Origin of the sequence: Amorphus sp. 3PC139-8, from assembly GCF_040750475.1 — a bacterium.
Classification (GTDB): Bacteria; Pseudomonadota; Alphaproteobacteria; order Rhizobiales; family Amorphaceae; genus Amorphus.
Genome location: NZ_JABJVY010000008.1, coordinates 57,256 through 114,926 on the forward strand (window position 1 = coordinate 57,256; position 57,671 = coordinate 114,926).

General features: G+C 64.8%; 50 protein-coding genes (2 of these 50 only partly in view). 21 read left to right on the top strand and 29 right to left on the bottom strand.

Annotated elements, in window-relative coordinates:
* A protein-coding gene (locus tag HNS03_RS09605; protein WP_367194854.1) for an EAL domain-containing protein crosses the window boundary here: on the top strand, positions 1-1,227 show its 3' portion. The gene continues 12 nt to the left of window position 1, outside the view; only the last 1,227 of its 1,239 coding nucleotides appear in the window; the start codon falls outside the window, past its left edge; the stop codon is at positions 1,225-1,227.
* A 1-nt stretch (position 1,228) separates the two neighbouring features.
* Entirely contained in the window at positions 1,229-1,999 is a 771-nt protein-coding gene (locus tag HNS03_RS09610) for a response regulator (protein WP_367194855.1), read from the top strand.
* A gap of 105 nt (positions 2,000-2,104) precedes the next feature.
* Here the strand turns inward: HNS03_RS09610 and HNS03_RS09615 are convergent, their stop codons facing one another.
* On the bottom strand, positions 2,105-2,851 hold the full coding sequence (locus HNS03_RS09615) for a GntR family transcriptional regulator (RefSeq protein WP_367194857.1): 747 nt from the start codon (positions 2,849-2,851) through the stop codon (positions 2,105-2,107).
* A gap of 428 nt (positions 2,852-3,279) precedes the next feature.
* Between HNS03_RS09615 and HNS03_RS09620 the strand changes: the two genes are divergently transcribed.
* Complete coding sequence (locus tag HNS03_RS09620; RefSeq protein WP_367194858.1) at positions 3,280-4,386, top strand: cobalamin-independent methionine synthase II family protein; 1,107 nt, start codon at positions 3,280-3,282, stop codon at positions 4,384-4,386.
* Positions 4,387-4,464: 78 nt separating this feature from the next.
* On the opposite strand, the gene HNS03_RS09625 is transcribed toward HNS03_RS09620, so the two are convergent.
* Complete coding sequence (locus HNS03_RS09625; protein WP_367194860.1) at positions 4,465-4,947, bottom strand: MgtC/SapB family protein; 483 nt, start codon at positions 4,945-4,947, stop codon at positions 4,465-4,467.
* Positions 4,948-5,214: 267 nt separating this feature from the next.
* Here HNS03_RS09625 and HNS03_RS09630 point away from each other — a divergent pair, with 267 nt between their 5' ends.
* On the top strand, positions 5,215-5,409 hold the full coding sequence (locus HNS03_RS09630) for a PLDc N-terminal domain-containing protein (RefSeq protein ID WP_367194862.1): 195 nt from the start codon (positions 5,215-5,217) through the stop codon (positions 5,407-5,409).
* A 127-nt stretch (positions 5,410-5,536) separates the two neighbouring features.
* The gene (locus tag HNS03_RS09635) at positions 5,537-6,562 is read left to right on the top strand and encodes a sodium:calcium antiporter (protein WP_367194863.1); all 1,026 of its coding nucleotides are present in this window, start codon (positions 5,537-5,539) and stop codon (positions 6,560-6,562) included.
* A 32-nt stretch (positions 6,563-6,594) separates the two neighbouring features.
* On the opposite strand, the gene HNS03_RS09640 is transcribed toward HNS03_RS09635, so the two are convergent.
* Positions 6,595-7,689, bottom strand: coding sequence for an AI-2E family transporter (locus HNS03_RS09640; RefSeq protein ID WP_367194865.1), 1,095 nt, complete (start codon positions 7,687-7,689; stop codon positions 6,595-6,597).
* Between the two features lie 188 nt (positions 7,690-7,877).
* Here HNS03_RS09640 and HNS03_RS09645 point away from each other — a divergent pair, with 188 nt between their 5' ends.
* Complete coding sequence (locus HNS03_RS09645) at positions 7,878-8,246, top strand: YrhK family protein (RefSeq protein WP_367194866.1); 369 nt, start codon at positions 7,878-7,880, stop codon at positions 8,244-8,246.
* An 18-nt stretch (positions 8,247-8,264) separates the two neighbouring features.
* Positions 8,265-8,858 (top strand): DedA family protein, encoded by a 594-nt coding sequence (locus HNS03_RS09650; protein ID WP_367194868.1) that lies wholly within the window; start codon positions 8,265-8,267, stop codon positions 8,856-8,858.
* Here HNS03_RS09650 and HNS03_RS09655 read toward each other — a convergent pair.
* From HNS03_RS09655 to HNS03_RS09695, 9 genes are all read right to left on the bottom strand, one after another.
* Positions 8,855-12,490, bottom strand: coding sequence for a hydantoinase B/oxoprolinase family protein (locus HNS03_RS09655; protein WP_367194870.1), 3,636 nt, complete (start codon positions 12,488-12,490; stop codon positions 8,855-8,857). The two genes, HNS03_RS09650 and HNS03_RS09655, sit on opposite strands and share 4 nt — an antisense overlap.
* A gap of 761 nt (positions 12,491-13,251) precedes the next feature.
* Positions 13,252-14,088 (bottom strand): 3-mercaptopyruvate sulfurtransferase, encoded by an 837-nt coding sequence (gene sseA, locus HNS03_RS09660; protein ID WP_367194871.1) that lies wholly within the window; start codon positions 14,086-14,088, stop codon positions 13,252-13,254.
* A 76-nt stretch (positions 14,089-14,164) separates the two neighbouring features.
* Positions 14,165-14,545, bottom strand: coding sequence for a cupin (locus HNS03_RS09665; RefSeq protein WP_367194873.1), 381 nt, complete (start codon positions 14,543-14,545; stop codon positions 14,165-14,167).
* A 53-nt stretch (positions 14,546-14,598) separates the two neighbouring features.
* Positions 14,599-14,922, bottom strand: a complete 324-nt coding sequence (locus HNS03_RS09670) for a carboxymuconolactone decarboxylase family protein (protein ID WP_367194875.1) — start codon at positions 14,920-14,922, stop codon at positions 14,599-14,601.
* A gap of 23 nt (positions 14,923-14,945) precedes the next feature.
* The gene (locus tag HNS03_RS09675; RefSeq protein WP_367194877.1) at positions 14,946-16,679 is read right to left on the bottom strand and encodes an ABC transporter permease; all 1,734 of its coding nucleotides are present in this window, start codon (positions 16,677-16,679) and stop codon (positions 14,946-14,948) included.
* Complete coding sequence (locus HNS03_RS09680) at positions 16,672-17,814, bottom strand: ABC transporter ATP-binding protein (protein ID WP_367194878.1); 1,143 nt, start codon at positions 17,812-17,814, stop codon at positions 16,672-16,674. Before HNS03_RS09680 ends, HNS03_RS09675 begins: the two co-directional genes overlap by 8 nt.
* Before the next feature lie 50 nt (positions 17,815-17,864).
* Positions 17,865-18,890, bottom strand: a complete 1,026-nt coding sequence (locus HNS03_RS09685) for an ABC transporter substrate-binding protein (protein WP_367194880.1) — start codon at positions 18,888-18,890, stop codon at positions 17,865-17,867.
* Between the two features lie 107 nt (positions 18,891-18,997).
* A complete protein-coding gene (locus HNS03_RS09690) occupies positions 18,998-20,329 on the bottom strand; it encodes an LLM class flavin-dependent oxidoreductase (protein ID WP_367194881.1) in 1,332 nt (443 codons plus the stop codon).
* Positions 20,330-20,382: 53 nt separating this feature from the next.
* A complete protein-coding gene (locus HNS03_RS09695; RefSeq protein WP_367194882.1) occupies positions 20,383-21,198 on the bottom strand; it encodes an alpha/beta fold hydrolase in 816 nt (271 codons plus the stop codon).
* Positions 21,199-21,726: 528 nt separating this feature from the next.
* On the opposite strand from HNS03_RS09695, the gene HNS03_RS09700 reads away from it, so the two are divergent.
* The 5 genes from HNS03_RS09700 (at position 21,727) to HNS03_RS09720 (ending at position 26,627) form a co-directional block, all read left to right on the top strand.
* Entirely contained in the window at positions 21,727-22,440 is a 714-nt protein-coding gene (locus HNS03_RS09700; RefSeq protein WP_367194883.1) for a DUF2848 domain-containing protein, read from the top strand.
* A 160-nt stretch (positions 22,441-22,600) separates the two neighbouring features.
* The gene (locus HNS03_RS09705) at positions 22,601-23,266 is read left to right on the top strand and encodes a GntR family transcriptional regulator (RefSeq protein ID WP_367194885.1); all 666 of its coding nucleotides are present in this window, start codon (positions 22,601-22,603) and stop codon (positions 23,264-23,266) included.
* Positions 23,267-24,646 carry an amidase gene (locus tag HNS03_RS09710; protein WP_367194887.1) on the top strand — a complete coding sequence of 460 codons (1,380 nt, stop codon included), beginning with the start codon at positions 23,267-23,269 and terminating at the stop codon, positions 24,644-24,646. It abuts the gene before it with no gap.
* 13 nt (positions 24,647-24,659) lie between these two features.
* On the top strand, positions 24,660-25,856 hold the full coding sequence (locus tag HNS03_RS09715; protein WP_367194888.1) for an FAD-dependent oxidoreductase: 1,197 nt from the start codon (positions 24,660-24,662) through the stop codon (positions 25,854-25,856).
* 237 nt (positions 25,857-26,093) lie between these two features.
* On the top strand, positions 26,094-26,627 hold the full coding sequence (locus HNS03_RS09720) for a flavin reductase family protein (protein WP_367194890.1): 534 nt from the start codon (positions 26,094-26,096) through the stop codon (positions 26,625-26,627).
* Positions 26,628-26,670: 43 nt separating this feature from the next.
* Here HNS03_RS09720 and HNS03_RS09725 read toward each other — a convergent pair whose 3' ends face one another.
* The 12 genes from HNS03_RS09725 to HNS03_RS09780 all read right to left on the bottom strand — a co-directional run bounded on the left by HNS03_RS09725 (position 26,671) and on the right by HNS03_RS09780 (position 40,783).
* Positions 26,671-27,678, bottom strand: coding sequence for an NAD(P)H-quinone oxidoreductase (locus HNS03_RS09725; RefSeq protein ID WP_367194892.1), 1,008 nt, complete (start codon positions 27,676-27,678; stop codon positions 26,671-26,673).
* A 73-nt stretch (positions 27,679-27,751) separates the two neighbouring features.
* Positions 27,752-30,079 carry a molybdopterin-dependent oxidoreductase gene (locus HNS03_RS09730; RefSeq protein WP_367195060.1) on the bottom strand — a complete coding sequence of 776 codons (2,328 nt, stop codon included), beginning with the start codon at positions 30,077-30,079 and terminating at the stop codon, positions 27,752-27,754.
* Positions 30,080-30,104: 25 nt separating this feature from the next.
* Positions 30,105-31,628, bottom strand: coding sequence for a tripartite tricarboxylate transporter permease (locus HNS03_RS09735; RefSeq protein WP_367194894.1), 1,524 nt, complete (start codon positions 31,626-31,628; stop codon positions 30,105-30,107).
* A gap of 4 nt (positions 31,629-31,632) precedes the next feature.
* On the bottom strand, positions 31,633-32,091 hold the full coding sequence (locus tag HNS03_RS09740; protein ID WP_367194895.1) for a tripartite tricarboxylate transporter TctB family protein: 459 nt from the start codon (positions 32,089-32,091) through the stop codon (positions 31,633-31,635).
* Between the two features lie 141 nt (positions 32,092-32,232).
* On the bottom strand, positions 32,233-33,021 hold the full coding sequence (locus HNS03_RS09745) for a maleate cis-trans isomerase (RefSeq protein WP_367194896.1): 789 nt from the start codon (positions 33,019-33,021) through the stop codon (positions 32,233-32,235).
* Between the two features lie 232 nt (positions 33,022-33,253).
* Positions 33,254-34,231, bottom strand: a complete 978-nt coding sequence (locus tag HNS03_RS09750; protein WP_367194898.1) for a Bug family tripartite tricarboxylate transporter substrate binding protein — start codon at positions 34,229-34,231, stop codon at positions 33,254-33,256.
* Positions 34,232-34,293: 62 nt separating this feature from the next.
* Complete coding sequence (locus tag HNS03_RS09755) at positions 34,294-35,331, bottom strand: M14 family metallopeptidase (protein ID WP_367194900.1); 1,038 nt, start codon at positions 35,329-35,331, stop codon at positions 34,294-34,296.
* A gap of 18 nt (positions 35,332-35,349) precedes the next feature.
* Complete coding sequence (gene metC / locus HNS03_RS09760; protein WP_367194901.1) at positions 35,350-36,507, bottom strand: cystathionine beta-lyase; 1,158 nt, start codon at positions 36,505-36,507, stop codon at positions 35,350-35,352.
* 6 nt (positions 36,508-36,513) lie between these two features.
* Positions 36,514-38,142, bottom strand: a complete 1,629-nt coding sequence (locus HNS03_RS09765; protein ID WP_367194903.1) for a rhodanese-like domain-containing protein — start codon at positions 38,140-38,142, stop codon at positions 36,514-36,516.
* A 24-nt stretch (positions 38,143-38,166) separates the two neighbouring features.
* Entirely contained in the window at positions 38,167-38,739 is a 573-nt protein-coding gene (locus tag HNS03_RS09770; protein ID WP_367194905.1) for a hypothetical protein, read from the bottom strand.
* 213 nt (positions 38,740-38,952) lie between these two features.
* Positions 38,953-39,798, bottom strand: coding sequence for a LysR substrate-binding domain-containing protein (locus HNS03_RS09775; protein WP_367194906.1), 846 nt, complete (start codon positions 39,796-39,798; stop codon positions 38,953-38,955).
* Positions 39,799-39,958: 160 nt separating this feature from the next.
* Positions 39,959-40,783 (bottom strand): helix-turn-helix domain-containing protein, encoded by an 825-nt coding sequence (locus HNS03_RS09780; RefSeq protein WP_367194908.1) that lies wholly within the window; start codon positions 40,781-40,783, stop codon positions 39,959-39,961.
* A 308-nt stretch (positions 40,784-41,091) separates the two neighbouring features.
* On the opposite strand from HNS03_RS09780, the gene HNS03_RS09785 reads away from it, so the two are divergent.
* The 6 genes from HNS03_RS09785 to HNS03_RS09810 all read left to right on the top strand — a co-directional run bounded on the left by HNS03_RS09785 (position 41,092) and on the right by HNS03_RS09810 (position 48,593).
* The gene (locus HNS03_RS09785) at positions 41,092-43,245 is read left to right on the top strand and encodes a TonB-dependent siderophore receptor (RefSeq protein WP_367194910.1); all 2,154 of its coding nucleotides are present in this window, start codon (positions 41,092-41,094) and stop codon (positions 43,243-43,245) included.
* Between the two features lie 10 nt (positions 43,246-43,255).
* A complete protein-coding gene (locus HNS03_RS09790; protein WP_367194911.1) occupies positions 43,256-44,407 on the top strand; it encodes an ABC transporter substrate-binding protein in 1,152 nt (383 codons plus the stop codon).
* On the top strand, positions 44,404-45,477 hold the full coding sequence (locus HNS03_RS09795) for a FecCD family ABC transporter permease (RefSeq protein ID WP_367194912.1): 1,074 nt from the start codon (positions 44,404-44,406) through the stop codon (positions 45,475-45,477). The genes HNS03_RS09790 and HNS03_RS09795 overlap by 4 nt, the downstream gene beginning before the upstream one ends.
* On the top strand, positions 45,474-46,277 hold the full coding sequence (locus tag HNS03_RS09800) for an ABC transporter ATP-binding protein (RefSeq protein ID WP_367194914.1): 804 nt from the start codon (positions 45,474-45,476) through the stop codon (positions 46,275-46,277). The genes HNS03_RS09795 and HNS03_RS09800 overlap by 4 nt, the downstream gene beginning before the upstream one ends.
* A gap of 208 nt (positions 46,278-46,485) precedes the next feature.
* Entirely contained in the window at positions 46,486-47,973 is a 1,488-nt protein-coding gene (locus HNS03_RS09805; RefSeq protein WP_367194916.1) for a CAP domain-containing protein, read from the top strand.
* Between the two features lie 290 nt (positions 47,974-48,263).
* Positions 48,264-48,593, top strand: coding sequence for a multidrug efflux SMR transporter (locus tag HNS03_RS09810; protein WP_367194917.1), 330 nt, complete (start codon positions 48,264-48,266; stop codon positions 48,591-48,593).
* A gap of 133 nt (positions 48,594-48,726) precedes the next feature.
* Here HNS03_RS09810 and HNS03_RS09815 read toward each other — a convergent pair whose 3' ends face one another.
* The 5 genes from HNS03_RS09815 to HNS03_RS09835 form a co-directional block, all read right to left on the bottom strand.
* Entirely contained in the window at positions 48,727-49,812 is a 1,086-nt protein-coding gene (locus tag HNS03_RS09815) for a DUF1513 domain-containing protein (RefSeq protein ID WP_367194919.1), read from the bottom strand.
* 109 nt (positions 49,813-49,921) lie between these two features.
* Complete coding sequence (locus tag HNS03_RS09820) at positions 49,922-51,043, bottom strand: imelysin family protein (protein WP_367194921.1); 1,122 nt, start codon at positions 51,041-51,043, stop codon at positions 49,922-49,924.
* Positions 51,043-52,632: a di-heme oxidoredictase family protein gene (locus tag HNS03_RS09825; RefSeq protein ID WP_367194923.1), complete on the bottom strand. Its 1,590-nt coding sequence runs from the start codon at positions 52,630-52,632 to the stop codon at positions 51,043-51,045. Before HNS03_RS09825 ends, HNS03_RS09820 begins: the two co-directional genes overlap by 1 nt.
* Before the next feature lie 262 nt (positions 52,633-52,894).
* Positions 52,895-54,160 carry an imelysin family protein gene (locus tag HNS03_RS09830; RefSeq protein WP_367194925.1) on the bottom strand — a complete coding sequence of 422 codons (1,266 nt, stop codon included), beginning with the start codon at positions 54,158-54,160 and terminating at the stop codon, positions 52,895-52,897.
* Between the two features lie 50 nt (positions 54,161-54,210).
* Positions 54,211-54,711, bottom strand: a complete 501-nt coding sequence (locus tag HNS03_RS09835) for a hypothetical protein (RefSeq protein ID WP_367194926.1) — start codon at positions 54,709-54,711, stop codon at positions 54,211-54,213.
* A gap of 548 nt (positions 54,712-55,259) precedes the next feature.
* Between HNS03_RS09835 and HNS03_RS09840 the strand changes: the two genes are divergently transcribed.
* The 3 genes from HNS03_RS09840 to HNS03_RS09850 form a co-directional block, all read left to right on the top strand.
* Positions 55,260-56,366 carry an ABC transporter substrate-binding protein gene (locus HNS03_RS09840; RefSeq protein WP_367195062.1) on the top strand — a complete coding sequence of 369 codons (1,107 nt, stop codon included), beginning with the start codon at positions 55,260-55,262 and terminating at the stop codon, positions 56,364-56,366.
* A 187-nt stretch (positions 56,367-56,553) separates the two neighbouring features.
* Positions 56,554-57,414: a branched-chain amino acid ABC transporter permease gene (locus tag HNS03_RS09845; RefSeq protein ID WP_367194927.1), complete on the top strand. Its 861-nt coding sequence runs from the start codon at positions 56,554-56,556 to the stop codon at positions 57,412-57,414.
* A 62-nt stretch (positions 57,415-57,476) separates the two neighbouring features.
* Positions 57,477-57,671, top strand: the 5' end (the start) of a protein-coding gene (locus HNS03_RS09850; protein WP_367195064.1) for a branched-chain amino acid ABC transporter permease. It continues 786 nt past the right edge of the window; the window shows 195 of its 981 coding nt (coding positions 1-195); the start codon lies at positions 57,477-57,479; the stop codon falls past the right edge of the window.

The window sequence follows — 57,671 nt, forward strand, 5'->3', positions numbered from 1 at the left end:
AACCCGAAACGCCGGGACATCCTCATCCTCGACGACGACGCAGATCTCGATGTCGAGCTCATCCAGATGCTGCGCGCAAACGGGCTCCTGGCCAACGCCGAGACCGATGCGACCCAGATCCGTCCTGATGACTTCGACAATGTGGACGTCCTGGTCCTCGACCTGAAACTCCCGAATGTCGACGGCACGGATATCCTGGCTCTGCTTCCGGATTGCTCCCGGCCACCGGCGTTGATCCTGACAACGGGCCAGGGAGAAGGCATGCTGCGCGCGGCCAGTATGGCGGCGGAGCGGGCCGGACTGACGGTCCTCGGCGCCCTGCCGAAACCGTTTGACCCCGATGCCCTGCTTGCCCTTCTAAACGCCGAAAATCGCGCGCCATTGGCTCGCCCCGAGAATGCGCTGTCCGACGACGATATTCGCGCCGCGCTCGTCACCGCCCTTGATCGCCGCAGCCTTCCCGTCGCCTTTCAACCGCTGGTCGACGCCGCCGCCCTTCGCTTCGAAGGGGCCGAGGCGCTGCTGGCCGGACATCTCGATCCCTTCGGTCCGATCGGTCCGGATCGGATCGTCGCAGTCGCCGCCGGCGATGTCGCGCTCCTGGTCCGGCTCACCCACGATGTCTTGCGTCAAGCCGCCAGCGCCTGTGCAGCCTGGACCGCCGCCGGGTTTTCCGGCGACGTCAGCGTCAACCTGCCTTTGGACGTCCTGCTGCAACCGGCCGAAGTCGACCGGTTTGCGGCCATCGTGGACGCCGCCGGCATCGCGCGCGGACGCGTGATCTTCGAATTGACGGAGGACGCGCTCTACGACACTTCCGCCGCCGCTTTGGGCGCCTTGATCAAGTTGCGGTTGGCCGGCTTCGCATTGGCGCTCGACGACGTCGGGCAGCGCCAGAGCGGCCTTCTTCAGCTCGCAAATCTACCCGTGACGGAAATGAAGATCGATCTGGAGCTGGTTCGCGCCGCGCGAACCTGGGAGAAGGCACGCAACATCTTCTCTTCGCTCGGCGACCTGGGACACCGGCTCGGCCTCACCATCGTTGCCGAAGGCGTCGAGACAAAGGAAGATCTTGCCCTCGCCCGGCGAAATAAGGTCCACTATGTTCAAGGATACCTGATTTCACGCAAGAAGCCTCTTCGGGAGTTGATTGCGATGTTGCCTGTGTTGGCGTCGAACTTGACCGACGGCTCGAAGAGCCAACGCGAGACGGGGCGAGAGGCGTAGAATGCCGGAGGACGAGGCTCCGATTCGCGTATTGTTGGTGGATGACGATCTGCCGGTGCTGGAAGAGCTCGGCGAAGGGCTGGAGGCGCTCGGCCACCCGGCACGTCAGGCCACGACCGCCAATCAGGCGCTGGAGCTGGTGGACCGCCACCCGGAGCTGCAGGTCGTCGTAACCGACATTCAAATGCCCCAGATCGACGGCATCGAGCTGTTGCAGAAATTCGCCTATCGCCGGAAACGACGCCCGCTGACGGCCATCGTGATCACCGGCAACGCCTCGCTCGACCGCGCCGTCGCCGCCTTGCGGCTCCACGCCGTCGACTTCCTGCAAAAGCCGGTCATGCCGGAAGAAGTCGCCCATGCGATCGATCGGGCGCTGACGCTGGCGCAAGAGCTACAGACCCAGCAAGCCATCGCCGCGCCGATCACCGCCACGCCGGACTATCTGCGCGCCCTGATTGCGGCCCGCTCCGACCGCGATTCGATCTTCGATCCGAATCTGTTTTCCGATCCCGCCTGGGACATGCTCCTGGACCTGGCGCTGGCGGAGGCGTGCGGACGTCCGATTTCCGTCACGAGCCTTTGCCTGGCCTCGCGGGCTCCCACGACGACGGCGCTGCGCCGCATCGACGATCTCCAGGATTCCGGTCTCATCGAGCGCATTCCCGACCAGGCGGACCGCCGGCGCATTACGGTGCGACTGACGGACAGCGGCCGCGAACGCATGGAAGAATATACCAAGCGGCAGATGAAACGGATGGCGGGCCAATAGAGCGTTTCCAGACCAAGTGGAAACCGGCTGGCTGTCCGGAAACGCGTCGAAATTATACGCTCGACCCGCTCCGCGAGCTTGAGAAAAGCGGAAGCGGAGGCAGCTTTACCCCTTCACCAGGGAGAGACCCGGCACCTTGGTCATCAGCTTGCGATTCTCGATGACATGATCGAGATTTTGCCGGGCCAGCCGGGCATGTTCGCGAGCCAGCGCTTCCGCACGCCCGCCTTCGCGCATTTCGATGGCGTTGAGGATCGCCCGGTGCTGCGCCTGGCCGATCACCAGCGAGGCGCGAAACTGCGGGATTTCCGCTTGCACTTCCAGAAAGGCGCTCGGCCCTGAGAAAGGCAGGCTCGTGACCCGCTCCAGCTCGCGGCGGACCATTTCGCTTCCCGCAAGCCCTTTCAGCGTCTCATGAAATTCCTGATTGCGAGCAATATAGGCGGGAAAATTCAGATCCTCGGCCGGCACGCCGACGATCTCGTCAAGCTCGTCCATCAGCGTATGCAGGGTGGCGAGACGGGCCGGCGCGACGCCGCGCTCCGCTGCCAGACGCGCCGCAGTCCCCTCCAGCACGCCCCTGAGCTCGATCGCGTCGACGATATCGGCCGCAGTGAAGATCCGCACCGCGTAGCCACCGGAGGGAATCGCCTCCAAAATCCCTTCCTGCTCCAATCGGGCAAGCGCTGCGCGCACCGGTGTCCGCGACAGCCCCAGCCGCTCCGACACCGTGATTTCCGACAGCCGTTCGCCGGGCATCACCTCGCCGGAAAACACCAGTTCGCGAATCCCCATGATCGCCTTGACCGACTGGGTGGCCGCGCGTTCGGTCTGGGGGGGCTTAGAGGCCATGTTACTCCTCGGTTCCAATCGACGATCGCCGGTTTCCGCCGGTCCGTTTCGCCGCGCGTGCACGCTGGCCAAGCGGGTGCGACGCCACCGCACAGTTTGCCTTTTTCACCTCGCGCTGCACACATTGCGCGCAGGATGCCGGCCCCACCTTCGCGACTGACCGGCCGGATCGCCAATGTCATATTGGCTAGAATCCTGGAAAATCGGCCTCGCTTTCCCGTCAAACCGCGACCCTGCGCAGAGCCGCAAAGTCGAACGCAGATCGGGCGCAGACTAGCGAATGTATCCGGCTTGTGTACAGGTTGACCTTCCTCAGAGCAAGGCCGATAACCTCCGCGACGCTGCGGCCCCGCAAGCCGCCGGTGCTATGCGCCTGCACAAGGTGACCATGCACCTTCTTGAATGCGAACCGATGGGAAGGATACGCGATGTCCACAAAAATTCCGTTCCGCGCCGACCAGGTCGGTAGCCTGCTCCGCCCCCAGAAGCTCAAGGACGCCCGCGCGGCGCATGAGGCCGGAGATCTCGATGCCGCCGGCTTGAAGGCGGTCGAGGACGCCTGCATCCGCGATGCCGTCGCGCATCAGGAGCGCGCCGGCCTGAAGGCGGTCACGGACGGCGAGTTCCGTCGGTCCTGGTGGCATTTCGACTTTCTCGCCGGTCTTGAGGGCGTCGAGCTCGTCAAAGGCGAGAAGTCGATCCAGTTCACCGGCGTGAAGACGCGCTCGGAAAGCCCCGCCATCACTGGCAAGGTCGATTTTGGCGACCACTATATGCTTGACCACTTTCGCTTTCTGAAAGAGGTGGCGACGGTCACCCCGAAGATGACCATCCCGTCGCCGTCGGTGCTGCATTTCCGCGGCGGCCGCAAGGCGATTTCCAAGGACGTCTATCCCGATCTCGATGCCTTCTTCGCCGATACGGCGGAGGCTTACGCCAAGGCAGTCAAGGGCTTCTACGACGCCGGCTGCCGCTATCTGCAGTTCGACGACACCGTCTGGGCCTATCTGTGCTCGGAAAAGGAAATGCAGGCGGCGCGCGAGCGTGGCGACAATCCGGACGGCCTGCAGGAAGTCTACGCCGACATGATCAACCATGCGCTGAAGGCCAAGCCCGCGGACATGACGATCACGACCCATGTCTGCCGCGGCAACTTCCGCTCGAGCTGGATCTCCGAGGGCGGCTACGAGCCCGTCGCCGAAACGCTGCTGTCGAAGATCAACTATGACGGCTACTTCCTGGAGTACGATTCCGACCGTGCCGGCGGCTTCGAGCCGCTGCGCTTCCTGCCGAAGGGCGACAAGCGCGTGGTGCTCGGCCTGATCACCTCCAAGTCGGGCGACCTGGAAAGCCGCGGCGACGTTCTGGCGCGGATCGAGGAAGCGCAGAAATACGCGCCGCTCGACCAGTTCTGCCTGTCGCCCCAGTGCGGTTTTGCCTCCACCGAGGAAGGCAACATCCTCACCGAGGAACAGCAGTGGAAGAAGCTGGAGTTCATCGTCGATATCGCCAAGGAAGTCTGGGGCGAGATCTGATTGGCATCCGCCACAGCACTCACGAGACGCCGGCCTTCGGGCCGGCGTTTTCGTTCGCAGCCCCCGACCGGACGTGCCTTATCCGCTGTCCTTGTCGATCGCGTTGTCGACGACCTTGAGAAACACGATCACGATCACGCCGATCACGGTCGCCACCCCCGCAATCTGCAGGTAGCCGAGCCCGCTTGCCGTTCCAAGCGCGCCGGCCAGCCAAAGGCCGGCCCCGGTCGTCAGGCCATGCACCTGCCGCCCGGAGCGAATGATCGTACCGGCCGCTAGGAAGGCGACGCCGGTGGTCACGGCGACCAGAACCCGGGTCGGATCGAGCCGGATTCGATCGGGATTGGAAAGCGCCCCTTCCAGAAACTCGATCATCAAGACGGCGAACACGGCCGACGCCAGCGCCACCAGCATATGAGTCCTGAGCCCCGCAGCGTGTTGCCCGCGCTCGCGCTCGAAACCGATCACTCCGCCGAGGATCGCGGCAAGCGCCAGGCGAACCGAGACTTCCCACAGCGGGATCGCCGTCGGCTCAACGAAGGAAAAGACGCCGTCGTCCATCTACCCCTCCAGTCCGCTTCGCCGCGCAGGCTTGCGTTTCGCTTATCCGGCACGACGCCCAACGGAATATGACGCGCGCGCCTCGTTCCGTTGGCAAACGTCGACCTTCCAACACCCGTTCCCGTGACCGGCGGCTTCCGCTTCGCAAAGGGAACCGACCGGGCCGCCCCGACGTTGGGTGAGCGAACCACATCTTTGCCGCATTCGGTCGAGCCTCGCGCCCGGCCCCGATCGGCGATCCGCGCGACCACTTGAGGAGATGACACGATGGGCCCGGAATTTGGCGGCATTCTCGGACTGATCATTCTCGTTCTGGACATCTACGCGATCATCAAGATCGTCGGGTCCGGCGCGTCCACCGGCGCCAAGATTCTGTGGATCATCATCATCCTGGTTCTGCCGCTGATCGGCCTGATCCTGTGGCTGCTTCTCGGCCCGTCCAAGCCCGCCCTCAGCCGCTGACGTCCCATTTGAGGTTCATCACCGAAAGCCGTTCCGCCTGATCTGATCGCGGACCGCCTCGAACTCATCATTTTGACACCCCCTCCGCCGGCCGGCTTCGGACTTCAAAGCCGGCGCAGAGGACAAGATGCTCGATCAGCCCGTCGTCGCCCTAGCCGCCTTTCTCGCGTCGGCCGCCGTGATCATGGCGGCCGGCGTCCGCATGTCCGGCGTCGCCGACCGGATCGCCGACCGCACCGGCCTCGGCGAAGCGATGATCGGTGGCGTGCTCCTGGGCGCCAGCACCTCGCTGTCGGGAACGGTCACCTCCGTCACCGCCGCCTGGCAAGGACACGCAGATCTCGCGGTCTCCAACGCGATCGGCGGGATTGCGGCCCAGACCGTCTTTCTCGCGCTCGCCGATCTGATCTATCGACGCAGCAATCTGGAGCACGCCGCCGCCTCGGAGACCAACCTGATCCAGGGCACGCTCCTGATCGTGCTTTTGTCGATCCCGGCACTCGCCATGGTCACGCCGGGCTTTTCCCTGTTCGCGATCCATCCGGTCACGCCGCTCCTGATCGCGATCTACGTCTACGGGCTGCGCCTCTCCCACGCCGCCGTCGAACACCCAATGTGGGTGCCGCGCAGAACGCGCGAGACGCGCGACGACGTGCCCGACGAAGAGGACGAAGACGCCGCCAGCACCAAGAGGCTGTTCGTCGAATTCGCCGGCCTGCTGCTTGCGGTCGGCATCACCGGCTGGGTGCTGGCGCGCGCCGGCGTGACGATTGCCGAATGGACCGGGCTGTCGGAAACCCTTGTCGGCGCACTCCTGACCGCCGTCACGACCTCGCTGCCGGAGCTCGTCACCACGCTGGCCGCGGTGCGCCGGGGGGCCCTGCAGCTCGCCGTCGGCGGGATCATCGGTGGCAACACCTTCGACGTCCTGTTCCTCGTCTTCTCCGACCTGGCCTATCGGGACGGCTCGATCTTCCACGCCGTGGGCGAGCGGGCGCTGTTCCTGCTGGTCTGGTCGATCCTGATGACCGCCATCCTGCTTCTTGGACTGATCCGCCGGGAACGCCACGGCATCGCCGGCATCGGCTTCGAAAGCGCCGCTCTCCTGGCCGTGTTCGCCGGCGGGGTCGCCGTCCAGGTGGCGCTCGGGTAGCGCGGTCCAAAGCACGCCGTCGCCGCTCTCCCTCAGCCTGCGTCCCCAGATGCCCTGTTGCGGAAATAGGTCTCGTTCAACACCGTCATGCCGATCGCGGTCAGCGGCGTGGCGAGCGCGATGCCGAGCAGTCCGAACAAGGTGCCCATCACGAGCTGGGCGACCAGCACCACGGCCGGCAGCAGAAACACCGTCCGGTGCTGCACGATAGGGGTCAGCAGATAACTCTCCACCGTCTGCACGACGAGATAGAGGCCGAGCACCCAGAGCGTGAGCTGCCAGCTCTCCGACAGGGCGACGAGCCCCATCGCGATCCCGCCGACCACCGGGCCGAGAAACGGCACGAAGGCGGCAAGCCCCGCAAACACCGCAAGGAAGAGCGCGAGCGGTACGCCGAGCACGATCAGCCCCAAATAGCTGAGCACGCCCACGATCAGCATCGATATCCCCTTGCCGATCAGCCAACGCCGCAACACCGACCCGGTGCTCGACACCAGCCGGCGCACGCCGTCCTGTTGGGACCGCGGAGCGAAACGAACGAGACCGTTGGCATAGTCTTCCGGCGCGGCCGCTAGATAGATCCCGACGACGACCACGACGAGCACGCTGCCCAGGGTGCCCAGCACGCTGGAAAGCGCGGCCGTCGCTCCCGACAAAATCCCGCTCGGGCCCGGCAGCATGCCTTCGAGGCCGTTGCCGCCGTCGCCGCCGCCCGGCATCAGCTGGTCCAGACCCGACACCGAGGACCGCAGCCGATCCAACCCGGCCTCCACCTGTCCGAGCACGCCGGCGAGCTGATCGGCCAATGTCGGACCGGCGAACACGATGGCCGCCACCACGGCCGCCGCGATCACGGTCACCGCAAAGCTCAACCCGACCCAGCGCGGCAAGCCGATGGGCTCGGCCACCGCGTCGGCTGCGGCATCCAGGACGATCGCCAGCATGACGGCGCACAAGATCAGGAGTAGGACGCCGGACAGCTTCCAGATGGCGAAGCCCGCAAGCAGGACACCCGAGATCACCAGCGTGGCGTTGATCAGGCCGCGCCGATCGTAGAGCGCTCGGCTGGATCGGCTCTTGGCGGGCGCCTGCGTCTCCTCGCTGGCGGTATCGTCGCGCGCGTCCATGCTTCGGATCCCCTTTCGGGTTTTTGCGTTGCCTGATGGGCTCGTTCGAAATGATGCGGGCTACGAGAACTTGTCGGCCCCAGATCCGTTCCCGTCACGGGGCACGCGCCGTTGGATGGATCCCCGGGACATGGTCGTGCCGCCCGCGTTCGGCCCTGCTGACACGAAAGGTGCAAGAGGACACGCACATGGCTTTCGTCGGAAACGCCTTCAACGCCGGCAAGTTCACCGCCTCGGCGGCCCATCGCGCCATCTATCGCCGCTATGAGATCGCCTACACCTCCATCGACCTGCTCGCCGGCTTCACTTTCCTGATCGGGTCGATCCTGTTCTTTTGGAAGGCAACCGAAACGGCGGCGATCTGGCTGTTCGTGGTCGGGAGCCTGTTTTTCTTTTTGCGGCCGCTCGCTAGGATCGCCCGCGAACTGGAGCTTGCGCGGCTCCCGGTTCCCGAGGACGACGATGCGCGCCGCCCCGGTGCGGAGGATGTGGATGGGTCCGACCACGATGGTCGTCAGGCGTCCGACCGTGATCGCGCGCGCCGCGCCTACGGTTGATCGCGAGAGCCGGCGACCATGACAGCTTTTATCCGCCACGTCGTGGAAGAGTGGGGCGCCGCCGGTGTCGCCTTTCTCATGCTGTTGGAGAATGTGTTCCCGCCGCTGCCGTCGGAACTGATCCTGCCGCTCGCCGGCTATGCGGCGAGCCGCGGCGATGTCGCCCTACCAACCGTGCTGGCGGGGAGCATTGTCGGATCGGTCGCGGGCGCAACGGTCTGGTTCGTGCTCGCCGCCCAGGTGGGCAAGGCCGGCCTCCTCAGGCTTGCCCGGACCAACGGCCGCTGGCTGTCGCTCACCCCGGGTGATGTGGAAGCCGTCGACAACTGGTTCGACCGGCACGGCGGCAAGGCGGTGCTGCTTGGCCGGATGGTGCCAACCGTCCGTACCTTGATATCCGTCCCGGCGGCGCTTGCCGGCATGGGCTGGCGCCGCTTTCTCCTGTTCACGACGATCGGCTCCGCCGCCTGGTCTCTCCTCCTGGTCGTGGCGGGCTACTGGCTCGGCAGCGCCTACGCGGAAATCGGCACCGTGCTGTCGCCGATCTCCACCGTGATCGTCGCAGGGTTGATCCTCGTCTACCTCTACCGCGTGGCGACGTTTAAGCCCTAACTCTGTCCGTCTTTGAGTTGACCATAACCGCCGCCGGTCGGCGTGGTCACGATCACCGCCTCACCGGGACCGATCACCGTCTGGTCGGTGCCGTCCAAGGTCTCGACCGATCCATCGATCCGGCGCACGCACGTGCTCCCGGTCCGTCCCGGTTCTCCGCCGGCAAGCCCGTGCGGAGGGACATGGCGGTGCGACGACAGGATCGCGCAATCCATCTCCTCCAGGAAGCGCAGAGTGCGCTCCGTTCCGGCGCCGGACGTCCATTTGCCGTGCCCGCCAGAGCCTACACGCACGTGGAAGTCCTCCACCACCACCGGATAGCGGAACTCCAGCACCTCCGGATCGGTCAGCCGCGAATTGGTCATGTGGACATGGACCGCGTCGGTGCCATCGAAGCCGGGCCCTGCCGGCGAGCCGGAGCAGATGGTCTCGTAGTACTGGTAGCGATCGTTGCCGAAGGTGAGGTTGTTCATGGTGCCCTGGGCCGACGACATGGCGTCCAACGCCCCGAACAGGCAATTCGTCACCTGCTGGCTGGTTTCCACGTTGCCCGCCACCACGGGTGCGGGATAGCGCGGCGACAGCATGGTGCCTTCCGGAATGACGATGTTGATCGGCCTCAGGCAACCGGCATTCATCGGGATGTCGCCTTCCACCATCACGCGGAAACAGTAGAGCACCGCCGCCCGGGTGACCGGCTCCGGGGCATTGAAGTTGGAATATTGCTCCTCAGACGTGCCGGTGAAATCCACGGTCGCCTCGCGGGTCTCCTTGTCGACGCTGATGGCGACCTTGATCACCGCGCCCTGGTCGGTGGTGACTTCGAACGCCGAATCCGACAAGGCGTCGATGACCTGGCGCACGCTTTCGGCCGCGTTGTCCTGGACGTGGCCCATATAGGCCTCCACCACGTCGAGGCCGAATTGATCGACCATCTTGCGCAGCTCCTGCACCCCGCGCTCGTTGGCCGCGATCTGAGCCTTGAGATCGGCGACATTCTGCGCCGGATTGCGACAGGGATAGGGGTGATCCGTCAGGAGGTCGTAGGTTTCCGCCTCCCGGAAACGACCCTGGTCGACCAGCTTGAAGTTGTCGATCAGCACCCCTTCCTCGTCGACCGTGGTCGCCCGCGGCGTCATGGAGCCGGGCGCGGTGCCGCCGACGTCGGCATGGTGGCCGCGGCTCGCCACATAGAACAGAAGCTCGTTGCCAGCCTCGCCGAACACGGGCGTGACCACGGTGATGTCCGGCAGGTGGGTGCCGCCATTGTAGGGCGCGTTCAGGGCGAACACGTCGCCAGGCCGAATCCGGCCGTCATTCTGCTCGATAATGCTTTCGACCGAGCGATCCATGGAGCCCAGATGCACCGGCATGTGCGGCGCGTTGGCCACCAGCGCGCCAGTGCGGTCGAACACTGCGCAGGAGAAGTCCAGCCGCTCCTTGATGTTCACCGAGGAGGCGGTGTTCTGCAGCGTCACGCCCATCTGCTCGGCGATCGACATGAAGAGGTTGTTGAAGACCTCCAGCATGACCGGATCGGCATCGGTGCCGAGCGCGGTGCGCGCCGGCAACGCTTCCACCCGCTCCAGAACCACATGATTCCTAGGCGTGATGCGCGCCGCCCAGCCGGGCTCGATCACGATGGTCTGATGATCCTCGATCAGCAGTGCCGGGCCCGCGATCCGGCCGCCGGGGCGGGCGCCGTCGCGATGATAGATCCCGGCCGGATGCCACTCGCCGCCGGAAAAGAAGCGGGTGGTGGAAGACCGCGCCGGCGGCTCGTCTCCGGCCGGCAGATCCTCTTCGGCCAGATCGGCACCGCCACCAAGCGCCTCCACCTCCAGCGCCTCGACCACCACCGGACGATCCTCGAACACGAACCCGAACTGGCGCCGATGGGCGGTAGCGAAATCCGCCGCCATGGCGTCGCGTTCGGCGAAGGCGACCGGCAACGCAGTGTCGGTCCCGTCGTAACGCAGATGACAGCGCACATCGACGGTGACGTCCGCGTCGGCGACGCCCTGGCGCTCCAGCTCGCCTGCGGCATCGCGCGAGAGCGCCTTCTTCAGCGCCTCCAACTCGCGCATCGTGGCCGGCTCCAACGGCTTCGCCACCGAGCGGGTCCGGTTCGCGCGCACATCGGCAAGCCCCATCCCGTAGGCCGATAAGACGCCGGAATAGGGATGCATCATTACTGTCGTCATCCCGAGCGCATCGGCCACCTTGCAGGCGTGCTGACCGCCGGCACCGCCGAAGCAGACCAGCGCATAGCCGGTGACGTCGTGGCCGCGCTGAACGGAAATCTTCTTGATCGCGTTCGCCATGTTCTCAACCGCGATCGTCAGAAAGCCGTCGGCGACTTCCGCCGCACTGCGGCCATCCCCGATCTCCGCCGCCACCGTCTCGAACCGCTCGCGCACGATTTCGATATCGATCGGCTGATCCTGATCGGGACCGAAAATCTTCGGAAACTCGTCCGGTAGAAGCTTTCCCACCATCACGTTGGCGTCGGTGACGGCGAGCGGGCCACCCCGGCGATAACAGGCCGGGCCGGGGTTGGCGCCGGCGCTGTCGGGACCGGCCCGAAAACGCGCGCCGTCATAGTGCAGGATAGAGCCGCCGCCGGCCGCCACCGTGTGGATCTGCATCATTGGCGCGCGGATGCGCACGCCGGCGACCTCTGTCTCCAGCGTCCGTTCCAGTTCGCCGGCATAGTGGGAGACGTCGGTCGACGTGCCCCCCATATCGAAGCCGATGACCCGATCGAACCCGGCGAGCTTCGCCGTCTCCACCGCACCGACCACGCCCCCGGCCGGCCCGGACAGGATGGCGTCCTTGCCCTGGAACAGGTTCGCCGCCGTCAGCCCACCCGACGACATCATGAACATGAGCCCGATGCCGCGTGTCGCCGCCGGACCGTCTTCGGCGCCCTCGTCGGTGAATGCCGCCGCCACCCGGTCGACATAACGCCTGAGGATCGGCGACAGGTAGGCGTCGACCACCGTGGTGTCGCCGCGCGGAACCAGCTTCATCAGCGGCGAGACCTGATGGCTCGCGGAGACCTGGGAGAAGCCGAGCGAGCGGGCCAGAGCCGCCACCAGCTTTTCGTGAGCCGGATAGGCATAGGCATGCATGAAGGCGATCGCGACCGCGTCGATGCCGTCCGCCTTGGCCGCCTCCAGTTCCGCGCGCACCGCGGCGAGGTCCGGTTCGGCCTCCACCGTGCCGTCGGCGAGAACCCGTTCTTCCACCTCGGCGACCCGCTCGTACAGCATCTCCGGCTTGACGATCACCTTGGCAAAGATGTCGGGGCGAGCCTGATGGCCGATCCGGAGCGCATCGCGAAAACCCCGACTGACAAGCAGAAGCGTGCGGTCGCCCTTGCGCTCAAGCAGCGCGTTGGTGGCGACCGTGGTCCCCATCTTGATGCCGGCGATCTGATCGGAGGGAATGGCCGCATCCGCCCCCAGATCCATCAACAGACGGATGCCATGGAGCGCGGCGTCCTCGTAGGCTTCCGGATTCTCCGACAGGATCTTGCGGGCTTCGAACTGTCCGCCCGGCGTGCGCGCCACGATGTCGGTGAACGTGCCGCCCCGATCGATCCAGAAGCTCCACTTGCCTGCGTCCATAGGTCAGATCCCTCGTGGTCCATACGCGTCCGCTACGGGGTCGCATCGAAGCGAAGCTGACGCGCGTTGTCCATGCCGGGATACAAACTGCGAGCGGGATGAGGAAAAGTGGGCACCGGTTTTCCGCCCGCATCCCGCTCTAAGAATGAAAGGCGATCAACTCATCCCTTCGGACAGGGTCCGAAGGGGTTGATCTTGCGGGATGAGGAAAAGTGGGCACCGGTTCCGCCCGCATCCCGCTCTAAGAATGAAAGGCGATCAACTCATCCCTTCGGACAGGGTCCGAAGGGGTTGATCTTGCGGGATGAGGAAAAGTGGGCACCGGTTTTCCGCCCGCATCCCGCTCTAAGAATGAAAGGCGATCAACTCATCCCTTCGGACAGGGTCCGAAGGGGTTGATCTTGCGGGATGAGGAAAAGTGGGCACCGGTTTTCCGCCCGCATCCCGCTCTAAGAATGAAAGGCGATCAACTCATCCCTTCGGACAGGGTCCGAAGGGGTTGATCTTGCGGGATGAGGAAAAGTGGGCACCGGTTCCGCCCGCATCCCGCTCTAAGAATGAAAGGCGATCAACTCATCCCTTCGGACAGGGTCCGAAGGGGTTGATCTTGCGGGATGAGGAAAAGTGGGCACCGGTTTTCCGCCCGCATCCCGCTCTAAGAATGAAAGGCGATCGCCCCCTTCGGACGCCGCCAGAAGGGGGCGATCATACCAAATGAGGAAAGTTCCGCCGCAAATGGCGGCACCGACCCGGGGCCGGGATCAGCTCTCCACCGGCGTTTCGCCAGGCAGGCCCCACTCGGACCACGAGCCATCATAGACGGCAACGTCGTCACGACCGATCAGGTGGAGCGCGAAATAGAGCGCGCCCGCCGTCACACCGGACCCGCAGGTGGTGACGATCGGTCGATCGGAGCCGAGCCCCGCCTGTTCGAAGAGCGCGCTCAACTCGGCCGGCGATTTCATCCGCCCGCTCTCCGGATCGCTCAGAAGGGCGGAGGGAACGTTCAGGCTACCGGGAATATGTCCCGATCGCAGACCCTCGCGAGGCTCCGGGACCTCGGCTGAAAAGCGCTCGGCGGCACGGGCATCGATCACCTGCTCCGCCTGCGTCGCAACGTTGTCCAGAAGCTGCTGCCTGTTGCGGAGCAGAGCGGGCGCGAACGTGGCGCGGAACGTCGCCGGTTCGATAACCGGCACCTCTTCGGTGACCGGGCGTCCTTCCTGCCGCCAGGCGCGAAGCCCGCCGTTCAGCACGCGAACCCGCTGGTGGCCCATGATGCGAAAATTCCACCACACCCGGCCGGCCGACAGCATGCCCGGCGCGTCGTAGACGATGACGTCCGTCTCGTTGGAAATCCCCATCGCTCCAACGGTGGTTTCGAAGACCGAAGGATCCGCCAGCATGTGCGGCAATGCGGAGTCCGGATCGGCGATCGCGTCGATGTCGAAGAAGCGTGCGCCCGGAATGTGCCCGGCCTTGTAGAGCTCGGCTGCCGTCGGCGAAACGCCGGGCATCGTGAAGGTGGCGTCAACCACCACCACTGAGGGGTCGGCCAGCGCGGCTGCAAGCTCTTCAGGCTCAATCAGGGCGGTCATAGTCATTTGAATCCAACTTTAAGATATTGAGATCAAACCCGATCCGGGGCGCGACGCGGTCGGGCAGCGTGACGTCTCATACCGGATCGAAATAGTGGATCTCAAGCAGAAGGCAGCCGCCGTTCGATTTGAACGGTCCATGGGCGGCATGCGGCGGCCTGCAGGCATAAGTGTTCGGCGGAAAGGCCACCCCGCCCTCCCCGTTCTCGTTGTTGCCGACGGTGAGGTCGCCGGAGACGAGGTACACTTCCTCCCAATAGTCGTGGGAAAAGGGCTTCGTGGTGTAGACCCCCGGCTCGAACCGCAAGAGCCGCGTGCGCGTGCCCCGGTTATTCTCCTCGTCGAGCGCCCCGGAAATAATCTTCTGCTGGATTCCCGAAGGATAGCCGGCGGGCACTTCCCAACCGCTGCTCATATCCAGCGTGTAGAATTCGTCGTGGGTCTTGTTGACCGGCATGTCGTTCTCCCGCTGCCGTCCTGACGTGGGGTGGAGTGGATCTGGGCGTGACGTTATCCCGCCCGTGACGCGATTTCCGCGTCGAGCCACTTCAAGGCCAAAACCACGGGAAAGAGCGCGCTCGAAGCCCCGAGCAGCGACATCACCGCATGGCGCAGCTTCTCCGGCGAGACCCCACGGTCCAGCATGCGACCGACATGAATACGGAACGGCTCCTCGAAGCCGGCAACGGCGAAGCCGCCGATGATCACATATTCGCGGGTCTCGTAGTCGAGCGGCCCCTCGCTGATGTGGGCGCGCATGGTCTTGAAGGCTTCCGCCACCTCCGGCGCCACGGTGCGCAGATAGTCGGAGGGAATGAGATCAGCGGTGTTCATGTTCGATCCTGTTCGATTTGGCGTCAGGGGCGGTGGGCGCGGCTGCGTCGCAACAGGCCAAAGACCACGCTCACGACGGCACTGTTGATCAGCGTCATGATCAACGCCACGGCCGCGATCTCAGGAAAGGACCCATTCTGCCACAAGTCCAGAAGCACCTGCCCGACCACCGGATTGGTGGATTTGGCAAGCAGGGCCGACGCGGTGAGCTCGCCAGACATCTGCACGAACAGGATCACCCAGCCGGCGGCCAGACCCGGCAACATCAGCGGAAGCAGGATCTTGCGGAAGCTGCGACCGGGGCTGGCCTTGAAGATCTGGGAGGCTTCCACCAGCTCTCGACCGACCTGATCCACCGCCACCGCGGCCGAACGCATGGCCTGAGGCATGAAGATCGTGAGATAGGCGAGCAGCAGAATCAGCCAAGTGCCGCTCAGGTTCAGCCAGCCGCTTGAGAAGGACAGGACGAAACCGACGGCCAGCACCACGTGCGGGACTCCGGCCGGCGCGGCGGTGATCGCATTGATCGCTCGCCCGAGAAGGCCGCCGGAAGTCTTGGCGGTGCGCGCCAGCAGGGCCGCGATCAACATGCCCACCGTCCCGCCGATGATGCCGAGCGCGACGCTATTGAACAGCGCCTCCCCGGTCTGGCCGTATCCGGTGAAGATCGTGCGATAGTTGTCGAAACCGAGCACGTCCCATTTGATGTTCGCGGTCCAGAACGGCTGCAGCGAGACGAAGGCGAGCCCAAGAACCGGCAGCACGCCGGCAGCCAGGATGTAGGCGATCAGCGCCGCCCGTGCCGGCAGCCGCCAATGGCCGAGCTGCACCCGCGCGACGCGCGCGCCCTTCCCGCCGATCTGGGCGGCATGGTCGGAATTGGCGATCCACGCCTGCAGCAAAAGCAAGGTCTGCACGATCAGCGTCAGAACCAGGCCGAGAATGATGGCCAGATCGACCCGCGAGGGATAGCCGTACACGAGGTGATAGATCCGGACCGACAGGATCTCGATGTTGGCCCCCGTCCCGATGATCACCGGCACGGAAAAGATCGCGAAGCCCATCATCAAGACGAGCAGCAGGCTCGCAAGAAGCGCCGGCCGGATCGCCGGCATCGTCACGTGCCGAAAGGTCGACCACGTGCTGGCCTTGGCCATGCGCGAGGCTTCCTCCAGACTCGGATCGAGCGATTTCAGCGCCGAGGAAACCGGCAGATAGACGTACGGCGTCAGATAGAGGCCCATGATCGCGATGAAGCCACCCATCGTATAAATATCCAGCGGCCCGGAGTTTAGCTCCACCCCGACGACGGAAAGCGCATCGCGGATCCCTGCATTGAGAAGACCGGCCCGCGGCGCAAGCAGCATCACCCACCCGATCACGCCGGCGATCTGCGGCACCAGGAGCGGCATCAGAGGCAGAATCTCGCCGAACCAGCCGGTGCTGGCGTCGGTGCGTTCGTTCAGCCAGGCGAACATCGCCCCGGCCACCATCGCGATCGCGCCGCCGGCACCGACGACAATGAACGTGTTGGTCAGGACCTTGACGACGTTGGCTTCGATCAGCGTCTGCAACAGACCCTGTTCGCGCACCGCGGCGTTCGGGCCGAACGCGCCCCACACCATCACGGCGATCGGATAGATGATCAGGGCCGAAACGCCGAGCACCACAAGAACGGAAATCGTGCGCAGCGAGACCAGCTCGCCCAACGCGCCCCCGGGGTGCGCCCGTGCGGGGGCGATCGTGGCGTCACTCATCGTCGCCCCCTTTGGGGAACACGACGACGTTTGTGGGGCTGACCGTGGCCCAGACCCGATCGCCCTCGCTCAGCGGGGTCGGCTCGGTGCTGCGCACCAGCATGGCCGTCTTCTCGTCGGACGCGGCGGTGTGGGTCGCGGCATATTCGGTGTAGATGCCCAGGAACATGGCGGCATCGATCCGGATCTCGAAGGCATTGCCCTCCGGTCGGCTGGTGGAGATGCGCAAGTGCTCCGGACGGATCACCAGGTCGACCGCCTGGCCGACCGCAAGCTCGCCCGCCGGCGCGTCCAGAACGCCGAACGCGGTCTCCAGCGACGCCACTCCGTCCGCCACCGCACGCACCCGGCCATCGAAGGAGTTGGCTGCCCCGGTGAAATTGGTGACGTAGCGCGACGTCGGCCGATCGTAGATGTCGCGCGCGGTTCCGATCTGCATCACCCGGCCCGACTTCATGACGGCGATGCGATGGGCGAGCGCCAGCGCTTCCGACTGATCGTGGGTGACGTAGAGCGCGCTGAAGCCGAAGCGGCGCTGAAGCGACACCAGCTCGCCGCGAAGCTGTTCGCGCACCTGGGCGTCGACATTCGACAGCGGCTCGTCGAAGAGCACGGTCTTGTCCCGACCCACGATGGCCCGCGCCAGCGAGACCCGCTGCTGCTGGCCGCCCGACAACTGAGACGGGTAGCGCGCCTCATACGGCGCGCAACCCACGATCCGCAGCGCTTCCCTGACCCGCTCGCGGATCTCCGCTTTCGCCACCCGCGTGTTGACCAACGGATAGGCCACGTTGTCGAACACGGTCATATGCGGCCACAGCGCATAGGACTGGAACACCATGGTGAGCCCGCGCTTTTCGGGAGGCACGAGCACGCCCTTCGCGGCGGAGAAGACCAGTTTGCCGTCGATCTCGATCTCGCCCTCGTCCGGCGTTTCGAGACCGGCGACCGAGCGCAAAAGCGTGGTCTTGCCGCATCCGGACGGGCCGAGAAGCACAAGCTTCTCGCCCACCGCGACTTCCAGCGAGACGTCGTCCAACGCCAGGACTTCGCCGTGGGCGGACCCGTACCGCTTGGTCAGGTTCCGCACCACGATCCGGGGGGCGCTGGGAGACACTCCGGCGCTGTACGACATGATCTGCTCCGTCAACGCAGGGTTTCTCATCGCGACACCTCAGCCGACATTCAAAGGCCGAGAATCGCCACGAGCTTGTCACGTTCGGCGAGCGCCTGCTCGTAGCGCGCGCGCTTGTGCTGTGGCGACAGCTCGATGGCACCGGGCACGGGCTCCGGCAGGACAGAGGCCGCCCACCCGGCACAATAGGCGGCCTGGCCGGCCGGCGTGAGCAGGAAGTTGGCGAGGAGACGCGCCGCGTTCGGGCTCTTGGCGTTGGAGCACACGGCCACCAGCGACTCCTGACCGCTGTCGAGCGCCGGGGCCACGTCGGCCACGGGAGCACCCTTGTCGAGCATGATCATCGTCGCCTGATGCAGGCCCGGTGCGATGATCTTGCCGTCGCCTGCGGCCAGCATCTGCAGGCCGGGCAGGATCGACGGTACGAACTGCGGATCCTGGGCCTTCAGCGCGACGAGATAGTCCTCGCCGTAGGCGTCGTACATCGTGTAGAGCCAGTCCGCGACTTCCAGGTTGTTGCGCGGATCCGAAAGGATGATCTGCCCCTTCCACTTGGGATCGAGCAGGTCTTCCCAGGTCTTCGGGCTCTCCGCTTCCGACACGAGATCGGTGTTGTAGATGATGGTATGGGCGGCGATGCCGATCAGTGCCCAATATTCGGTCTTGGCGTCGGCGGGATAGGTCGCCGCCGCCGGCAGCTCCGACAGCGGAGCGAGCCAGCCACGATCGGCGGCGTCCTGCAGGACGAACGGGTCGGAGAGCTGGATCAGGTCGTTGGCATAGTTGCCGGCCTGATGCTCCGACATGAAGCGCTGAGCCATCTGGCTGGTGGCAAGCCTGAGGATCTCCACCTCGATGCCCGGATAGAGCTCGTTGAAGGCCGCCACCACGCGCCGCGTGATGTTGACGTTGGCAGCAGCGTAGTAGACCAGCTTGCCTTCCGCCTTGGCGGCCTCGTAGAGCGCCTCGACGCTCTTGGCCTGGGCAAAAGCGGCCCGCGGCATGACCGACAAGCCGCCGGCGACAGCGGCACCGGCCGTGAGGTGCAGAAAATGTCTTCTGTTCAGATCACGCATGTCGTTCCCCTTGAAGTGTGTGCGCAGGAAAACCGCGACCGTTGCGAACCACCGAGTCCCCGTTCTTCCGCGGGGTCGGTGAAGTGGCCCGCGCCGCGAGCCCGAGATCAGGCGCTGGTGTAGACGGGCCGAGCCAGCCCGAGATGGTCACGGAGCGTCTGCCCCTCGTAGTCCTCGCGGAAGAGCCCGCGACGCTGCAGTTCCGGCACGACCTTGTCGACGAACCGGTCGATGGTGCCCGGCAGATAGGGCGGGATCACCACGAAGCCGTCGGCTGCCTCTTCCTGGATCCAGGTCTCCAGCGTATCGGCGATCTGCTCGGCCGTGCCCTTGAGCATCCAGTGGCCGCGCGACCCGGCGGCGTGCTGGTAGAGCTGGCGGATCGTCAGGTTATCGCGCTTTGCAAGCTCGGTGAGGTTCTGCAGCCGGCCCTTGCCCGCGTTGGTCGCCGTCAGCTCCGGCATCGGCCCATCCAGGTCGTAGCCGGACAGATCGACCCCGCCCAGCAGCTCCTGCAACAGCGCCAGGCCGACCTCCGGAAGGATCAGCTCCTGCATCGCCTGGAAGTCGGCCTCCGCCTCCTCCCGGCTGTCGGCGACGAACGGCACCACGCCCGGCATCACCTTCAGCTCATCGGGGCTGCGCCCGAACTTCGCCATCCTGCTCTTCAGATCGGCGTAGAAGGCCTTGCCGTTTTCAAGCGTGAGCTGCTGGGTGAAGACGATATCGGCGGTCTCGGCGGCCAGCTCCTTGCCCGGCTCCGAGGAGCCTGCCTGGGCGATGACCGGATGGCCCTGCGGACTGCGGAAGACATTGAGCGGACCGCGGACCGAGAAGCGCTCGCCCACATGGTTGAGCGGATGCATCTTATCCAGGTCGAAATATTGGCCGCTCTCCTTGTCGAACAGCAGGGCATCGTCTTCCCAGCTATCCCACAGGCCGCGCACGATCTCCGCCACCTCGACGGCCCGACCGTACCGGTCGGCATGGTCCATGTGGGCGTCGCGGCTGAAATTGTAGGCTTCGGCCTGGTTCGCCGAGGTGACCAGGTTCCAGCCGGCGCGGCCATCGCTGACATGGTCCAGCGTGGCCATCTTGCGGGCAATGTGGAAGGGCTCGTTGTAGGTCGTCGTGATGGAGCCCACGAGGCCGATCCGCTCCGTCACCGGCGCCAGCGCCGACAAGAGGCTGACCGGCTCCATCTGATAAAATGGCGACATCTTCGCCATCACTTCATAGTTGTGAGAGTGATGCATCGCCGCGCTGTCGGCCAGGAACACCAGGTCGAACTTGCCGCGCTCGGCGGTCTGCGTGATGTCGATATAGCGCTCCAGCCGCGATGCGAGATCCGGACGGGCATCGGGGTGGCGCCAGGCGGCGATGTGAAAGCCGACGGCGTTCAGCAGCAACCCGAGCTTCATCTGCTTCTTATCGTCCATTTCTCACCTATTCACGTTGATGGCGGCGGCTATCGCCGGATCGCCCGGATTGGTCAGGCCGATACCAGCCGTTCGTCGAGAAAGGCCATGACCTTACTCGCGAAGAGGTCGGGCGCTTCGGTTATCGCTGTGTGCCTCTGGCCGGGCAGGAGCCCCAGATGCGCGTTGGGCAAACCGTCGGCGACGAGGTGGGCGGCATCGACATAGCGCTGCGGGCTTTCCCCGCCCAAAAGCACCAGCACCGGCACGGTCAGCTCCGTGAACCGCCCGGCGCCGAAATGATAGGCGCGCACGGCTGCGAGTTCGCGCGACAAGGTGGGCGCAAGTGCAACACGCTCCCCCCAGCCCGGACTTTTGCGCGCAGCCTCGATTTGCGCGGCCGGCATCGCGAGCACATCGCGCATGAAGGTCAATACCGCCTCTTCGGACCAGCCGGCCGCCGCCTGTTCTCCGATACGGCGGATATTGGCGGCATCGACCGGGTCCGGCGCCACCGGAGGCACCGGCACCGGTGGCTCGTACAGGACGACGGCCTGCAGGTCCGGGAGATCGCGCGCCGCCTCAAGCGCGCAGATCGCACCGAAGGAATGGCCGATAAGGACGCGCGCACCGGCCTCGCGGGCGAGCGCCGCAACGTCCGCGACTTCGGCCGCGAGCGAATGCTCTGCGCCGTCGCCGCTCAATCCGCGGCCGCGGCGGTCCATCAGACAAAGCTGCAGGCGCTCCGACATCGTCGCCAGGACGGGCGCCCAGCGGCCGCGCGCCGACGACGTGCCATGGACCAGCAAGACCGGAATCCCGGCGCCCACGAGCTCGCCGGCAACGAGGGTGCCGTCCTTGGAACGCGCCTGTCTGATGGCAGCCGACATAGGAAACACTCCGGCTCATGCCCGCTAGGGCACGATTGACATAATGGGGAGGATAGGTCCGCCGTTCTGTGTAATGCAAGTGAAATATTACAGATCGAACGAGATACGCCTAGCCCCAATCGACTCCGATTAAAACCGCACCATTTGCTCATTTAGTAGCCAGAACCGAATGAGCGCGGCGCTCATCTTAGACTGTCTCCGCCCCTTTCCGAGCCATAAAAGGCACATATGTCGGACCATATCGGTCCAACGAACTCATTTTCCTGCATATTCAGGCAAACGCCGCGATAAATCTCGGCTTTCCCTTTTCGTAATTCAGTCATATCGCGTAATTTTTTTCTACAAATATCACAATTTTTGAAACTTTTGGGTCCATCCAATATTTTTGCTTACCAAAAATAAGAGAATTGCCGAAAAAATCCGAACCACTCGCGCAATCGCAATTCGCCCTTGCCCACCTCTCGCAATCGCCGTATTCATTGATATATCACATGGCGCCATGCCTTTCCGGACCAAGAGAGCGGATCGTTGAACGTCCAGCAGTTTCCCACATCGACCACGCTGCGATTGCGCGGCTTTCGCGGCGATAATGCGCAGCATTTCGACGTTCATCCGTTCCAGTTGATCGTCGCCGGCTGGGCCGGCCGCGACGTGGCGGCGATGGAAGCCCACATCCGCGAGCTGGAGGAAATCGGCGTTGCCCGTCCGCGGACGACCCCGATGTATTACCGGCTCGCTTCCACGCTCCTGACCCAGGCCGACACCATCGAGGTGGCCGGCTACGGATCGAGCGGCGAGGCCGAGGTGGTGCTGATTCATGGCGAGGACGGCTACTGGGTCGCGCTCGGGTCGGACCACACGGATCGGAAGCTCGAGACCGTCGGCGTTACCCTCTCCAAGCAAGTCTGCGCGAAGCCCGTCAGCCACGGCTGCTGGCATTTCGACGACCTGCTCGACCACTGGGACGAGATCGTGCTGCGCTCCACCGTCGTCGTCGATGGCGAGCCGCAACTCTACCAGGAGGGGCACCTCTCCGGGCTACAGCGGCCGGACGCGTTGCTGGAGACCTTTCTTGCCTCCGGCGGTAGCTTCCCGGTCGGTTCGATCATGTTCTGCGGCACGGTGCCCGTCCGCAACGGCTTCTTCTTCTCCGACGCCGTGACGCTGGAACTCGTCGATCCGGTGCTGAACCGGACCCTGCGCCACGACTACGCCGTCCGCGCGCTCGACATCGTGGATTGAGAGAGATGACCGGCCGCCCCACCCGTTCGGCGATGCGAAACGGCAGGCGCCCGGCGCCAATGCCGACGCTGCCTTTTGGGTGGGTTACGGGTTCCGACCGGAGGCACAAGGGGATATGCGACACTTCTCTTCGCGCCGACACCGTGAGGACACCGCGCCGATGACCAAGACTGCCGCACAGAAAAGCACCGCTCGTGTCTCGCTCACGGATCAGGCTTACGAGGCCATCAAGCACCGCATCGTGACGACGGCGCTCGCGCCCGGCGCCTACATCAACGAGTTCCAGCTCTCCGAGGAGCTCGGGATCGGCCGCACACCTGTTCACCAGGCCTTGCATCGCCTGGCCCAGGAGGCGCTGGTCGACATTCTGCCGCGCAAGGGCGTCATGGTGCGGCCGGTGTCGCTGGACGAAGTCGCGCAGATCATCGAGGTGCGGCTGGTCACCGAGCCCTTTTGCACCTCCCAGGCGGCGCTTCGCGTCACCCAGTCCGCGCTCGAGGAGCCGAAGCGCTATCTCGACACCGCAGCGGCGGAGCTGGAAGGCGACGGCGACGTGGAAAAGCTCATGGAGCTGGACTGCCGGTTCCATGCCTGGATCGGCCGCATCGCCAACAATCAGGTCATGGCCGACATTTTGAAGCAGCTCCAGGATCGTTCGTCGCGCTTCTGGTTCCTCTCCCTCAGCGAAGGCGACCATTCGCGCCGGGTGCAGGAAGAGCACATGGCGATCCTGCAAGCGATCGCGGCCCGCGATCCGCAGACGGCGGCGGACGCCGCCCGCCGGCACATCGAATCCTTCCGCAACACCATGCTCCGGGTGATCTAGATGCTGCGCACCGGGCTGCAGGCGTTGCGCGGGAAATTGTTGAGCGGCGAGCTGACCAGCACGGATCTGCTCGCCGAGGCGCTCGCGCACATTACCGAGAGCGCCGGCGAAGGCGCCCGCACCTTCACGCTCGTTCTCGGCGACGACGCCCTGGCGCAGGCGCGCCGGGCGGACGAGCTCTACGCCGCCGGCCTTGGCGAAAAATTTCCGCTCCTGGGCATTCCGATTTCCGTGAAGGACCTGTTCGACCTCAAGGCGCGCGTGACCACCGCCGGGTCGCGCGTGCTGGCGAGCGAAGCCCCCGCCCACCGGGACGCGGAGGTGGTCGCCAGACTGCGGCGAGCCGGTGCGGTCATCGTCGGACGCACCAACATGACCGAGTTGGCCTTTTCCGGCCTCGGCCTCAATCCGCACTACGGCACGCCGCTGAACCCCTGGGACCGGGGAACCGGCCGCATTCCGGGCGGCTCCTCCTCCGGCGCAGCGATATCGGTCACCGATGCGATGTGCGTCGCCGCGATCGGCACCGATACCGGGGGCTCCGTGCGCATTCCCTCGGCGCTGTGCGGGCTCGTCGGCTTCAAGCCGACCCAGACGACGGTGCCACTCGACGGCACCTATCCGCTCTCGACCGCGCTCGATTCGATCGGACCGCTCGCCTGGTCCGTGGAGGACTGCGGCACGCTCTACGACGTCTTGAGCGACAGTCGCGCACCCGCTCCTGCGCTGCCCGACCGCCTGCGGTTCGCTGTCCCCGCCAACTATGTGCTGGATGGCATGGACGTAGCCGTTTCCAACGACTTCGAGGCTGCCTTGGCCAGCCTCGCCGAGGCGGGCGGCCACAGTATCGAGCGCATCGAGGTGCCGGCCTTCGACCGGATCGGAGAAGCGGGCCGGATCGGCACCTTTCCAGGCCTGGAGGCCTATGCGGCCCAGCAAGACCGTCTCCGTCGGCAGGGTGCGGCGTTCGATCCCCAGGTCCGCCGACGGATCGAGGCGGCAGGCACCCTTCCCGACGATGCGCTGGACCGACTGAAAGCGTTCCGACAGGACACGATCGCGGAGGCGAGAGCCACGCTTGGCGCCTACGACGCCGTGCTCTTTCCCACCGTCCCGACCGTCGCACCGCCGCTGGCCGACCTCGCCGACGACGCGACGTTCGCGCGCACCAATCTCGCGATGCTGCGCAATCCCACCGTCATCAACTTCATCGACGGCTGCGCCGCGTCCCTGCCCATGCATGCGTCAGGCGCCGCCCCCACCGGATTGTCCGTCGCAGGTCTCAACGGGACCGACCGCAAAATCCTGGCCGTCTCCGCCATCGTCGAGGATCTGCTCCCGACGCGCCAAAACGGACCGAAAGCTCCAACGCCGATATGAGGGGTCAGCGCTGATGACCGAACAACGCGTCTTTATCGCCGGTGCCGGGCCGGTGGGCCTGTTTGCCGCCGCCAAGCTGGTCGGCGCCGGAATTCCGGTCACGGTCTTCGAGGCCGGTGAGGAGCTCAGCCGCCAGTCGCGGGCCTCGACCTTCCATCCGCCGAGCCTCGATATGCTCTCAGAGATCGGCGTGACGGATGGGCTGATCGAGCGCGGCCTGACGGCCCCCTACGTCCAGTACAGGAATCGCGACGAAGGCATACTGGGCCGGTTCGACTTCGGCGAGATCGCCGATTTGACCGGTCATCCCTATCGCCTGCAATGCGAGCAATGGTGGCTTACGCGCCTGATCCACGAGAAATTCCGCGACGATCCCAACTTCGAGATCTGTTTCTCGTCGCCCGTGAAGGCGGTCGCGCTCGGTGCCGACCATGTCACTGTGACCCTCGGTTCGGCGGGCGGCGACACCACCCGCACCGGCCGCTGGCTGATCGGCGCGGACGGAGCCAGCTCCATGGTGCGCCAATCCTTGGAGATCGAGTTCGACGGTTTCACCTGGCCTGAGAAATTCCTGGTCCTGACCACGCCGCACGACCTGGAAGCGATCGTCGCCAATCTCGATCCCGTCACCTACGTGTCCGATCCGGTGCAGTGGAACTTCTTTCTCAGGATCCCGGGCTTGTGGCGCGTGATGTTCCCGACGCCCAGCGGAATGAGCGACGAGGAAGCCCTCGACGCGACCTACGCGCGCCAGCTGTTCGAGCGGATTCTTCCCGATGGCGGCAATGTGGAAATCGAACATCGTACCCTCTACCGCGTGCATCAGCGAGTTGCGACGACCTTCCGGAAAGGGCGCACCTTCCTGATCGGCGATGCCGCCCACATCAACAATCCGCTCGGCGGCATGGGCATGAACGGCGGCCTGCACGACGCGGAAAATCTGACGCGGCGTCTGGCGCTCGTGTGGCATGGCGAGGCGCCCGATAGCGAGCTCGATCGCTTCGAGCGGCAACGCCGGGAAGTCACCATGGAACACGTGCAGAGCCAGACCATCCGCAACAAGCGCGACCTGGAAGCGGCGACCGAAGAGGACCGCCGCGCTTTCCGGGAAGCGATGCAGGAGCGCATGGAAGATCCGGTCAAGCGGCGGGATTTCCTGATGCGCATTGGGATGTTCAACGCGCTGAAGCGCGCCGAGGAACTTGGATAGCGCACCAAAGCAAAGGCTTGGAGCCTTTTGCGCTTCCGTGACGACAGCGGAACGGGTCTAGAGCGTTTCCACGCCAAGTGGGAACCGGTTGGCCGTCCGCAAACGCGTCGAAAAAATAAACTGAGACCCGCTCCGCGGATCCGAGAAAAGCGGAACAGGTTAGACCCTTTTCCGCTCGGGTGGAACCATCCGAGCGACAAGAAAGAAGCGCCGGAGCGGGATCACGAGGAGATCTCCATGAATTCATCCGCCGAACCGACCATCTCGACCGAAAACGCGGAAAGCTTTCGGCGAATCTGGCGGGGCTTCGGCTCCACCGTCGCGCTGATTGCCACGGAACTCGACGGCCGGCGCCACGCCATGCTGGCCACGGCCGTCAACTCCGTGTCGATGAATCCGCCGTCGCTCCTCGTCTGCATCAACCGCTCCGCGTCCGCCTACCAGGCGATGGTGGAGCGCGGCGCATTCTCGCTGGGCATCCTGCCCGCCGACGCCCACGGGCTGGGCGCTCACATGGCCCGCGCCAGCGGGGCGGAGCGTTTCTCCAAGGGCGACTGGCGCCACTATCATGCAGAAGGCAGCATCCTCGACGGCCTTCCCTGGCTCGCCGAAGCTCAGGCAACCCTGTTCTGCCGCACCGACTGCAGCTTCGACTATGGCACGCACACGATCCACATCGGCATCGTCCAGGCCGTGACCGAAGCGCGCCACAGCGATCCCTTGCTCTATTGCGAAGGGCGCTACGGCCATTTCGTGGAGATGGGCGCTTAACGCATCTTCGGGAGACGTCGGAACCGTTACCCCAGGGCAAGCTCTACCGCATTCGCAAGACCAGTTTGCCGAACGAACGGCCCGCTTCCAGAGCGGCATGGGCGTCGGCCACCGCGTCCATCGCGAAATCGCCCCCAATCACCGGTTTGAACGCGCCCTCGGCGATCAGCGGCCAGACCCGCTCCTTGATCACAGCGCCGACCCGCCCTTTGTCCTCCGCCGTGCGGTGGCGCAAGGTGGAGCCGGTGATCGTCGCGCGCTTGAGCATGATCTGTCGGATGTTGAACGTCGCTTCCGGCGCGGCGTCGCCAGCGATGAAGCAGATGCGGCCCCCACTGGCGAGGGCGTCGAGATTGCGCTGGGCATAGCTTCCTCCGACCATGTCGAGGACCACATCGACCCCGCGCCCGGCGGTCGCTTGGAGGACCTTTTCGACGAAGTCCTCCTGACGGTAGTCGATTGCGAGCGTCGCGCCGAGATCGGTACATAGCCGCACCTTCTCCGGCGAACCCGCCGTCGCCATCGCGGTGGAACCGAGGGCAACGGCAAGTTGGATCGCCGTGGTGCCGATGCCGCTCGACCCGCCATGGATCAGCACGCTCTCGCCCGGTTGCAGGCCCGCCTGCTCAAACAGCGCGGTCCACACCGTAAACACCGTCTCGGGCAACGCCGCCGCTTCGGCAAAACCGCACCCTTGCGGAAGCGGCAGACACTGCACGGCCGGGGCAATCGCATATTCGGCATAGCCGCCGCCCACGACGAGAGCGCAGACCGCATCGCCAACCGCCGGCTGCCTCACGCCAGCGCCCACCGCCCGGACAATCCCGGCGATCTCCAGTCCCGGAACCGTAGGTGCATCGGGCGGCATCGGGTAGTCGCCCGCCCGCTGCTTGAGATCGGCTCGGTTGACGCCGGCGGCATGGACCTCGATCAGCACCTCGCCGGCCTTCGGCGTCGGCATCGGCCGGGACACGATCGTCAGCGCCTCAAGGCCGCCCGGCACCGGAACGTCGACGACCCGCATGGTGTCGGGGAGAATAGCGGTCTCCATCCTGCAAGGCTTCCTTTTGGTTGAAACGCATTTCCGGACGGAAAACCGGTTTCCACTTGGCCTGAAACGCTCTCTAGTCCAATTCGAGCAAGGCGGAATGGGGCTTCGCCGGTGGCACCGGCCCGGTCCACTTCTCCACCGAAACCAGGCAGAGTTGGCCCGCGCAGCCCTGGCTCAGCACGGAGGTCGGACGGTCCGACGTCACGGCATTCGGATTGCCGTTGACGCAGGTGAGACCCGCATCGCCCAGATGCTCCGGCGCGTACCAGGCGCCGGTCGACAACTGAACCACACCGGCGGAGACGGCCTCGGAGGGCCGGGCCGCTGCCAGCACTGACCCACGCTCGTTGAACAGGCGGATCACATCGCCATCCGTCACGCCCAACCGCGCCGCATCCTCGACATTCAGCCGCGCGACCTCGCGGCCATCCGCCTTTCCGGCCATGCTGGTCGCCCCGAAATCGAGCTGGCTGTGCAGCCGATGTGCCGGCTGATTGGCCACCAATTGGAAGCCGTGACGGGCGGCGAGCGGACCGCCGAGCCATTCCTCCGGCTCGATCCAACAGGCGTGCCCCGGAAGCCCCGTCGCGGCCACCGTCTCGTTGAAAAGCTCGATGCGCCCGCTCGGCGTGTCGAGTGGGGCGGCTTCCGGATCTTGGTGGAACTTGGCGATCTTGCCCACCTGATTGCGCACCGGAAGGCTCAGCTCGGCGCCTTGCATGAAGGCGTCGAAATCCGGCGCCTCGCCGGCAACATCGGTGAGCGCCTGTCGGGTCGGCTCATAGAGGGCCCGCAACCATGCCTGCGTGTCCCGCCCCTCGGTGAAGCGCTCGCGGCACCCGAGCCGTTCGGCAAGATCGGTGAAGATGTCGTAGTCGTCGCGCGCCTCGCCATAGGGGTTCGTCAGCGGCGGCATCGGCACCAGGAACGGGTCGTTCCCACCGGCGCCGATATCCTCCCGCTCGGCCGTGATGGTCGCCGGCAAGACGATGTCGGCATGGCGCGCGCTCGCCGTGAACGCGTTGTCGTGCACGATGACGGTCTCCGGCCGCCCAAATGCCACGCGCAGCCGCGACAGATCCTGATGGTGGTGAAAGGGATTGCCGCCGGCCCAGTAGATCAGCCGAATGTCGGCGTATCGGCGCTCCTTCCCTTTGTAGGTGTAGCGCCCGCCCGGATTGAGGAGGAGATCGGAGATGCGGGCGACGGGAATGAAGTCGCCGACCCTGTTGCGCCCCTGCGGCAGCGTCGGGAGAGGAACCGCAAGCGGGGCCTTGCCGACATTGCCGATCGAGCCGAGCCCGTAGCAGAAACCGCCGCCCGGCAAGCCGGCCTGTCCGAGCATGCAGGCAAGCGTCAGCGCCATCCAGACCGGTTGCTCGCCATTTTCGGCGCGCTGGAGCGAATAGGTGACGTTGATCAGGGTCCGGTTGCCAGCCGCGCGATCGGCGAGATCGCTGATCACGTCAGCCGGGACGCCGCAGATGGCGCCGGCCCACTCCGGCGTCTTCGCGACACCGTCGCTCCGGCCGGTCAGATAGGCCTCGAAGGCGTCGTACCCGGTCGTATATTTCGCCAGATAGGCCCGATCGACCCGATCCGTTGCCTGCAGCCGGTACGCCATGCCCAGCATCAGCGCCGTATCGGTCGCCGGCCGCGGCGCGATGCGGGTCAGGCCGGGCAGGTCCGGCACATCGTCGGCGAGCGGGCTCACCGAGACGAAACCGCACCCCCGCGCCGCCGCGCCCTCCAACAGCGCCTTGCCGATATGCTGCGAATTGCCCCCCGAACTGACGGCGAGGTTGCGCAGCGGCAGACCGCCGAACGAAATCACGAGCTCGGTCGTTTCCGCCAGGTCGCGCAAATAGGGATGGTCGCGATTGAGCTTGGTGGCTTCGCCGTACACCAGCGACAGGATCACGCTGCCCGCACCCGACGAGTAGGTGTCGACCGAGGCGACATAGCCGCCGAACACCGTGTTCAGAAAGCGGTGCACCTGGCTCTGGGCATGGTGAAATCGCCCGGCCGACGACCAGCCGTAGGAGCCGCCGAACACCCGCGCGCCCGGCAACGGCCCGTCCTGCGGCAGCTCCGCCCCGGCGCCAAGGCGGCCGAGCTCCGCGGCCGTCCGCGCCAGCGCCTCGTCCCACTCCACCTCCACGAACGTGTCGCTTCCCCGCCGCTCGTCGGGGCCCGGCCCCTTTTGCAGCCAGCCCCGGCGGATCAGCGGTTTGCGCAAGCGGGCGGGATGCGCGATCGCGGCGGGAATGTTCTCCAACAGCTCGGACGGGTCGGGATCCTCGGCAAAGGGACGGACCTCAAGTCGCCCCTCCACCATGCGGGCGGTGAACGCGCCCCAGTGGCTGCTGTGGGGCCGACCGGCTGTCCGATCCGTCTCCATCATCGCCTCGCGCCTCTTTCCGCTTTCACTCGATGTCGACCCGACGCGCCTGCATGGCCCGAAGCTTTTGCAGGACAGCGCCGACGGGAAGGGACCGCAGGACCAGAACCGCGCTCAAGGCGATAAAGACGGCGCTGATCGGGTGGTCGATGAAGGTCATGGGGTCGCCGCGCCCCAAAAGGAGCGCCCGGCGCAAATGCTGCTCCATCAGCGGCCCCAAGACGAAGCCCAGGAGAAGAGGCGGCGCCGGATAGCGAAACAGCGACAGCACATAGCCCACGACACCGAAGATCAGCATCATATAGACGTCGAAAATGCTGTTTCGGATGCTGTAGACGCCGATACAGACGAACACCAACATGATCGGATAGAGAATCCGCGGCGGAATCGCCAACATGCGCACCCAGATGCCGATCAAGGGGATGTTCAGCACCAAAAGCAGGATGTTGCCGATCCAGAAGCTGGCCGCGAGCCCCCAGAAGATGTCGGCGTGATTGGCGATGAAGTCGGGACCCGGCGTGATGCCGTGGATCATCAGCGCCCCGATCAGGACCGCGACGACCACGTCGCCCGGGACGCCGAGCGTCAGGGTCGGAATGAAGGCGGTCTGCACCGAGGCATTGTTGGCCGCTTCCGGGGCGGCGATGCCTTCGATCGCCCCTTTGCCGAACTTCTTCGGATCCTTCGAGATCTGGGTTTCCGCCACATAGGCCAGATAGGCGGCAAGCGCCGGCCCGGCACCCGGCATCGCCCCCACCATCGACCCGATCCCCATGCCGCGAAATGTCGGCATGACGGCTTCGCGCAACTGAGCGCGGGTCGGCAGCATATCGCGCAGCCGCACCGAACTCGCCTTCAGGAGCACCGGCCCCTTTCCGGAAAAGCTCGACAGGATCTCCGCAACCCCGAACAAGCCGATCGAGAGCGCCACCAGGCTAACGCCTTCGGCCAGATCGAGGACCCCACCGGTGAAGCGAAACTCGCCGGTGTATTTGTCGGTACCGATCATCGACAGGCCGAGGCCGGCGACCACCATGGTCATCCCCTTGACCGGGGACCCGATGGAGAGCGTCGAGGCCGCCACCAACCCGAGAAGCATGACGGAGAAATAGTCCGCGGACGAAAAGTTCATCGCAAACGCGGAGATCACGGGCGCCAGCCCCATCACCAGGACGATCGCCATGGTCCCGCCCGCGAACGAACTCAGCGTGGTGATCATCAAGGCCACGCCGGCCTGACCCTTCTGCGTCATCGGGTAGCCGTCGAGGCAGGTGACGGCGGCCGTAGCGGTGCCTGGAATGTTGAGCAAGATGGACGCCGTGGAGCTGCCGTACTGAGCGCCGTAGAAGATGCCCGCGAGCATGATCATCGCGGTCGTCGGCTCAAGATAGAAGGTAATCGGCAGGCATAGGGCGATCGCGGCCAGCGGCCCGAGCCCCGGCAGAACCCCCACGAAGGTTCCGATCGTCACACCGACGAAGCAGAACAGGATATTGTGCGGCGAAATCGCGGTATCGAACCCGGCGATGATGTTATTCAGAAGGTCCATGGCCTCACCCTCCGAAAATCGTGAAGGGCAGGCGGAAGCCGTAGATGAACAGCGCCACGCATCCCACGCACATCGCGGCAATGACGATCAGCGTCGACATCCAGTGGACCTTGCCGTAGGCGAACGTGCCGATCAGCATCAGGACGATCGTTGCCGGCACCAGGCCGAACGGTTCGACGAGCAAGGCCCAGGCGATCACGGCGACGATGATCAACGCCACGGGAAGCGGCGGCGACACCTCCACCTCGATCTTCTTGCGCACCGCGTTGACCAGACAAGCCAAGGCGCAAAGGCTGAGCATGCAGCCGATGAGGAACGGCATTGCGCCCGGTCCGATGCGACGCAGCGAACCGAGGCCGTGACCGTAGGCGACGACCGAAAAGCCGACGCCGATAGAAAAGAGGACAAGCGCGATCGCGATATCCGCGTATTGCGCTCCTCTGATGTGTCTTTCGGTTCCCATCTGATCCTACTGGCTTTTTGTGCGGACACTTCTACGAGTGTCGTCCTGTCAAATGCTCCGGGAAGCCCGACCCCTCATCCCGCTCCAAAGGCTGTTTTGGACCCGGCTCGATCGGGCCGGATCACCATGATTGCAGGACGGTCAGGGGCTTGAAGCAGCGCTTGCGGCCGCTTTATCCGCTTGCGCCAAGTCCAATCCGAACAAGCGACCGGCCCCGATGTCCGTCGGCGGCAATCCCGCGCCCCGCATGGCGCGCCAGAGCGTGGCCGAATTGGAGGAGATCACCGGACGGTCCAATTCCGCCTCCAGGGCGGCGATCTGATCCATGGACCGCAAGTTCGTGCAGCTCAGAAAGACGGCGTCGCACTCGGCAATCTCGGCCCAGTGACGCAGCGCCAAATCCGCCACCTCGCGGGAGCTGATTTCCCGGATCATCTCCGAGCGCGCACACTCAAAACTGGTATCGCCGCGCACCGGGTAGCCGGCCTTGTCGAAAAAATCGACCTCGAAGCCGTGGATATCCGCCGGATAGGGGCTCAAGAGAAACAGGCGCCGCGCCTTCAGAGCGTCGAACGCATCCAACACCGCACGGGTGGTCGTCACCGCCGGCACGCCGACACAGGCGCTGATCCTGTCGGCGATGGTGTCGAGCGCATCTGCTTCGCCCAGAAAGCTGCCGGACGTGCAGGCATAGAGAACGATCCGAACGTCGATGCCGGCCAGGAGCTTCGCCTGCTGTTCGACGCTGTCCATCATCCGGATCAGCGAAGCCTGGGTGAGTTCGGCCCCCTCGCGCGGCAGGCGGGTGAAATGCGCGCTCACCCCTTCCGGCAGATGGCGCGGAAATTCGGTTTCGCACGCCACGTTGCGTTCGGGAATGACGAAACCAAGCCGGATGGGACCGGCGAACTCCGGGTTTAGCGGGTCCATGAACGCATGTCCTTTGGAAGCCGGCCGCGTCCCGCTCAGATGGCTGGAACCGATCACGGTTCGGGACCCTGACTGAGGCCCGAACTCGTCGTCATCTGGCAGGCCCGGCCTGCTTGAGCACTTCCCGTTCGGATCGGTTGAACCCGAACGGGAAGGACTTGCTCAATCTGTTGACTTGAGAGCCGTGTCTTGCGGATCAGGCGGTCCCGCCCGATCGGACACCGCCCCGGTGTCAGTTCGGTGCTTTCGCGTCGGCAAGCTCGACCATGTGGGCCCAGTTCTTGATCTCCGAGGCCACGAACGCCTTGAACTCCTGCGGAGTGGAGCCAACCGGAACCGAGCCGAGTTCCTTGTTGCGCTGGATGACGTTGTCGTCCTTGAGCGCGGCAGCCGCCGCCTCGTAGATCTTGTTGACCACGTCGTCGGGCGTTCCCGCCGGGGCGAAAATGCCCTGCCAGGAAATGGCCAGGATGCTGTCGGCGCCCGCTTCGGCGAAGGTCGGAACGTCCGGCAGGAGCGGATTGCGCTGGGGCGCCGTCACGGCAAGCGGCTTGGCGGTGCCCGACTGGATTGCCTTCATCGCGCCCGGCAAGTTGTTGATGGCGATCTCGATATCGCCGGCCGCCAGCGCGTTGTTGACTTCCGCCCCGCTGTCATAGGGGACGTTCTCCATCTCGACGCCGTAGACGTCCTTGATCAGCTCGAAGGTAAGATAGGGCGAATTGCCGACACCGGGCGTCGCGTAGAGCTCTCCCGGATTCGCCTTCAGGTAGCTCATCAGATCCTGAACCGTATCGAATTCGGAATCCGTGGCGACCAGCAGCACGTTCGGCTGCTCGACGAGCTGCGAGACGGGTGCGAAATCCTCAAGCACGTTGTAGGGGATGGTGTCGGCATAGAAGGCCGGCGCGATCGCCTCGCTCGACACGTTGCCCATCAAGATGGTGTAGCCATCCGGATCGGCGTTCGCCACGACGGCGGACCCGACGGTGCCGCCCGCGCCGGGACGGTTTTCGATCACCACCGGCTGACCCAGCGTGTCGCCCATCGGTTCGGCCACCAGGCGGGCGATGATGTCGGCGGCGCCGCCCGGCGCCCACGGGACGATCATGGTCACGGGACGCTCGGGATAGCTTTGAGCCTGCGCCGAGCCGATGAAGGCCAAAGAAAGCGTGCAGAGGGCCGCCGCGGCAGCCGTGAAATGTCTCATAGTCTTCCCCTCAGTTCGTGGTTCGTGAAAAGGCGGCTGTTGTTGTTTTTGTTGGTCTGCGGTCAGACGGACACGTCCGACCATTCAAGCGCGACGAATGCGATGCGATCGCCGGTATGAACCACCGGATCCTTGCGGATGCCGATGATCAGCACGTCCTGCTCCATCGCGGGTTCGGTGATGAGGCGGCCTGTCAGGGTGCAGATGGTGCCGAGCGGATCGCCGGCCGCGACCGTCGTGGCCGGAACGAGCGGCGTGCGAAACAACCCGCCTTCCCGGCTCATCACATGGGTGCGGCGGGTCACCCGGCGCAATGTCGGGGCCGGATCGCGCATCGGCGCAGACAAGAGGCCCATCTCCGCCGCCACGCCGTAGAGGCCCGCCACGCCCTGACGGATGCACTCGGCGTTGGTCTCGCTGCCCGACCCGAGCTCGACCATGAAGGCCGGCTTTCCCCGCGACAGCATCTGATAGTCGATCGCGCCGGGAATGTTGCCGGGCAGCTCGCCCGCTCCCGCCTTCACCGCCATCCGGCACGCTACGGCCGGACGAAAATGGCGGATCATCGAAAACAGCTTCTCTTCGCCGACGCCGCCGTCGGGGTGCAGCTTGTAGACCGCATAAGGGTCCGAATTGAAAAGATTGTTCATGGTGTGCATGGAGATCAGCACATCGGCGTGCGCCGCGGCGGCGTCGAACAGCGCTGCCGACATTTGATCGGCCACCAGACCGTTCAGGTTGCCGGGAAAGGTCTGGTCGAGATCCTGCTCATCCTGGGGCGCAGTCTTGCGCCGGGCGTCCAGCGCCAGCGGATTGGCCGTCGGAGTCAACACCACGGAGCCCGACAGAGTGCCGGTGTCCAACGCCTCGATGAAGTCGAGCCCGGCCCAGATGCCGTTGATCTCGTTGCCGTGGACTTGGCCGGAGATCCAAAGGCACGGGCCGGGATTGCGGCCTTTCAGGATGACGAAAGGCAAGCCGATTTCGGATCCGGAGGCGAAGCTGCCCACCCGAATCCGGCCTTCGGTCAGGCTTTCCGGCGCAGCCGAAGCAAAAGCCTCGGCGAAACCGGCCTCCGTCGAAATGCGCGCTTTGCTCATCGTTTTTTCCGCTGCTCGTTACTTGGAAAGGGCCGTTAAACCAGCCTCCAGATCGGCGATCAGATCGTCGGGATCTTCGAGACCGACATGCAGCCGGACGAGCGAGCCGCCCTCCGGCAAGGCATCGTGCTCGCGCTTGGGATGCGGCAAGGTCACCAGGCTTTCAAAGCCGCCCCAGCTCGATCCGATGCCGAAATAGCGAAGCCCGTCGGCGAAGCGGACGACCGCCGCGTGGTCGTCGGAGGCGAGCGTGAACGCGAACAGGCCCGAGGCGCCCCGGAAATCGCGTTTCCAAAGGGCATGATCCGGGTGGCTCTCCAAAGCCGGATAGTGGACAGCCGTGACCTCCGGCCGCTGTTCCAGCCAGCGCGCCACCTTCAGCGCGTTTGCCTGATGACGCTCCAGCCTGAGCGCCATCGTCCGCAAGCCGCGCAGCGCCAAATAACAATCGTCCGACGAGGTGGAATAGCCGAGCAGCCCGACCAGGTTGCGCACGGTGCCCCAAGTGGCCTCCGAGCAGACCACGATCCCCAGCATCGCGTCGGAATGGCCGACGATATATTTCGTGCCGGCGTGGATGGAGATGTCCACGCCCCGTTCGAACGAAGGGAATAGGAGCGGCGTCGCCCAGGTGTTGTCGTTGATGAGCGGAATGCCATGGCCGGCGGCGACCGAGGCAATCGCCGGGATGTCCTCCAGCTCGAACGTGGCCGACCCGGGGCTCTCGCAATAGATCGCCACCGTCTCCGGCCGCACGCGAGCGGCAATATCCGCTCCGATCCGAGGAGGGAAATATTCGACGTCCACGCCGAGCTCGCGAAGATAGCTGTCGCAGAGATTGCGCGTTGGGCCGTAGACATTGTCGGTCACGAGCAGATGCGTGCCCGGCCGGGCATAGGCGAGCAGCGTGGCCGAAATGGCGGCAAGGCCCGACGGCAGCACGATCGCGCGGTAGCCGCCCTCCAGCTCCGCAACCGCATCGGCCAACGCAAACGCCGTGGGCGTGCCATGCCGTCCGTAGCGCAGCGTGGTGTACTTCTCCTTGCCGGCGGCGTCGTAGGTTTCCATGTCCGGAAACAGGACGGTGGACGCCCGGACAACCGGCGGATTGACGGACACCGGCCCGTCCTTGGCATGAGGCCGTCCCAACCGCGCGATCTTGGTGTCTGTCTTCACAGCGCCCTACCTTGCCTTCTGCAGGGTCTGAGCGGCCTCGCCGGAGGCGGCTTCCTGCGTGATGTCGGGCGCCGGACCGCGCACGAAGACGCTCTTTTCCTGCTCGTCCATCCGCGCGATCAGCCCCTTCTCCCAGGCCAGATACTGCCGGGCGGATTCCAGGACACCGTCGTGGCGGTCATGAACGAAGAACAGGAAGTCGATCATCTCGTCGTCGTCGGGGACGTCCGGCGTCGCAACTACCGGGAGCCCGGCCCGTTTCCAGTCGTCGGGACCACCGTCCAGCACGCGCACGTCCGCAAAACCGGCCTCGGTCAAATCCTCGGCCACGAAGCGACGCGCGGCGGGATCCTGGCCGGCCACGATCACCGTGCGCGCGGTATCGAGCCCCAGCGTCGACAGCCGCGGCCGGATCGCCCATGCGGCACCGTCGATATGGGCCTGGCGGTAGGCGCGCCCTTTCGAGGCGTCGATGAGCTGCGCGCCTGCCTTGACGGCCCCGGCGACGTGCTGCGGCGAAACCATCGACAGACCCTTGGTCCAATCGGGACCGGCCTGGGGCGGCTCCGCCAACTCGCGCACGTCGAGATCGAGGATAACGGCGTCGTGCCCCATGCGGCGCAGCCAGAATGCGGTGGTGGCAGCGCGGATGTCGCGGTTGTCCACCAGCACGATCCGGGCACCGCGCACGCCCACCCACTGGTCGGTCGCCTGGACGAGCTGCCCGCCGGGCGCATGTTGCGCACCGCGCAGTGTTCCGCGCTGAAACTCTTCCGCACTGCGCACATCGAGCAGGTAGGTGGTGCGATCGGTTTCGCGCAGCCAGCCGTCCAACTGAGCGCGCGAAACGAGCGGCAGATCGTTCGCGGCGAGGAAGGCGCTCCGCCGGGCCGCCACATCGGCCAGCGTGCGAGCGCCGGGCTCCGGCAACGGCAGCGGCTCGGAGCCGTACTGGAGCTTGAGGCCGGCGAGCTGCCACCCTTGCGAACCATTGCGCAGCGCGTGAACCGGGTTCGTCAGACCGAGGCTGCGCAACGTCTGCGCACCGATGATGGACCGGGTGCGGCCTGCGCAGTTGATGACGATGCGGGTGTCGGGCTTTTGCACCAGTTCGCCGATGCGCAGACCCAGCTCCGCGTTCGGACAGGAACGGGCGGTCGGAATGTTCATCTTGGCGAACTCGTCCGGGCCGCGCCCGTCCAGGACCACCAGGTCCTCGCCCGAGCGGATCATCTCATCGAGCTCTTCGGCCGCGACCGACGGCGTGCCCATGTCGCTCTCGACCATTTCGCCATAGGCCTTGGAAGGCACGTTGACGCCTTTGAAGAGCCCGTAGCCGGCAGCTTCCCAGGCCGGAGCGCCGCCGGTGAGGACGAACAGGTTGGCATAGCCGAGGCGGGCGAGCTTCTGCGCCGCGCGCGCAGCGACACCGTCGCCGTCATCGAGGAGAACCGTTCGCGCCGACAGGTTCGGGACCAGGCGCCGCGTCTCCGCCTCCAGCCGGCTGAAAGGGCAATTGACCACGAAGAAGGGATGCCCCTCGCCGTATTGCCCATGCTCGCGGACGTCCAGAAACGCGATCTCTTTCCCATCCGACAGGGCGGCTTTCACCTCCTGCGGCGACAACTCTGACATCATCGAAATCGTACTGCCCCTACTTCAACGCTGCGTCTTCACGCCGATCGGCATGATTTTGGTCGTGCCCGCTTCAAGGTCGAAAACGAGACGCTCACTCAGCGTTTCGAGAGGACGTCCGTAGATGTGCAGGTGCCGGATCGGCTGCTCGCCGTGGATCTCCACGTGATGCACATCGTCGGGCATCAGCGCCACGCCGGTCCCCGGCTCCACCGACACCACGCGATCCACGCGGAGCTGGCCGCGCCCCGGCACGCTGCCGTCGTCGAGGCGCTCGTACAGCGTGTTCTGCTCGGCGCCGTCCACGGCAGCGATGCAGGCCCAGGTGGTGTGGTTGTGCGGCGGGATCTTCTTTCCCGGCAGCATGACATTGAGATAGAGCGTCAGGCCCTGCGGGTCGTCCTGCGCGATGAGATAGCGCGCCTGGCGTTCGTCTGCGGCGGGAAGCGGAAAGACGTCCTCGCTCCAGAGCTCACGTTTGGCGGCGAGCCCGATCAGCTCGTTCTTGACCTCGTCCAGAGCGGGGCGATTCGGCCCATCGGCCATCACGCTCCTGACCTTGGTCAGGACTGCTTCGACTTCCTCGTCACGAGTCATCGGTTATCGTGCCTCTAGCTTGCAAACGCGCGCCCTGCCGGGAGGGCGTCGAAGAGTGCTAGCAGCCGGCGCAGAGGCGGCACCAATTCAAACTTCGGAGAAAAGCATTAGCAATGCTAATATATAGACACCAAACATAGGCCCAAGAGGACCAGGATCTAATCTATCTGCTCACCCTATGGGCACGCTTCGCACAGAGGCACAGCGCGTTAATTAGCCGGCGCAGATTTGCTCGAACAGGGTGTTGGCCGCCTGCGAGAGCGGCGCGTTGCTGTGATAGATGTAGAAATTGATGTCCGGCAGAGGCGGAAGCCCCTCCCGCTCGCCCAGGACCTTCAGCTCCGGCCTCAGCATTTCCGGCGTTCGGGCCGTGGTGCCCAACCCCGCATTGAGCGCAACGTGAATGCTCGACAGATTGGGACAGGTATAGCGCTCGATGTGGGGCACGCCGCGCTGTTCGAGCGCATTGAGCGCCATGCGGCGGAAGATGGAGGGCTCGTCGGCCAAGACCAGCGGCACCGGCTGGCGCCGATCGAGCTCGAACGAGGCCGCCGCGATCCAGATCGTCGGAGACGTCCGTAGAAGCTTGCCCCGGAAGCGCTCCGAATGACGCGTCGTCAGCGTCATGTCGAGACGGCCATTTTCCAGATGGACCATCAGGTTCGGGCTGCGATCCACCGTCAGCATCACATGAACACGCGGATTGGATCGCGCAAAGTTGGAAAGAAAGCGCGGCAGGATCGAGTCGGCCACGTCGTGCGGCGCGCCGATCCGCACCTCACCGCTCTGCTGGGAGGAATTGACCGTAAACACGGCCTGATCGTTCAGCGCGATGATCTGGCGCGCATAGGTCAGGAGGTTCTGGCCCGCCTCGTTGAGCTTGCGCTGCCGGCCGACCTTTTCGAAGAGTTGCTGGCCCAAAGCGTCTTCGAGCCGACGCATCTGCTGGCTCACGGCGGACTGGGTGCGAAAGATGCGCCGCGCCGCCGCCGAGAAGCTTCCCTCTTCCGCAATCGCGACGAAGGTGCGCAACAGCTCCGTTTCGAGATTGATTAGCATCGATACATTCGCGACAGGCCCGTTTCAGGCGAGCTTTTGGCTCTGACCCCGGCCTCAGGCGCGGACATGCAGTCGCGCCGGTCGAAGTCATCGGTCACGGAGGCGGCGCCGGCGACAGCCCGAACGGCGCCGCGGCTCACTCACATGCCGGCCGGCCGGATCACCCGCGGATCTCCTTCGGCGAAACACCGAACCTTTTGCGAAACGCCACGGAGAGATGGGCGGGGCTGAATCCAACCTTATAGGCGACCGAAGCGACATTCATATCGCCGGCGGCAAGCATTTGAAAGGCCGTATCCAGCCGCAGGGTTTGCACATAGTCCGCGACGGTCGTCTCGAACGCCAACTTGAAGCCCGCCGTCAGCTTCCGCCGGTTGAGACCGACGCGCAGGCTGAGTTCGGAGAGCGACGGAGGCCGGTCGAAACACGCGTCCAGGATGTCGCGCGCGGCATGCAGCTTCGCAAGATCATCCGTGGTCAGACGGACGCTCGGCGGCGGAGCCTCGTCGAAGGCATCGAGCATAAGACCGGCGACCTGCATCGCCATACCCGCCCGCAACAAAGGCGTGCCGGCGCCCTTGCGACGAGGACCCGCCGCCTCCGCCCCGAATGCGCAGATGCGCTGGCTGGCGGGCGCGACGGCAAGCTGCGGACGGTCGGTGTCTTCCACCCGCAAGGCTCGTCGGATTCCCTCCAAATCCGACGAAAACTGCGTGTCCAAAAACGACGCCGGCAACGTCACCAACGTGAAATGGATTGCGTTGCTGGGCTCGAACGACTGAAGCCCCTCCTCCTCGTGACAGTTCCAGATCGCACAGACCGCCGGACCGGCGACACGGACCTGCTTCGTCTTCGGCAGCTTGCACAGAAGCGCGCCCGAACGAACCAGAACCAGCTTCAGCCCCCGATGCAACTGCTCGTGTTCCCACGTTTCCTGAAGCCGCCGGATCGTACCGCTATGGAGGGATATGGCATCGTCGTGCATGGGAGCGATCGCGTCAGGATACATAGATGCTTGATTTGAAGTCACCGGCCCGAAATTCGAAGTCTTCTATTAGAAATAATTTACAAGAATGCCTCCACCACCTCGCATATCGAGCGCTCTTTCGCCCCAGATCCGCAGCAAACAACATAAGTTAGAGGAGTTCTTTTCTAGCGAACCAGTCGACCGTCGGCGATCGGGAGCGTCGCCTAAAAGATGAGTGCCGCCGTCTAAAGGCGCATTTGTTGCCGCTTCTGCGGGAGCATGCAAGTCACAAAATCTGACTTCTTTGTTCAGGTTTCGAGGCTCCCATGATGCGTCTTCCCCCCCATCGCCGCCCGGTCAGCGAGCGCACCCTTCTCCTCGTCGGAGGTCTGATCCTGCTGTTCGGCAATGCCGCCTCGGCCCAGCAAGATGCGGCGGTTCTCGACCAGATCGAAATTTCGGCGGAACGCGCGGACGGCCCGGTGAACGGCTACGTTGCGCGACAAAGCTCGACCGCAAGCATGACCGGCACGCCGATCCTGGAAACGCCGCAGTCGGTGTCGGTCGTCGGGCGCCAGGAACTCGACGACCGCCAAGTCCAAACGACGACGGAAGCGCTTCAATATGTCCCCGGCGTCTTTGCGTCCACGAGCGCCGTTTCGCGCCGCTTCGACTATTTCAGCATCCGAGGGTTCGATGCCACGCTGAGCGGAATGCTGCTGGACGGCCTCCGCTCGACCACCGCCCAGTCCTATGTCCGCTACCAGCCCTACGGCATGGAACGCGCCGAAGTCCTGCGCGGCCCGACTTCGTTCCTGTACGGCCCGACCTCTCTCGGCGGCGCGGTCAACATGATCAGCAAGCGCCCGACCCGCGAGACGAGGCGCGAGATCGGCATCCAGACCGGCAGCTACGACCGCAAGCAGCTCCAGTTCGATCTGTCCGGCCCGCTCAACGACGACGAGAAGCTGTTTTATCGTCTCGTCGGCGTCGGTCGCTTAAGCGACACCCAGTTCGACTACGTTCCCGATGACACGGCCTATGTCGCGCCATCCTTCACCTGGGCGCCGGACGACCTGACCTCGCTCACCGTTCTGGCGTCCTACACCCACGACGTATTCGGGCCGCCGCGGCCCTATCTGCCGATTCAGGGGACGCTCCTTCCCAATCCCAACGGCGAGCTGCCCTGGAACACCTATCTGGACGGCAGCGACCTCCACAACAGCAACACCCAGGCGAACCTCGGCTACGAGTTCGACCACGCTTTCGACGAGCGGTGGTCGTTCCACTCCGCCGCCCGCTACACCCGAAACGAGCTGACCACCCAGACCCTGTCGGGAATGGGACTGGCGAGCGACATGCGGACCCTCAACCGGACCGCCTATCAGTTCGGGATCGTCGGCGACATTCTCTCAACCGACAACCACGCGACCGTCGATTGGGGTACGGGAGAGATCGAGGGCACGTCGGTGTTCGGCGTCTCCTACCGCCACACCAAGGAGGACTACTATCTCGACTACGGACGGGCCCCGAGCGTGGACATCTACAACCCCACGTACGGCACCGGCTTCTATGCCGGGACCCCGTTCACCCGGACCAAGCAGACCGGAAACGAGCTCGGGCTCTACACCGAAAACACCGTCACGCTGATGGATCGTCTGGTGCTGGATCTGGCCGGCCGGCAGGACTGGGCCTGGGTCGACACCGACGACCTGTTGACCAACACCTCCGCCAACCAGGACGACAACGCCTTCACCTATCGGGCGGGCCTTTCCTATCTGACGCCGTTCGGCATCGCCCCCTATGCCAGCTACACGACCTCGTTCCTGCCCGTGCTGGGTACGAACTTCTACGGCGAGCCTTACAAGCCGACGACGGGCGAACAGGTCGAGATCGGGGTGAAATACGAGCCGGAGACGTTCGACGCGCTGTTCACGGCCGCCTGGTTCCATCTGGCGCAGAACGACGTGTTGACGGCGGATCCGAACAACCCGCTCAACACCATTCAGACCGGACAGGTCACGTCGCGCGGGGTCGAGCTGTCGGCTTCCGTCAACGTCACCGAAGCGTTCCGCCTCGTCGCGAACTACACCTATCTCGACCAGGAGGTGACGGAGAGCACCGACCCCGTGGCGCTTGGAAACCGCCCGACCGGAGAGCCCGAACACATGGCTTCCGTGTGGGCGGACTATGAGCTCGTCACTGGGCCGCTTCGCGGGTTCGGGTTCGGAGCGGGCCTGCGCTATATCGGCTCCTCCTACGCCGACACCGCCAACACCATCACCGTGCCGGACACCACGCTGGTCGACGCGGCGCTGCGCTACGATTTCGGAAAGCAGTTCCCAGACCTGGACGGACTTCAGCTCAGCGTCAACGCGACCAACCTGTTCGACGAGCACTACTACACCTCCTGCTCCGCCCGAAGCTGCTCGGAGGGTTACGACCGCTCGATCATCGGCACGCTCAGCTATCGTTGGTGAGGAGGCGGAAATGGGATCCAAAGCCATGTTCGACACGATGGGACACACCGCGCGTCGCGTCCTGCTGACAGTCTTCGTCGCGGCCGGGCTGATCGCCACGCTGATACCCGCCACGCGAACGGCCTCCGCCGAGCCGATCACCGTCACCGACATGCGCGGCCGTAAGGTGACGTTGCCGGAACCGGCGGAGCGCGTCGTGCTCCCGGAGGGGCGCCATATCCTGACGCTGGCGCTTCTCGACGACGACCCGGCTTCGCTGCTGGCGGGCTGGGGCAACGATCTGGAGCGCTATTCGCCGGCGACCTATGAGGCGGTGGCGAACGCGTTTCCGGCGGTCCGCTCGCTGCCGATCGTCGGCGGAGCCGCGGGCCAGACCGTATCGATGGAGGCGATCATCGCGGCCGATCCCGACCTGGTCGTCTTCACCTTGTACGGCCCCGCACCGGAAGGCCTCGACCGGTTGGACGCGGCCGGAATCCCCTACGTTTTCGTCGATTTCTTCCAGGAGCCGCTGCGGAAAACGGTGCCAAGCATGCGCCTGCTCGGCGCGGTTCTGGGCCGTGAAGACCGGGCCGAAGCCTTTGTCGCGTTCTACGAGCAGCACATGAACGCTGTTGCCGAGCGCCTGTCGGGGACGGAGCGCACGCCCGATGTCTTCTTCCATCTCAACCCGAACGGCCGCGACTGTTGCGTGACCTCCGGTCCGGGAAATATGAGCGACTTCATCGCGGCCGCCGGCGGCCACAATATCGGAGCCGACAAGGTGCCCGGCGCGATCGGACGGCTTAGCCTGGAATATGTCCTCGCCGCCGACCCGGATTTCTATCTCGCCGGTGGCGGCTCCACGGTCAGCCCGGGCGGCCTGAAAATCGGGCCCGGCGTGTCTCCGGACGAGGCCCGGACGACGCTTGAGCACGTAGCCGAAACGCCCGGCGTCGCGCGGCTCGGCGCGATCGAGACCGGACGGGGCGCCGGCATCTGGCTGTTCTTCTTCGACAATCCGCTGTTCTTCGTCGGCGTCGAAGCGATGGCCACCCTGCTCCATCCCGAGCTGTTCGCCGATGTCGATCCAGAGCAGACGCTTGCCACCCTCGAGCGAGACTTCCTGTCCATCGACCTCGCCGGCACCTTCTGGATGCCGTTGCCGACCCCCGCACGATGAGGACAATCGAACCGGGCGAGGATGTCGCGCACCACCGCGACATCCTTTATGCCCATGCGCGCGCGGTCCGCAGGCGGGTCGGCTGGATTGCCGCGCTTGCGGCCATTCTCGTTGTCAGCGTCGTCCTCGACCTGATGACCGGGCCGGCGTGGTTGGGCGCCGGAGAGGTGGTGCGGAGCCTTCTGACCGGCGGCAGCGGCGGCGCGACGGCGGATGTCGTGGTCTGGCAGGTGCGGTTGCCGACCGCCTGCCTCGCCGTGCTCGTCGGCGCCAGCCTGAGCCTGGCGGGCACGGAGATGCAGACCATCCTGCGCAATCCGCTCGCCAGCCCGTTTACGTTGGGCGTGTCGTCGGCCGCAGCGTTCGGGGCGGCGCTTGCGATCGTGCTCGGGATCTCCCTGCCGCTGGTGCCGGAGGCGTTCGCGGTGCCGGCCAATGCGTTCGTCTTCGCGTTCGGCGCGGTGATGCTGATCCAGCTCATCGCGACCGTGCGCGGCGAAGACGGCAGCGCGCTGATCCTGTTCGGGATCGCCATGGTGTTCACCTTCAACGCACTCGTCTCCGCCATTCAGTTCGTGGCGCCGGCGGCCTCGTTGCAGGAACTCGTGTTCTGGACGATGGGAGGGCTTGGCCGTGCGGATCGGGTGTCGGTGTTTGCGACGGCGGCGGTCTTCTGCCTCGTGCTGCCTTTTTCGCTGGCGGCCGCCGTCCGGCTGACGCTGCTTGAGCTCGGCGAGGAACGGGCCCGCAGCCTCGGCGTATCGCTGCAGCGCCTGCGCTTCGGGTGCCTGGCCCGGGCGAGCCTGCTCGCCGCAACGGCGGTTGCCTTCGCCGGCACGATCGGCTTCGTGGGACTGGTCGGGCCGCACGTCGCCCGGCTCATGGTCGGGGACGATCATCGCCTGCTTCTGCCGGCCTCCATCCTGTCCGGCGCCGCCATCATGTCGCTATCGAGCATCGCCGCGAAGCTGGTTCTGCCCGGCGTGATCATGCCGATCGGGATCGTCACGACACTGGTCGGGCTGCCCTTTTTCGTGATGCTGCTTTTCGGTCGGCGGCGCCGCGGATGACCGAGGGCGCGCCGGAAAACCGCCTCGTGGTGAGAGGGTTGTCGGCCTCCTACGGCGCGAAACCGATCCTCACCGACGTGGACGTGCCGGATCTGGTCGCCGGCTCCATCACCGTCTTCGCCGGCCCGAACGGCGCGGGAAAATCGACGCTCCTTCGCGCGCTTGCCGGAGCCACGCCGGCAAGCGGCGAGGTTGTCTACGGATCGCGCAATCTTCTGGCGCTCTCCGAGCGCGACCGCGCCAAGGTCGTCGGTTTCGTGCCCCAGGCAGGCCCCGGGGCCACCCGGCTGACGGTGATCGATGCCGTGATTGCGTCGCTGCGTCTATTTGCCGGAAGCCTGTCCGCCGGCGAGACGAAGCGCGCCGCGTGCGCTACCCTCGATCGGCTGGGCATTCTCAACCTCGCCTTGCGACCGCTGGCAGAGCTATCGGGCGGCCAGCGCCAGCTTGCCGTTCTGGCGCAATCGCTCGCGCGGCAACCTCGCGTGCTGCTGCTCGACGAGCCGACCAGCGCCCTCGATCTGAGGCACCAGTTCGAGGTGATGTCGGTCGTGAAATCGATTGCCGCAGAAGGCCGCATCGTCGCGCTGGTCCTACACGACCTGTCGCTGGCGGCGCGCTGGGCGGACCGGATCGTGTTTCTGAAGGCCGGCCGCATCGTCACATCGGGCCCGACCGGTGACGTCCTCCGTCCGGCCACCCTGCACGATGTCTACCAGGTCCATGCCGATGTGAAATGGGTCTCCGACGACGACCCGCACGTCACCATTGCGGACGTCGCGCGACCGGGCCCGGACTGACCCCACCCAACCATTTACACGAAGCGGCAACTTCACCCCTAAAGAAAATAGGATGAATTCTTCCATATTACTCAATAAATTCTAATAACTTCGGTAGCTTCTTCAGATAAAATATTCGAAAACGCATGCGCACAACGGAACGGCCCTCACTTGCCAGGCGCGAGACGATATGCAACCCTAAATTTACTCCTGGATAGAATGGAGGCCTATGATGGGAACCCCAAGTAATTTCGAACAGCTCGTTTTGGAATTGGTCAACAGGGCAAGAGCCGATCCGTTGGGAGAGCTGGAAAAGCTCATTCCGAGCGCATCTCCGATTGTTGGCATCCAGGATAACATCACAAGCGCTCTTCAGTACTTTAATGTAAGCTATGATTTACTTGCCTCTCAATTATCCGCAACGCCAGCGGCGGCTCCTTTGGCCTGGAACGATTTTCTGGGCGCTTCGGCCGATCAGCATTCCGACTTGATGATTCAATATGATCAGCAATCTCACAACCTACCGGGCGAGGGTGGGCTGCTCGACAGAGTAGAAAGCGCTGGGTATACGGGCCTAAGGTCTATTGCGGAGAACATTTACGCCTATACCCAGGACCCCCTGCATGGTCATGCAGGTTTCTATATCGATTGGGGGCTTGGTCCCGGCGGGATTCAGGACCCACCAGGGCACCGGTTATCGATCCTCAATCCCGAGATGACAGAAATCGGGGTTGGCGTTAGCGAAGTGGCGAATCCCGGGCTCAATGTTGGCCCTTTTACAATGACGCAACACATCGGCACGCGCTGGAATGCCGATTCAATGCTTGTCGGCGTCGTCATTCGCGACAGCGACGACGATGATTTCTATGACCTCGGCGAAGGAGTCGGGGATGTCACGATCGAGGCAAGGGGATCCGCCGGCACCTTCACAACGACAACATCCTCTTCCGGCGGGTATACACTCGCGCTTCCCGAAGGCAGTTACGATGTGACTTTTTCTGCTAGCGGCGGCGCGGAAACGCTGACGGATTCCGTAACCATTGGTCAGCAGAACGTAAAGCTTGATGCAGATTTAAACTCGATAAATGGCGGAGGAGAGCCCGCCGAGCCGGATTTCGACCTTCTGGCGCTTTCCATATCGGAGCAAACCGCAGCGCTCTACGTCGGGTATTTTGGACGAGCGCCGGATCCTGGCGGACACTCTTTCTGGAACGATGCGTACCAGGCGGTTCTCGGGGACAATCGCGCCCCTATCGACATTATGGAAGATTTTTCAGAGCATTTCCGGCTTCAGCCGGAAACATGGGATAAATATGACTTCCTCAATCCTGACAACCAAGGCGCGATAGAAACGGGAGTGGTGCGAGACTTTATTGAGGATGTCTACACCAACATTTTCAATCGATCGCCATCTGAAGTCGGCTTGGGATACTGGTCCGATATTATCGAAACCAGGCTCGATAGAGATGAGGAGGTCGGTGACATCGTCACCCAGATTATATTGGGCGCCCAGGACGGAGCTTCGGTCGACTGGGATGGGGATGGAATTGAAGAGACCGTATACGATGCATCGACGATATCGAATAAAGTTACGGTCGCAAATTACTACTCTGAAGAGACATCAGAGGATGAATTCAGCATGTCAGAGGCAATTTCTATAGTTGGATCGGTAACGTCCGACCAGCAATCGGTGATCGACGCATTTGCTTTAGTCTGAGCGTCAGGCAATTGGATTTTCGACGTTCTGCCGTCCGCACTCGCCCCCCTTCGATGGGGGAGGTATTCGCCAGGGAGGCGTTCCCACACCGGCAACGCCGAAGCAGGCGTTGCACTTCGCTCGTAAAAACATGAGAAATCGTGTCTCCGCCCGTGTGGAAATCGTTTCGCTCCGATAGGCGGAGATTTCGTTCCGGCCGACGTGGCAATCACCTCGCTTCGCCGCAATAGATCCTCAACGCTCGCCTGCTATCCTCGGCCCTGATCCCCTGACCGGCCGGGAGGAAGCACGTGACCTATGCCTATCTCTTGATTGCGATCTGCTGCGAGGTGGTGGCGACGTCGGCGCTGAAGGAGACCCACGGCTTCACCCGGTTGACGCCGTCGATTGTGACGGTGATCGGCTACGCGCTCGCCTTCTACTTCCTGTCATTGCCGCTGAGGACGATCCCGGTCGGCGTGGTCTACGCGGTCTGGTCCGGGGCCGGCATCGTGCTGATTGCCGCCATCGGCTTCTTCGTGTTCCGCCAGAAGCTGGACCTCGGCGCCCTCGTCGGCCTGGCGCTGATCGTCTCCGGCGTGCTGGTGGTCAACCTGTTCTCCAACACGCTGAACCATTGACCTCTCCGACTGGCCGTACGTCCCTGCGCCATTGACAAAGCCTGTCGATCCCCACCCGGTAAGGCTGGATTGTTCACACCGCCATCCCCGAACTGCAGCCGGGAACGGCGGCCGCACAGGGATCGACCTTGCTCTACGCAGGCAGCTCGAATGCGGCGATGTGGTTGTCCCAAGCAATGTTGGGATCTTCCCGCACGAGCCCGCCATTCTGCCAGAGGTGGCCGCGTCCATCGCTGTAGACGAAGCCGGAGCCGAACGACGTGAGCCCGCACACATCGGGCACGTCGCGGTCGGCCAGCACTTGCCGGCTCTCCACGTCGAACACGGTCATCGCGCCCCCGCGCGGGCTGGTGCTCGCCACCCGCTTGCCGTCGCGGCTGGTCGCCATCGCGCCGATATAGTGGTTCATGTGCCGGTAGATCTCCGGGTCCGCCGCCACTGGGCGTGCCTCGCCGCCGCGCTTGTGGCTGCCGACCAGCTCGACCTCGTCGGTGAGCGGCCCTTCATACTGTCCGCCGAACCAGACCGAGCCGTCGCCGGCTTCGCTCAGATGGCGGATCGACATTTTCTGATAGGCCGCCGGCAGCACCGCACGTTCGATCAGGTCGCCGGTTTCCGCATCGACATAGGCCAGGCACGGGTCCATCGTCGCCAGATTCAGCTTCATACGCGGAAAATCCGGATGGGTCGCAAGCCCGCCATTGGCGATCGCGATGGTGCGGCCATCGGACATCATCAGCGCCTGGTGCGGACCGATCCCGCCGGCATCGAGCTCTCCGATTCGAGCATAGTCCGCGCCAGCATCGTAAACGCCGATCACGCCGCGCTCTCCGTCGAAGTCGTTCTCGGTCGCATAAAGCAGCCGTCCGTCCGGCGAGAAAAAGCCGTGGCCGTAGAAGTGGCGATCCTCCGGCGGCGTGAACACCAGCTTGCGCTTGCGCCCGACGAGATCGATCACCATTGCGAAGCGGTCGGGACGGCGCGCGAACACCACCGCCGTGGTCCGGTCGGCGGTGACGGCGGCATCATGGCCGCGCCGCTCCAGCGGCACGGAAAACAGCACCCGGCCGTCGAGATCGAACACGGCGGCGACATTGCCGCCCCCTTCCTGACGGCAGGCCAGGAAAGCCGGCTGACCATTGGCATGGGCGAAACGGCAGAACGGGAGAAAGCCGAGGCTCGCCATTCCGGCGAGAACGGCGCGACGATCAAAGTCCATGGAAAAACTCCGATCCAATGGCCCTTTCAGGGCGCAGGCGGGGCGGTATTCCTGAAGGCGCGGGAAAGAGGAAGCGCATGTCCGGCTCCCGATCTGTTCGCAGGGCCGCTCAATCCCCATCGAGGGAATTGAAGCCCAGGATCAAACCAAAGGCGGCAGGATAGCGCTCGGCGAAGATGGTCTGCGCGCCTGCGATCGGAATGCGCGCATAGGAGAGCTGCTCGTGCCCCTCGGGACTTTCGGCAAGCGCGATCCAGGGTTCGCCACTGTCATGCAGCTCCGCCAGCACCCGCTGCGCCTCGCCGATCTGAAACCGCAGCGAGCCGGCATTGTAGGCCTCGTCGTCCGGCAGCAGGTCCGCCAAGCCGCCTTCGTCCTGGAGGGTGACGACCGCCTGAAGGTTCGCCTCCATCGACGGCAGCACCATGCCCGACCGCCAGAATGGCGCAAGCTTGGGTTTGGCATCGTCGGGCGTCTCGCCGATCAGCGCGCCGATCTTCATGTCGCCGACGATCTGAAGCTGCTCTTGGGCGGCGCGCAGGAACTCCTGTACCGCTTCGCCATGGGAGCGATAGACGGGATTGTCCGGGCCCGCACTTTCCATCAGCGCGCCATAGCCGTCCGCCGCCGTCCACCCGTTCAGAATCTCCCGTGCCGAGGTCGCGATCGCACCGGCGATGGTCTGGGCATAGCGGCAGCGAAAGCCCGCCGGCGGTTCGGCCAGCGGCGCGGCGTCATCGTCGAACAGCACATAGTCGAGCGCGATCAGCCCCTGGACCGCAACGCTCTTGTCGCGCAGGCTCGCCACATCGGTGGCGCTGTCGTCCTCGCTCGCCAGGATGGCTTGCACCTGGCGCATGCCGATGCCGCGCCGGTCCGGCCAGAAGAACAGGCGCTCGAACCGGTTGTCCTCCCGCGCCGGTCCGAATCGGTAAGGCTCGACGGCGCCAAAGGCGAGCACGAGGTCGGCGAAGCCGTCGCGGGCCGTGACCAAGGCTTCCGGGCTCGGGTCTTCGCAAAGCGCCGCGATCGCCGCCTCTTCGGCACTGGCCGTGCCCATCAGTCGCTGGTAGCCGGGCACGATCACCCGATCCACGATCCGGGCCACCGTCGGCTTGAACGCCAGCGGGTCTTCCGGTGGGTTCTGGGCCAAGGCCGGTCCGGCGGCCAACGCGGCGACTGCAGCCACGACGGGCACGGCGGAAAGGCGGACTGAGAGAAACCGCTTCATCACAAGGACTCCAGGAATCGGATCAGCGCCGCCCGGTCGTCCGGCGGCATTGCGGCAAAGGCGTCGCGCGCCGGTTCGGCTTCGCCACCGTGCCAGAGGATTGCCTCCGTGAGATTGCGCGCCCGCCCATCGTGAAGGAAGTAGGTGTGGCCACTCACGTCCTCGGTCAGGCCGATGCCCCATAGCGGGGCCGTCCGCCACTCCGTCCCGTCAGCGTCGCCGACCGGCCGATTGTCCGCAAGCCCCTCCCCCATGTCGTGCAGAAGCATGTCGCTATAAGGCCAGATGAGCTGGAAGCGGTGCTCGGGGTTCTCGGCCTCCCGGCTGGTGACATATTTGGGCACGTGGCACGAGGCACAGCCGGCGCCGTAAAACAGCGACTTGCCCTTCAGAACCTCCGACTCCTCAACATCGCGGCGGGCAGGCACCGCCAAGTTCTTGGAATAGAAGGTGACGAGCTCCATCACCGGGTCGGGCGCTTCGGTCTCGCCGAGGCGCGCCTGGACCCCGCTCAGCCGCTCCAGGCAGGCTGGCTGGTTCTCCGTGCAGTCGCCGCTGGGGTCGGGCACCTCCGGCGTGGAGATGCCGATGTCGCCGGAAAAAGCGTTCGCCGACTGCAAGCGCACCGTCGGCATGGATGCCTTCCAGCCGAACCGGCCGAGCGTCAGCTTTGCCGTTTCAGGGTCGCGCACCAAGTTGGGTTTGCCGGAAATGCCGTCCCCGTCGTCATCGTCCGGATCCGCATGGGCCAGGATATCGGCGGGATGGATCGCTTCCAGAAGGCCGAGGCCGATCATCGGCTGCGCGACCCGGGGCGACAACATGATTTCCGGGTCGGGCGGCCCGTAGCCCGGCTCGCCGAGAGCGTAGCTGGGCTGGCGCAGATGGACCACCTCGCCGCCCGCAAGCTCGACGGGCACCTCCTCGTAGGTGATCACCATCTTGCCCTCGGCGGGAAGCCCCGGCACCGCAAAGTCCTGAAGCTGGCCGCCATAGGTCGGATCGGGCACGAACAGCAGCGCCTTGGTGGCCAGCGCCTCGCGATCGGCTTCGGTCTTGGGCGGCACCGACAGGCGCAGGAACATGGAAGTGGCGAGATCGTCCGGCCCGTCCGGCGGATGGCCGCGCCCGTCCTTCAGATGGCAACGCTGACACGAGCGCGCATTGTAGAGCGGCCCGAGACCGTCCGACGCCTGGGTCGAAGACGGCGCCGGCACCCAGAGCTTCTTGAACAGACCGTTTCCGAGCTTGAAGTCCTGCTCGCCCTCGAAACTGAGATTGGCCGAGGAATGGGAAAAGGAATCGGCGTTGACGTGGGCGCGCGACGTGGCGGCGCCGGCCGACATGGTTTCGAAGCGCTCGGCCTTGGAAAAGTCGTCGGTCGCAGCGGTGACGGCCTTCACCCGCTGCCGGTCCTTCTGACTGAGATCGGTCCGCTCTCGCGGCAGGTCCAACGCGTCGAGCGAGACGGGCTCGGGCTGGCCCCCGTCGGCCCCCGCCGACCCGCTCGCGGCGGCGAATGCCACGCCCGCAGCAACGGCTCCGCTTAGGACCCACCGTCGCGCCGGCAGTTTCAGAAGGTCGACCATTCCACCAACCAAATCATTCCAACCGACCGTCCCGCACCACCGACATGGAAGCGATCCGATCGAAAACGGCAGAGGGCGGACCGAGGCCCGCCCATCGCCATATCTTGTACGGCCTTGCCGTCGGAAGGATACCCCGCGTCCCGCGCCGGGCTCTTCTTCAGGCTGCGTCACGACGCCGCCAGGCAGCCTGCGTCAAGGTGCAAACTCGGGACAAGCGGGAGCCGGTTTATCAGTCCGGTCCCGCTCTATCCTCTGGAGCCGCCTACTGGAAAACCGCGTTCGGATTGTCGAGGCTGTCGGAGCCTTCGAATTCGATCGCGTTCAGGTCCAGCGTGGCGACGGCCCGCTCGATCGACCGGGTCTGCTCGATCAGCCCATCGATCGCCGCCTGCACCACCGCGTTGCCGATGTCGTTGCCCTCGCCGATCATCTGGTCATAGGCCTCGACCGATTCCGCGCGGGCCTTCATGATCGCCATGGCAGCGACCGCGCCGTGGATCTTCTGCAGAAGCTCCTTGTTCACGGCCGGATCCTTGGCCGCGATCAGATCGCTGATCGACGGGCCCTCGACGACCGTCCCATCGATCCGCTTGTAGCGGCCGGTGTAGACGTTCTGGATGCCGATCTCGTCATAGTAATGCGAGTTGTGAGTGTTGTCGGCGAAGCAGTCGTGCTCCTCCTCCGGATCGTGCAGCAGCAGGCCGAGCTTCATGCGCTCGCCGGCCAGCTCGCCGTAGGAGAGCGAGCCCATGCCGGTCAGGATCGTGGAGAGGCCGGCCTGCTCGTCCTGCATCAGCGCTTCGCGCGCGTCGCCATTCTCGTCCCAGGCCGCGACCATGTCTTCCAGATCCGAGATCAGCAGGGTCGAGGCGGCCTTGAGATATTCGCCACGGCGGTCGCAGTTGCCATGGGTACAGGCGTCGCCGCTGGCATAGTCGGTCGCCGGGCGCGAGCCCGCGCCGGCTTCGGTGCCGTTCAGGTCCTGGCCCCAAAGCAGGAATTCGATCGCGTGATAGCCGGTCGCGACGTTGGCTTCGACCTCTTCGGCCTCATGCAACGTGTCGGACAGGAGCGTCGGCGTGATCTTGGAGGCGTCCACCTTCTCGCCGTTCACCGTAAGATTCGGGTTGGCGATCACGTTGACGGTGTAGAGCTGGTTGACGTCCGACTCGGTGCCGTAGGAGGCATCGACATAGTCGATCAGGCCCTCGTCCAGCGGCCAGGCGTTCACCTTGCCTTCCCAGTCATCGACGATGGCATTGCCGAACCGGTAGGCTTCCGTCTGCTGGTAGGGCACCCGCGCGGCGATCCAGGCGGCCTTCGCGGCCAACAGCGTGGCCTCGCTCGGGTTCGCCAGGAGCGCATCGATGGAAGCATCGAGAGCCTGTGCGGTCAGAAGCGAATCCTCGTAGCCGGCATGCGCGATGTCGGCGTAGGTGGTCAGCACATCCTCGGGCGACTGGGCGGATGCGGTTCCGCAGAACGCCAGCGCCGAACCGGCGACGGCGAGAGAGAGTTTCCGGAACATTCCGTTCTCCTTCTTTGGGTCGGGGACAGACGGAGTTGTCGTGGTCGGGTTCAGTGAAAGCGTGCCTGGTTCGACCGGGCGACGATGTCGGAGAGCACTTGCGCCGGCACCGGCATCAGGGTCTGACCGATCTCCTTGAGCGTCGACGCATACCGCCCCGCCGCATCGGCGATCTCGATGCCGCGATGGCATCCGGCGAGCGCGGAGATGCAGCAGCCTTCAAGATCCAGGTCCCCGTGCTGGCAGGCGGCAACCAGGCCGACGGCCAGGCATTCTTCCCGGCAAAGATGGCGCGCGCCGCTCGGGAAAATACGAAGCGGACAGCCGGCGCAGCCCCTAAGCGTGCGCACGAATGCCGACAGATCCGAGACCGCGCGCCGTCCGTCGGCTGCGCCAAGCTCGGCCGTGTAGTAGCTCCACGCGGTTTCCCATGGCTCGATCGAGCCGCTCTCGTAGCCGGCCATCCAATGCCGGTAACCCTCGACAACCAGCCGCTCCGGCTGTCGGTCGAGATAGGAGAGGCCGGCCGCGCAAGGCGTCTCTCGGCGCATTTACGTCCCCCATCACACCTGACGGATATCCGGGCAACCGGCGCTTCCATGCGCCAACGAGAAGCCCGACCGCAGCCGTATCTCGACTTCGAGAACACGGCGTTTCGTCAAGTTAAAAACAATTCTAGACTAGGAATGATCACAACTGGAGCAATAGTTGGAATCGAATTGCGCCTCAACCATTATCTTTTTGAAGGATTTCAGTTCCAAAATAGAATAATTAAAATAACTACTGAAATTGCGAGCCGTGGATACGACCAACGGCCGGTGTGAGAGCCAAGCATCCCGACCCCGCTTTGCCCCCGTCCGGCGGCTTGAAGCCGCACCCTGCGCCTCGCTGGTTGGCAGTCGGACCTTTTCATTGATACTAATGTATACAGAGCCGACCGGCGGGCTGCGCTATCGTGGCAAGGCCGGTCCGGCTATAACGCGCGCGGGCGGATCACACCGAACCGTCCGGACGAATTTGGAGGGAACGGATGAAAGCAAAACGATTTCTGACCAAGGCCGGCGTGATTGGCGCCGCCCTTCTGGTCTCCGGCGCGGCAATGGCGCAGGACACGGTGAAGATCGGTCTGATTTTGCCGATGACCGGTCCGTTCGCGTCGACCGGGCGCCAGATTTCGACCGCCGCCGAGGCCTACATGGCGACCCACGGGGACGAGGTCGCCGGTACCAAGGTCGAGCTGATCCTCGAAGACGACGGCGGCGTGCCGGACCAGACCAAGCGGATCGCCCAGGAGATGGTCGTCAACGAAGGCGTGAAGGTGCTCGCCGGTTTCGGCCTGACGCCGCTTGCGTTCGCGGCCGCGCCGATCGCCACCCAGGCGAAGGTCCCGATGGTCGTGATGGCGGCAGCCACCTCCTCGATCACCGAAAAGTCGCCCTTCATCACCCGCACCTCGTTCACGCTGCCGCAGGCGACGGTGCCGCTCGCGCGCTGGGCCGCCGACAACGACATCAGCAAGGTCGTCACGGTCGTCGCCGACTACGCGCCGGGCATTGACGCCGAAAACGCGTTCGTCAACGAGTTCAAGAACCAGGGCGGCGAGATCGTGGAGAGCATCCGCGTGCCGGTCGCCAACCCCGACTTCGCGCCGTTCCTGCAGCGCGTGCGCGACGCCCAGCCCGACGCGGTGTTCGTGTTCGTGCCCTCCGGCGTCGGCTCCGCCTTCATGAAGCAGTTCCAGGATCGCGGACTGGCCGATGCCGGCATCAAGCTGATCGGCACCGGCGACGTGACCGACGACGACATCCTGAACGACATGGGCGACGTCGCGAAGGGCGTGATCACGACCCACCACTACTCCGCCGCGCACGAGTCGGCGGAGAACGACACCTTCAAGCAGGCCTTCAAGGACGCCGGCGGCGATCGCCCGAACTTCATGGCGGCTGGCGGCTGGGACGGCATGGCGCTGATCTATCAGGCGCTGGAGAAGACCGGCGGCGATGCTTCCGGTCCGGCGCTGATGGAAGCGATCAAGGGGATGGAGTGGGAAAGCCCGCGCGGCCCCGTCTCCATCGATCCGGAGACCCGCGACATCGTCCAGGACATGTACTACCGCGAAGTGAAGGACGTCGACGGCGAGCTCTACAATGTCGAGTTCGGCAAGGAAGAAGCGGTGAAGGATCCGGCCAAAGCCGCGAAGAACTGACCGTTTGAAATCCTCCGCCCGACCTCGTTCACGAACGAGGCCGGGCGGACCACGACCTGCATCCGACGATCGGATGCCACGTTTCGCAAGGCGGTCACCTCGGCCAACCCGAAACACCCGGTTTCTAAGTTCCTCAAGATTGCCCCCACCGGTCGCCAACCGCGGCCGCAGATTCTAAAGCGAGCCGATGCTGACCATTCTGTTCGACGGTGTCGCCTACGGCATGCTTCTGTTCGTGCTTGCCTGCGGCCTGGCCGTGACCCTGGGACTGATGAATTTCGTCAATCTCGCCCACGGCGCCTTCGCCATGGCCGGGGGATACCTGACCGTCGTCTTGATGAACGGTTACGGGGTCTCCTTCTTCCTGTGCCTGCCGGCGGCCTTCCTGGTCTCAGCGGTGCTCGGGGCCGTGCTGGAACGCGCCCTCTACCGCCACCTCTACAATCGCAGCCACCTGGACCAGGTACTTTTCTCCGTCGGACTGATCTTCATCGCGATCTCGGCGGTCGACTATTTCTACGGCGCGCGCCAGCAGATCATCACCCTGCCGGACATCCTGCGCGGCCGGATCGAGATCCTCGGCGTCCCGGTCGGCGTCTATCGCCTGTTCATCATCGCCATGTGCGCACTGATCATGGTCGCGCTTCAATATGTGCTGGCCTACACCCGGTTCGGCAGCCGCTTGCGCGCGGCGGTCGACGACGGGCGCGTGGCCAGGGGGCTCGGCATCAATGTCGGCGCCGTGTTCGCCATCACCTTCGCCGTCGGCTCCGGCCTCGCCGGCCTGGGCGGAGCGCTGGGCGCCGACATCCTGACCGTCGATCCGACCTTTCCCCTGCGCTTCATGATCTACTTCCTGATCGTGGTAACCGTGGGCGGCACTTCGTCGATCACCGGGCCGTTCGTCGCCTCGCTTATCCTCGGCGTCGCCGACGTCGCCGGCAAATACTACGTGCCGGCGGCAGGCTCGTTCGTGATCTATGCTGTCACGGTGGGCCTGTTGCTGTGGCGTCCTTACGGAATCCTGTCGCGGGAGGGCGCGCGATGACCACGACCGCCGACGACAAGGAGACGCCGGCGACGGCAAAATCCGGCCGCGATCCGGTGCGGATGATGGCGCGCCGCCAGGCCTGGAACCCGCTGGAGTTCGTGTTCTGGCTGGCCGCGCTCGCCTCGATCTTCCTGCTTCCGAAGAGCTACCTGCTCCTCAACGACATCGCGATCCTGGCGCTGTTCGCCCTCTCGCTCGACCTGCTGCTCGGCTATGCCGGCATCCTCTCGCTCGGTCACGCGGCCTTTTTCGGT

Bases quoted from the DNA above. Each gene is read 5' to 3' on its own strand.
- HNS03_RS09685 (WP_367194880.1), bottom strand. From the start codon at position 18,890: ATGCGTGATCTGAACAGAAGACATTTTCTGCACCTCACGGCCGGTGCC.
- HNS03_RS09670 (WP_367194875.1), bottom strand. From the start codon at position 14,922: ATGAACACCGCTGATCTCATTCCCTCCGACTATCTGCGCACCGTGGCG.
- HNS03_RS09735 (WP_367194894.1), bottom strand. From the start codon at position 31,628: ATGGACCTTCTGAATAACATCATCGCCGGGTTCGATACCGCGATTTCG.
- HNS03_RS09745 (WP_367194896.1), bottom strand. From the start codon at position 33,021: ATGGACCCGCTAAACCCGGAGTTCGCCGGTCCCATCCGGCTTGGTTTC.
- HNS03_RS09840 (WP_367195062.1), top strand. From the start codon at position 55,260: ATGGCGCAGGACACGGTGAAGATCGGTCTGATTTTGCCGATGACCGGT.
- HNS03_RS09825 (WP_367194923.1), bottom strand. From the start codon at position 52,632: ATGGTCGACCTTCTGAAACTGCCGGCGCGACGGTGGGTCCTAAGCGGA.
- HNS03_RS09610 (WP_367194855.1), top strand. From the start codon at position 1,229: ATGCCGGAGGACGAGGCTCCGATTCGCGTATTGTTGGTGGATGACGAT.
- HNS03_RS09635 (WP_367194863.1), top strand. From the start codon at position 5,537: ATGCTCGATCAGCCCGTCGTCGCCCTAGCCGCCTTTCTCGCGTCGGCC.
- HNS03_RS09820 (WP_367194921.1), bottom strand. From the start codon at position 51,043: ATGAAGCGGTTTCTCTCAGTCCGCCTTTCCGCCGTGCCCGTCGTGGCT.
- HNS03_RS09770 (WP_367194905.1), bottom strand. From the start codon at position 38,739: ATGACTCGTGACGAGGAAGTCGAAGCAGTCCTGACCAAGGTCAGGAGC.
- HNS03_RS09790 (WP_367194911.1), top strand. From the start codon at position 43,256: ATGGGATCCAAAGCCATGTTCGACACGATGGGACACACCGCGCGTCGC.
- HNS03_RS09620 (WP_367194858.1), top strand. From the start codon at position 3,280: ATGTCCACAAAAATTCCGTTCCGCGCCGACCAGGTCGGTAGCCTGCTC.
- sseA (WP_367194871.1), bottom strand. From the start codon at position 14,088: ATGACCGCCCTGATTGAGCCTGAAGAGCTTGCAGCCGCGCTGGCCGAC.
- HNS03_RS09845 (WP_367194927.1), top strand. From the start codon at position 56,554: ATGCTGACCATTCTGTTCGACGGTGTCGCCTACGGCATGCTTCTGTTC.
- HNS03_RS09725 (WP_367194892.1), bottom strand. From the start codon at position 27,678: ATGGAGACCGCTATTCTCCCCGACACCATGCGGGTCGTCGACGTTCCG.
- HNS03_RS09650 (WP_367194868.1), top strand. From the start codon at position 8,265: ATGACAGCTTTTATCCGCCACGTCGTGGAAGAGTGGGGCGCCGCCGGT.
- HNS03_RS09830 (WP_367194925.1), bottom strand. From the start codon at position 54,160: ATGTTCCGGAAACTCTCTCTCGCCGTCGCCGGTTCGGCGCTGGCGTTC.
- HNS03_RS09695 (WP_367194882.1), bottom strand. From the start codon at position 21,198: ATGTCGGCTGCCATCAGACAGGCGCGTTCCAAGGACGGCACCCTCGTT.
- HNS03_RS09675 (WP_367194877.1), bottom strand. From the start codon at position 16,679: ATGAGTGACGCCACGATCGCCCCCGCACGGGCGCACCCCGGGGGCGCG.
- HNS03_RS09835 (WP_367194926.1), bottom strand. From the start codon at position 54,711: ATGCGCCGAGAGACGCCTTGCGCGGCCGGCCTCTCCTATCTCGACCGA.
- HNS03_RS09625 (WP_367194860.1), bottom strand. From the start codon at position 4,947: ATGGACGACGGCGTCTTTTCCTTCGTTGAGCCGACGGCGATCCCGCTG.
- HNS03_RS09800 (WP_367194914.1), top strand. From the start codon at position 45,474: ATGACCGAGGGCGCGCCGGAAAACCGCCTCGTGGTGAGAGGGTTGTCG.
- HNS03_RS09710 (WP_367194887.1), top strand. From the start codon at position 23,267: ATGCTGCGCACCGGGCTGCAGGCGTTGCGCGGGAAATTGTTGAGCGGC.
- HNS03_RS09780 (WP_367194908.1), bottom strand. From the start codon at position 40,783: ATGCACGACGATGCCATATCCCTCCATAGCGGTACGATCCGGCGGCTT.
- HNS03_RS09665 (WP_367194873.1), bottom strand. From the start codon at position 14,545: ATGCCGGTCAACAAGACCCACGACGAATTCTACACGCTGGATATGAGC.
- HNS03_RS09795 (WP_367194912.1), top strand. From the start codon at position 44,404: ATGAGGACAATCGAACCGGGCGAGGATGTCGCGCACCACCGCGACATC.
- HNS03_RS09640 (WP_367194865.1), bottom strand. From the start codon at position 7,689: ATGGACGCGCGCGACGATACCGCCAGCGAGGAGACGCAGGCGCCCGCC.
- HNS03_RS09655 (WP_367194870.1), bottom strand. From the start codon at position 12,490: ATGGACGCAGGCAAGTGGAGCTTCTGGATCGATCGGGGCGGCACGTTC.
- HNS03_RS09765 (WP_367194903.1), bottom strand. From the start codon at position 38,142: ATGTCAGAGTTGTCGCCGCAGGAGGTGAAAGCCGCCCTGTCGGATGGG.
- HNS03_RS09690 (WP_367194881.1), bottom strand. From the start codon at position 20,329: ATGGACGATAAGAAGCAGATGAAGCTCGGGTTGCTGCTGAACGCCGTC.
- HNS03_RS09740 (WP_367194895.1), bottom strand. From the start codon at position 32,091: ATGGGAACCGAAAGACACATCAGAGGAGCGCAATACGCGGATATCGCG.
- HNS03_RS09755 (WP_367194900.1), bottom strand. From the start codon at position 35,331: ATGAGCAAAGCGCGCATTTCGACGGAGGCCGGTTTCGCCGAGGCTTTT.
- HNS03_RS09615 (WP_367194857.1), bottom strand. From the start codon at position 2,851: ATGGCCTCTAAGCCCCCCCAGACCGAACGCGCGGCCACCCAGTCGGTC.
- HNS03_RS09720 (WP_367194890.1), top strand. From the start codon at position 26,094: ATGAATTCATCCGCCGAACCGACCATCTCGACCGAAAACGCGGAAAGC.
- HNS03_RS09775 (WP_367194906.1), bottom strand. From the start codon at position 39,798: ATGCTAATCAATCTCGAAACGGAGCTGTTGCGCACCTTCGTCGCGATT.
- HNS03_RS09785 (WP_367194910.1), top strand. From the start codon at position 41,092: ATGATGCGTCTTCCCCCCCATCGCCGCCCGGTCAGCGAGCGCACCCTT.
- HNS03_RS09645 (WP_367194866.1), top strand. From the start codon at position 7,878: ATGGCTTTCGTCGGAAACGCCTTCAACGCCGGCAAGTTCACCGCCTCG.
- HNS03_RS09630 (WP_367194862.1), top strand. From the start codon at position 5,215: ATGGGCCCGGAATTTGGCGGCATTCTCGGACTGATCATTCTCGTTCTG.
- HNS03_RS09730 (WP_367195060.1), bottom strand. From the start codon at position 30,079: ATGGAGACGGATCGGACAGCCGGTCGGCCCCACAGCAGCCACTGGGGC.
- HNS03_RS09680 (WP_367194878.1), bottom strand. From the start codon at position 17,814: ATGTCGTACAGCGCCGGAGTGTCTCCCAGCGCCCCCCGGATCGTGGTG.
- HNS03_RS09815 (WP_367194919.1), bottom strand. From the start codon at position 49,812: ATGGACTTTGATCGTCGCGCCGTTCTCGCCGGAATGGCGAGCCTCGGC.
- HNS03_RS09750 (WP_367194898.1), bottom strand. From the start codon at position 34,231: ATGAGACATTTCACGGCTGCCGCGGCGGCCCTCTGCACGCTTTCTTTG.
- HNS03_RS09715 (WP_367194888.1), top strand. From the start codon at position 24,660: ATGACCGAACAACGCGTCTTTATCGCCGGTGCCGGGCCGGTGGGCCTG.
- HNS03_RS09805 (WP_367194916.1), top strand. From the start codon at position 46,486: ATGATGGGAACCCCAAGTAATTTCGAACAGCTCGTTTTGGAATTGGTC.
- HNS03_RS09705 (WP_367194885.1), top strand. From the start codon at position 22,601: ATGACCAAGACTGCCGCACAGAAAAGCACCGCTCGTGTCTCGCTCACG.